Source organism: Paenibacillus sp. CAU 1782 (genome assembly GCF_054551715.1).
In genome coordinates, this window is sequence record NZ_JBTOLL010000029.1 from 1 (window position 1) to 42962 (window position 42962).

Annotated in this window: 65 protein-coding genes and 1 pseudogene; 7 read left to right on the forward strand and 59 right to left on the reverse strand. The window is 45.5% G+C overall.

The annotated features are described in order from the left end of the window. Positions 1–188 precede the first annotated feature (188 nt). The 7 genes from ACX93W_RS26580 to ACX93W_RS26610 form a co-directional block, all read right to left on the reverse strand. Entirely contained in the window at positions 189–1064 is an 876-nt protein-coding gene (locus tag ACX93W_RS26580) for an N-acetylmuramoyl-L-alanine amidase (protein WP_459395392.1), read from the reverse strand. A 9-nt stretch (positions 1065–1073) separates the two neighbouring features. Further along, the gene (locus ACX93W_RS26585) at positions 1074–1724 is read right to left on the reverse strand and encodes a hypothetical protein (protein WP_459395393.1); all 651 of its coding nucleotides are present in this window, start codon (positions 1722–1724) and stop codon (positions 1074–1076) included. 117 nt (positions 1725–1841) lie between these two features. Then, a complete protein-coding gene (locus ACX93W_RS26590) occupies positions 1842–5642 on the reverse strand; it encodes an LPD38 domain-containing protein (RefSeq protein WP_459395394.1) in 3801 nt (1266 codons plus the stop codon). Between the two features lie 12 nt (positions 5643–5654). After that, a complete protein-coding gene (locus ACX93W_RS26595; RefSeq protein WP_459395395.1) occupies positions 5655–7082 on the reverse strand; it encodes a hypothetical protein in 1428 nt (475 codons plus the stop codon). A 339-nt stretch (positions 7083–7421) separates the two neighbouring features. Next, on the reverse strand, positions 7422–7895 hold the full coding sequence (locus tag ACX93W_RS26600) for a stalk domain-containing protein (RefSeq protein WP_459395396.1): 474 nt from the start codon (positions 7893–7895) through the stop codon (positions 7422–7424). A gap of 62 nt (positions 7896–7957) precedes the next feature. Continuing rightward, positions 7958–8629 carry a hypothetical protein gene (locus ACX93W_RS26605; RefSeq protein ID WP_459395397.1) on the reverse strand — a complete coding sequence of 224 codons (672 nt, stop codon included), beginning with the start codon at positions 8627–8629 and terminating at the stop codon, positions 7958–7960. A 3-nt stretch (positions 8630–8632) separates the two neighbouring features. Continuing rightward, complete coding sequence (locus ACX93W_RS26610; protein WP_459395398.1) at positions 8633–10045, reverse strand: hypothetical protein; 1413 nt, start codon at positions 10043–10045, stop codon at positions 8633–8635. 152 nt (positions 10046–10197) lie between these two features. Between ACX93W_RS26610 and ACX93W_RS26615 the strand changes: the two genes are divergently transcribed. Then, entirely contained in the window at positions 10198–10416 is a 219-nt protein-coding gene (locus ACX93W_RS26615; RefSeq protein ID WP_459395399.1) for a hypothetical protein, read from the forward strand. A gap of 164 nt (positions 10417–10580) precedes the next feature. Here the strand turns inward: ACX93W_RS26615 and ACX93W_RS26620 are convergent, their stop codons facing one another. The 32 genes from ACX93W_RS26620 to ACX93W_RS26775 form a co-directional block, all read right to left on the reverse strand. Continuing rightward, the gene (locus ACX93W_RS26620; RefSeq protein WP_459395400.1) at positions 10581–10853 is read right to left on the reverse strand and encodes a hypothetical protein; all 273 of its coding nucleotides are present in this window, start codon (positions 10851–10853) and stop codon (positions 10581–10583) included. Between the two features lie 11 nt (positions 10854–10864). Beyond that, complete coding sequence (locus tag ACX93W_RS26625; protein WP_459395401.1) at positions 10865–12454, reverse strand: glycosyl hydrolase family 28-related protein; 1590 nt, start codon at positions 12452–12454, stop codon at positions 10865–10867. Between the two features lie 9 nt (positions 12455–12463). Further along, entirely contained in the window at positions 12464–13036 is a 573-nt protein-coding gene (locus ACX93W_RS26630) for a phage adaptor protein (protein WP_459395402.1), read from the reverse strand. Continuing rightward, positions 13033–13419, reverse strand: a complete 387-nt coding sequence (locus ACX93W_RS26635; protein WP_459395403.1) for a 2,3-dihydroxybenzoate--AMP ligase — start codon at positions 13417–13419, stop codon at positions 13033–13035. The genes ACX93W_RS26630 and ACX93W_RS26635 overlap by 4 nt, the downstream gene beginning before the upstream one ends. Positions 13420–13462: 43 nt before the next feature. Next, the gene (locus ACX93W_RS26640; protein WP_459395404.1) at positions 13463–14650 is read right to left on the reverse strand and encodes a phage major capsid protein; all 1188 of its coding nucleotides are present in this window, start codon (positions 14648–14650) and stop codon (positions 13463–13465) included. A gap of 11 nt (positions 14651–14661) precedes the next feature. Further along, positions 14662–15444 (reverse strand): hypothetical protein, encoded by a 783-nt coding sequence (locus ACX93W_RS26645; protein WP_459395405.1) that lies wholly within the window; start codon positions 15442–15444, stop codon positions 14662–14664. 97 nt (positions 15445–15541) lie between these two features. Continuing rightward, positions 15542–17713, reverse strand: coding sequence for a portal protein (locus ACX93W_RS26650; RefSeq protein WP_459395406.1), 2172 nt, complete (start codon positions 17711–17713; stop codon positions 15542–15544). A 13-nt stretch (positions 17714–17726) separates the two neighbouring features. After that, the gene (locus ACX93W_RS26655; protein ID WP_459395407.1) at positions 17727–18014 is read right to left on the reverse strand and encodes a hypothetical protein; all 288 of its coding nucleotides are present in this window, start codon (positions 18012–18014) and stop codon (positions 17727–17729) included. 14 nt (positions 18015–18028) lie between these two features. After that, complete coding sequence (locus ACX93W_RS26660) at positions 18029–18301, reverse strand: hypothetical protein (protein ID WP_459395408.1); 273 nt, start codon at positions 18299–18301, stop codon at positions 18029–18031. Then, positions 18298–18600 carry a hypothetical protein gene (locus ACX93W_RS26665; RefSeq protein ID WP_459395409.1) on the reverse strand — a complete coding sequence of 101 codons (303 nt, stop codon included), beginning with the start codon at positions 18598–18600 and terminating at the stop codon, positions 18298–18300. The genes ACX93W_RS26660 and ACX93W_RS26665 overlap by 4 nt, the downstream gene beginning before the upstream one ends. After that, positions 18597–19952 (reverse strand): PBSX family phage terminase large subunit, encoded by a 1356-nt coding sequence (locus tag ACX93W_RS26670; RefSeq protein WP_459395410.1) that lies wholly within the window; start codon positions 19950–19952, stop codon positions 18597–18599. The genes ACX93W_RS26665 and ACX93W_RS26670 overlap by 4 nt, the downstream gene beginning before the upstream one ends. Continuing rightward, complete coding sequence (locus tag ACX93W_RS26675) at positions 19933–20316, reverse strand: terminase small subunit (protein WP_459395411.1); 384 nt, start codon at positions 20314–20316, stop codon at positions 19933–19935. Before ACX93W_RS26675 ends, ACX93W_RS26670 begins: the two co-directional genes overlap by 20 nt. Further along, positions 20300–20566 carry a hypothetical protein gene (locus ACX93W_RS26680; protein WP_459395412.1) on the reverse strand — a complete coding sequence of 89 codons (267 nt, stop codon included), beginning with the start codon at positions 20564–20566 and terminating at the stop codon, positions 20300–20302. The genes ACX93W_RS26675 and ACX93W_RS26680 overlap by 17 nt, the downstream gene beginning before the upstream one ends. An 83-nt stretch (positions 20567–20649) precedes the next feature. Beyond that, positions 20650–20952 (reverse strand): hypothetical protein, encoded by a 303-nt coding sequence (locus ACX93W_RS26685; protein WP_459395413.1) that lies wholly within the window; start codon positions 20950–20952, stop codon positions 20650–20652. 412 nt (positions 20953–21364) lie between these two features. After that, on the reverse strand, positions 21365–21790 hold the full coding sequence (locus ACX93W_RS26690; RefSeq protein WP_459395414.1) for a sigma-70 RNA polymerase sigma factor region 4 domain-containing protein: 426 nt from the start codon (positions 21788–21790) through the stop codon (positions 21365–21367). A gap of 344 nt (positions 21791–22134) precedes the next feature. Continuing rightward, positions 22135–22383, reverse strand: a complete 249-nt coding sequence (locus tag ACX93W_RS26695; protein WP_459395415.1) for a DUF6440 family protein — start codon at positions 22381–22383, stop codon at positions 22135–22137. After that, positions 22383–22514, reverse strand: coding sequence for a hypothetical protein (locus tag ACX93W_RS26700; RefSeq protein WP_459395416.1), 132 nt, complete (start codon positions 22512–22514; stop codon positions 22383–22385). Before ACX93W_RS26700 ends, ACX93W_RS26695 begins: the two co-directional genes overlap by 1 nt. Then, positions 22514–23545 (reverse strand): hypothetical protein, encoded by a 1032-nt coding sequence (locus ACX93W_RS26705; protein ID WP_459395417.1) that lies wholly within the window; start codon positions 23543–23545, stop codon positions 22514–22516. The genes ACX93W_RS26700 and ACX93W_RS26705 overlap by 1 nt, the downstream gene beginning before the upstream one ends. A 142-nt stretch (positions 23546–23687) precedes the next feature. Continuing rightward, the gene (locus tag ACX93W_RS26710) at positions 23688–23867 is read right to left on the reverse strand and encodes a helix-turn-helix domain-containing protein (RefSeq protein ID WP_459395418.1); all 180 of its coding nucleotides are present in this window, start codon (positions 23865–23867) and stop codon (positions 23688–23690) included. Between the two features lie 70 nt (positions 23868–23937). Continuing rightward, on the reverse strand, positions 23938–24084 hold the full coding sequence (locus ACX93W_RS26715; RefSeq protein ID WP_459395419.1) for a hypothetical protein: 147 nt from the start codon (positions 24082–24084) through the stop codon (positions 23938–23940). Continuing rightward, positions 24081–24440, reverse strand: coding sequence for a RusA family crossover junction endodeoxyribonuclease (locus tag ACX93W_RS26720; RefSeq protein WP_459395420.1), 360 nt, complete (start codon positions 24438–24440; stop codon positions 24081–24083). The genes ACX93W_RS26715 and ACX93W_RS26720 overlap by 4 nt, the downstream gene beginning before the upstream one ends. A gap of 1 nt (position 24441) precedes the next feature. Further along, positions 24442–24573: a hypothetical protein gene (locus ACX93W_RS26725; RefSeq protein WP_459395421.1), complete on the reverse strand. Its 132-nt coding sequence runs from the start codon at positions 24571–24573 to the stop codon at positions 24442–24444. A 78-nt stretch (positions 24574–24651) separates the two neighbouring features. After that, the gene (locus ACX93W_RS26730; RefSeq protein WP_459395422.1) at positions 24652–24924 is read right to left on the reverse strand and encodes a DUF3310 domain-containing protein; all 273 of its coding nucleotides are present in this window, start codon (positions 24922–24924) and stop codon (positions 24652–24654) included. Then, entirely contained in the window at positions 24921–25280 is a 360-nt protein-coding gene (locus ACX93W_RS26735) for a BC1872 family protein (RefSeq protein ID WP_459395423.1), read from the reverse strand. The genes ACX93W_RS26730 and ACX93W_RS26735 overlap by 4 nt, the downstream gene beginning before the upstream one ends. A 10-nt stretch (positions 25281–25290) precedes the next feature. After that, positions 25291–25473, reverse strand: coding sequence for a hypothetical protein (locus tag ACX93W_RS26740; RefSeq protein ID WP_459395424.1), 183 nt, complete (start codon positions 25471–25473; stop codon positions 25291–25293). 73 nt (positions 25474–25546) lie between these two features. Next, a complete protein-coding gene (locus ACX93W_RS26745; protein WP_459395425.1) occupies positions 25547–25819 on the reverse strand; it encodes a hypothetical protein in 273 nt (90 codons plus the stop codon). A 67-nt stretch (positions 25820–25886) separates the two neighbouring features. Further along, positions 25887–26177 carry a hypothetical protein gene (locus ACX93W_RS26750; protein WP_459395426.1) on the reverse strand — a complete coding sequence of 97 codons (291 nt, stop codon included), beginning with the start codon at positions 26175–26177 and terminating at the stop codon, positions 25887–25889. A gap of 118 nt (positions 26178–26295) precedes the next feature. After that, on the reverse strand, positions 26296–26592 hold the full coding sequence (locus ACX93W_RS26755) for a hypothetical protein (protein ID WP_459395427.1): 297 nt from the start codon (positions 26590–26592) through the stop codon (positions 26296–26298). A gap of 27 nt (positions 26593–26619) precedes the next feature. Continuing rightward, positions 26620–27909: a DnaB-like helicase C-terminal domain-containing protein gene (locus ACX93W_RS26760; protein WP_459395428.1), complete on the reverse strand. Its 1290-nt coding sequence runs from the start codon at positions 27907–27909 to the stop codon at positions 26620–26622. Positions 27910–27919: 10 nt separating this feature from the next. Beyond that, positions 27920–28702 (reverse strand): phage replisome organizer N-terminal domain-containing protein, encoded by a 783-nt coding sequence (locus ACX93W_RS26765; RefSeq protein WP_459395429.1) that lies wholly within the window; start codon positions 28700–28702, stop codon positions 27920–27922. Positions 28703–28704: 2 nt separating this feature from the next. Beyond that, entirely contained in the window at positions 28705–28854 is a 150-nt protein-coding gene (locus ACX93W_RS26770; protein ID WP_459395430.1) for a hypothetical protein, read from the reverse strand. A 40-nt stretch (positions 28855–28894) separates the two neighbouring features. Beyond that, entirely contained in the window at positions 28895–29068 is a 174-nt protein-coding gene (locus ACX93W_RS26775; RefSeq protein ID WP_459395431.1) for a hypothetical protein, read from the reverse strand. Positions 29069–29207: 139 nt separating this feature from the next. Here ACX93W_RS26775 and ACX93W_RS26780 point away from each other — a divergent pair, with 139 nt between their 5' ends. Beyond that, on the forward strand, positions 29208–29363 hold the full coding sequence (locus ACX93W_RS26780; protein WP_459395432.1) for a ribbon-helix-helix domain-containing protein: 156 nt from the start codon (positions 29208–29210) through the stop codon (positions 29361–29363). Between the two features lies 1 nt (position 29364). Further along, positions 29365–29424 (forward strand): annotated as a pseudogene (locus ACX93W_RS26785) (helix-turn-helix domain-containing protein); the annotation flags it as partial. On the opposite strand, the gene ACX93W_RS26790 reads toward ACX93W_RS26785, so the two are convergent. The 19 genes from ACX93W_RS26790 to ACX93W_RS26880 all read right to left on the reverse strand — a co-directional run bounded on the left by ACX93W_RS26790 (position 29421) and on the right by ACX93W_RS26880 (position 39003). After that, complete coding sequence (locus ACX93W_RS26790) at positions 29421–29795, reverse strand: hypothetical protein (protein ID WP_459395433.1); 375 nt, start codon at positions 29793–29795, stop codon at positions 29421–29423. The pseudogene ACX93W_RS26785 and the gene ACX93W_RS26790 sit on opposite strands and share 4 nt — an antisense overlap. A 201-nt stretch (positions 29796–29996) precedes the next feature. Further along, a complete protein-coding gene (locus tag ACX93W_RS26795; protein WP_459395434.1) occupies positions 29997–30311 on the reverse strand; it encodes a hypothetical protein in 315 nt (104 codons plus the stop codon). Between the two features lie 605 nt (positions 30312–30916). Beyond that, positions 30917–31828: a phosphoadenosine phosphosulfate reductase domain-containing protein gene (locus tag ACX93W_RS26800; RefSeq protein ID WP_459395435.1), complete on the reverse strand. Its 912-nt coding sequence runs from the start codon at positions 31826–31828 to the stop codon at positions 30917–30919. Between the two features lie 58 nt (positions 31829–31886). Then, positions 31887–32285 carry a YopX family protein gene (locus ACX93W_RS26805; protein ID WP_459395436.1) on the reverse strand — a complete coding sequence of 133 codons (399 nt, stop codon included), beginning with the start codon at positions 32283–32285 and terminating at the stop codon, positions 31887–31889. Next, positions 32282–32470 (reverse strand): DUF7167 family protein, encoded by a 189-nt coding sequence (locus ACX93W_RS26810; RefSeq protein ID WP_459395437.1) that lies wholly within the window; start codon positions 32468–32470, stop codon positions 32282–32284. The genes ACX93W_RS26805 and ACX93W_RS26810 overlap by 4 nt, the downstream gene beginning before the upstream one ends. Positions 32471–32911: 441 nt before the next feature. Next, on the reverse strand, positions 32912–33226 hold the full coding sequence (locus ACX93W_RS26815; RefSeq protein ID WP_459395438.1) for a hypothetical protein: 315 nt from the start codon (positions 33224–33226) through the stop codon (positions 32912–32914). Between the two features lie 159 nt (positions 33227–33385). Beyond that, positions 33386–33610 (reverse strand): hypothetical protein, encoded by a 225-nt coding sequence (locus ACX93W_RS26820; protein ID WP_459395439.1) that lies wholly within the window; start codon positions 33608–33610, stop codon positions 33386–33388. Next, positions 33594–34019 carry a hypothetical protein gene (locus ACX93W_RS26825; RefSeq protein WP_459395440.1) on the reverse strand — a complete coding sequence of 142 codons (426 nt, stop codon included), beginning with the start codon at positions 34017–34019 and terminating at the stop codon, positions 33594–33596. The genes ACX93W_RS26820 and ACX93W_RS26825 overlap by 17 nt, the downstream gene beginning before the upstream one ends. Then, positions 34016–34780, reverse strand: a complete 765-nt coding sequence (locus ACX93W_RS26830; protein WP_459395441.1) for a DNA cytosine methyltransferase — start codon at positions 34778–34780, stop codon at positions 34016–34018. The genes ACX93W_RS26825 and ACX93W_RS26830 overlap by 4 nt, the downstream gene beginning before the upstream one ends. A gap of 37 nt (positions 34781–34817) precedes the next feature. Beyond that, positions 34818–35051: a hypothetical protein gene (locus ACX93W_RS26835; protein ID WP_459395442.1), complete on the reverse strand. Its 234-nt coding sequence runs from the start codon at positions 35049–35051 to the stop codon at positions 34818–34820. Positions 35052–35147: 96 nt separating this feature from the next. Beyond that, positions 35148–35465: a hypothetical protein gene (locus ACX93W_RS26840; protein ID WP_459395443.1), complete on the reverse strand. Its 318-nt coding sequence runs from the start codon at positions 35463–35465 to the stop codon at positions 35148–35150. After that, positions 35462–35800 (reverse strand): HNH endonuclease, encoded by a 339-nt coding sequence (locus ACX93W_RS26845; RefSeq protein WP_459395444.1) that lies wholly within the window; start codon positions 35798–35800, stop codon positions 35462–35464. Before ACX93W_RS26845 ends, ACX93W_RS26840 begins: the two co-directional genes overlap by 4 nt. A gap of 11 nt (positions 35801–35811) precedes the next feature. Beyond that, positions 35812–36477 (reverse strand): ERF family protein, encoded by a 666-nt coding sequence (locus ACX93W_RS26850; protein ID WP_459395445.1) that lies wholly within the window; start codon positions 36475–36477, stop codon positions 35812–35814. Beyond that, positions 36428–36682, reverse strand: coding sequence for a hypothetical protein (locus ACX93W_RS26855; RefSeq protein ID WP_459395446.1), 255 nt, complete (start codon positions 36680–36682; stop codon positions 36428–36430). Before ACX93W_RS26855 ends, ACX93W_RS26850 begins: the two co-directional genes overlap by 50 nt. Before the next feature lie 203 nt (positions 36683–36885). Beyond that, positions 36886–37218: a hypothetical protein gene (locus ACX93W_RS26860; RefSeq protein ID WP_459395447.1), complete on the reverse strand. Its 333-nt coding sequence runs from the start codon at positions 37216–37218 to the stop codon at positions 36886–36888. An 84-nt stretch (positions 37219–37302) separates the two neighbouring features. Next, a complete protein-coding gene (locus tag ACX93W_RS26865; RefSeq protein WP_459395448.1) occupies positions 37303–37485 on the reverse strand; it encodes a hypothetical protein in 183 nt (60 codons plus the stop codon). Further along, a complete protein-coding gene (locus ACX93W_RS26870; RefSeq protein ID WP_459395449.1) occupies positions 37482–37622 on the reverse strand; it encodes a hypothetical protein in 141 nt (46 codons plus the stop codon). The genes ACX93W_RS26865 and ACX93W_RS26870 overlap by 4 nt, the downstream gene beginning before the upstream one ends. 344 nt (positions 37623–37966) lie before the next feature. After that, the gene (locus ACX93W_RS26875; RefSeq protein ID WP_459395450.1) at positions 37967–38755 is read right to left on the reverse strand and encodes a Rha family transcriptional regulator; all 789 of its coding nucleotides are present in this window, start codon (positions 38753–38755) and stop codon (positions 37967–37969) included. 62 nt (positions 38756–38817) lie between these two features. Further along, positions 38818–39003 carry a helix-turn-helix transcriptional regulator gene (locus tag ACX93W_RS26880; protein WP_459395451.1) on the reverse strand — a complete coding sequence of 62 codons (186 nt, stop codon included), beginning with the start codon at positions 39001–39003 and terminating at the stop codon, positions 38818–38820. Between the two features lie 160 nt (positions 39004–39163). Between ACX93W_RS26880 and ACX93W_RS26885 the strand changes: the two genes are divergently transcribed. Both ACX93W_RS26885 and ACX93W_RS26890 read left to right on the forward strand, forming a co-directional pair. Then, the gene (locus tag ACX93W_RS26885; RefSeq protein ID WP_459395452.1) at positions 39164–39556 is read left to right on the forward strand and encodes a helix-turn-helix domain-containing protein; all 393 of its coding nucleotides are present in this window, start codon (positions 39164–39166) and stop codon (positions 39554–39556) included. 205 nt (positions 39557–39761) lie between these two features. After that, positions 39762–39977, forward strand: a complete 216-nt coding sequence (locus ACX93W_RS26890) for a hypothetical protein (RefSeq protein ID WP_459395453.1) — start codon at positions 39762–39764, stop codon at positions 39975–39977. Between the two features lie 227 nt (positions 39978–40204). Here the strand turns inward: ACX93W_RS26890 and ACX93W_RS26895 are convergent, their stop codons facing one another. Further along, entirely contained in the window at positions 40205–40531 is a 327-nt protein-coding gene (locus ACX93W_RS26895) for a hypothetical protein (protein ID WP_459395454.1), read from the reverse strand. Between the two features lie 78 nt (positions 40532–40609). Between ACX93W_RS26895 and ACX93W_RS26900 the strand changes: the two genes are divergently transcribed. Then, positions 40610–41356, forward strand: a complete 747-nt coding sequence (locus ACX93W_RS26900) for a stalk domain-containing protein (protein ID WP_459395455.1) — start codon at positions 40610–40612, stop codon at positions 41354–41356. Between the two features lie 82 nt (positions 41357–41438). Next, positions 41439–42935 (forward strand): recombinase family protein, encoded by a 1497-nt coding sequence (locus ACX93W_RS26905; protein WP_459395456.1) that lies wholly within the window; start codon positions 41439–41441, stop codon positions 42933–42935. The last annotated feature ends 27 nt before the right edge of the window (positions 42936–42962 follow it).

The following is a 42962-nucleotide window of genomic DNA, read 5'->3' on the forward strand; positions in this document are numbered from 1 at the left end:
AATATTTATTTTGAGTGCGATGTAGCAAACGGCCGGGAGCATTCGAAGAAAGGAAAGTCGCTCCCATTTCGGATTACAGAGGTAAATTTCAATTAATCATATACATTTCATTCAATACGGGAATCCATACAGCATAATATGTATACAATAAGTTATGCACAACTGTTGATAAGTTAGTGAAAAAGGGGCTATAGCAGCCCCAATTGTTTTGCAAAGTTCGCTCCGGCTAAAAGTTTACTTACCCCTTCCTTTTCCCACCGTTCCGTATTCGCGTTGTTATACACCTGCTCGATTCTCAGCGCTATATTCTCCGCTGTAAGCTCTTTAAAGTACGCCGAGAACGATAACTCTTCCATTATAGGAGACAGCAGCATAAGCTTCCTACGCGCCTCTGCGCCGTGCTTTGTGTGGGTGAGTTTGGCCTTTAGGTCTGCTATACGAGCTGCGAACGCAAAGGCCAATACTTTGTTAGCCCCGATGGATGTTTTATAGGCGATTTGCTCCCCATATTCGTCCAGCGTCATGCCGCTTGAGTAGATCAATTCCGAGTATAGATTGTTCCAGGGAAACAGCGGACCGGGGCATACAGGCTTTCCTACCGCGTCGATCTGATAATGTCCGATAACAAAGTGACTGTTCAATTCGATTCGATGGTTGTATAAGCGTTCAACTTCCGCCTGAATGTACTTATGCAGCCAGCAGCTCGCCCAAAACTGTTCTTCCGTTATGTCTCCTTGGATTCCGTTTCCGGCGTATCCTTCATGTTCGATTGATACCCCGTACAAATTAGGATTGCCCATGTACTGGCTGATAATTGGAGCGATAGGACGAGTTGGCGAATATTGTATCTTGCCTTGCGTCCAAGCCGCCTGTTTGATATCCACATACTGTACGATTTCTCCTGTTCTGCTGATGCCGAAATGGGACGATGCGCGATTGGCCTTGTTTTTGAAGGTGTTGTACATGCTCCCCATTGTACCGGTTGATATATGGTCAACAATAATTAGTGGTTTCCACCCGTTTCGGCTCTGATAGCTCTCAACGGGTTTTTGGATAATGTTCATAGCGTCCTCCTAGTGGCTGTAGTCGGAACCGTCTTCCTCCGGCGGCGATTGCTCTTTATTTGCGTTGGCCTTATCAATCTTTCCCTCTATCATCTGGTAAACGGCTGTAGCGATCACCTGAATAACAATGTTTATCGCTGGCATCCATTGGTTAACGGTGCCTTCAAGGTCAATGTCACCAAAGATAAACCCAAACATGATGATCATATTAGGAATTGTAACCGCTAGAAACGCTTGAAATTTCCTCGATCCAAGCTTTTTAAGATACTCCTTCATGTTCTTTCTCCTCCTTGTATTCGATTTTGTGTATGACTGTATTTCCCTTTGTGCTGCACCTTGGGCACGGGAATTCGCCGAACATAAAAAAATAGAGGACGTTTTGCGACCTGGCGCTAAGATTGTTGACTGCTTCGAGGTAGGAGCATCCCATTCTAACCCCATCCTTTCCATTAATCGCTTTAGGTTGTGTATGATGATTTGTTGATTGGCTACATATTGCTTTGTCTCGCTCTCATCCTCCAGCAGCCAAGGGATATACTTCCTCAACTGCTTCTTCACCTTGCGTTGTTTGAGCAACACGAATACGGCAGTACCTAATGCGGTTAAGCCGAATCCGTTGCGCCAAACGGTATGAGCAATTTCGATAATAAGATCGTACATAGGCTTTGCTCCCTATGAGCAGAGTGTCATAAGCGTCTCGCGGTAAAAAGGAAAGGAGGACAACCAATAGGTCATCCTCCAAGGGAGATTGGCAGTATTCGGATTCGTCGAAAGTTATCATCGGAAATCCCTCGATACGCCCAACTCTTCCAGACGTTCAATCGCTTTAATCCGCAATAGGTTAATTTCAATCTGGATGTCACGTAGTAACTCTGAACGTTCTTTTGCGGTTAAAGTGGTATCACGTTGGGCTTCTTTCTTCATGGTATTAAAGTTGCTAATTGCTGTTGCCATGCTCTCCTTTTTGGTGCTTGTCACTTCGTCATAAGCCTTCTGATACCATGCTGGAAGTGGCTGTTCTGTTCTATTGCTGACCGCCTTCGCTTCCTTTACGATGTCACTCAGCTTGTAGTAATCATTAGAGATATCATTTTGCATAACCGGGTCTTCAAGCAGCCTCAAACGTGCGTTGACTTGCTCCATGATATTTCCCGAAATATCTCCTTTGCCAACATCAGAAGACGTGGGAAGACCGACTTTAGCTATATCACCACCGAATTTCTTGCCAAGATAATCAAAGGTAAATGCATCAATTCCCAAGTTCTCAGCCGCCCATTCACCTGCTGCGCTTGTTGTTTCGTTATGTTGCAGATATGTTGGATCACCTTGGTACTCACGTGGAATAATATCGCTACCAAAGTAATTTTTACCGTATCCAGCAGCTACCATAGGTTCCGCAATAGAAGATGCAAATGTTTTTTGTACGCCCCTATTGAAGTCTACCGCCTTGTTCTCTCCTGTGAATGTAGACAACGCACCAGAAGCATAAGAAGGCAAGAATGCGTCTAACCCCTCTTGAATGTTCTCCTTGGCATCCGGCATTTCCTCATTGTCTTTAGCCCACTTGTAGAAGTTTAATATTTGATCGGCTATATAAGCCTCTGTAGGCTCCACCGGAACGGTTATAAACTTCCCATCAGCAGTCTTTCCAACAGGTATGCTCTTTTCAGATTGGCGTCTGTATTGGTAATCAGGATCATCCTTGTAACGCTCATAGGCCCATATTTTAGCGGCTGCTGTTGATGCTATTAGAGCCGTTGCGGAAATAGGCTGTTCCTTGAATCGCTTTGCTACACGGTACGTTCCCTGGATGGCTGCATTGGCATAAGGGAAGACTGATTCAATTTGCGAACCTCTACGGCCCCTTCTTGACCAATTGACTGTAGCTTCACGACCTGCATCAACTGCTTTTCTCACAGCTTCAGGCGACCTGCTCCAGCCTTGTTTCCGCATTTGCGCCGAGTATGCTGCTATCCGTGGGATGTTCTCCATAGCGTCACCAAAGCCTTTTAGTGCGGTGAATGGATTGTATTTCTTTATCACATTCCATGCGTTCTGACCAGATAAGTAAGGATGTTTGGTAATGTCGGATGCCGCCGCCCTGACTCTTGAATCACCTTTCAGGAAAGCCTCATATCCTCCACCAGCACGGTAATAACTACGCGCTAGACGGGATATTCTCTCTGTTCCAGGTATGAAGCTAGGAAGCCAATCCGAAATTTGGCTAATCATTGCATGAGACAAATCGTATAGAAATGCTTTTTTGTTTTGGGACTGAGCTGCCGCAACAGGCAAGTCACGTAATGCCAAACGTACACCTTGTAACGGGGCCAATAAACCAGTAGCGGCGTGTTTCGTCGCCATTGATAGTCCGTTTGCCAGTTTCAGAATCCCTTCTAATTGTTGAGGTGTAATATCCTCGATAGCATTCAAAAGGCTAGGATCAGAAACTTTCATCTTGACCGGATTACCGTTCACAAGAGCAGTTACAACAGCATCAGTAGGTTTTGTTGCGTTCTTGGATTTGTTGAAAATAAGTGATAGTTCATTATTAAGCAGCTCCGCTACACCTTCTGGCCCATTCTCAGCTAATGCTTCATTGATGGCTTTCATTGATGCCTGCCGAGCCTCTGCTGTATCGTCCAGAATCTCAATAACACCTTTATACCGTTCAGGGTTTTGGCTCACACTTTCATAGATGTTCTGCATAGCCCTGTTACGCATCATGGCCTGATAAGAAGAAGCGGTTGTCTCAATCATACCTTGGGCCGGATCAACAATTTTCAGTGTGCTGCCGGTTGCTTTTTTAACGGGTGCTTTCTGATTGCTGAATCCACCCTTAGAACTTCTTAAACCGATCTTGCTTCCAAGCGATCCTTTAGGAATCTGCCGGAACATTGGGGTGTAGTTCGGATTGGTTTGCCTCAAAATATCCACCGTTCCTTGTGGGATGATGCCTGACTGTACCCATAAATCCTGACGATTTCGGTTAAATTGGTTCCATTCGGAGCCAAATTGCTTCAACCATGGATACTGTTGCTCCATCTTTGCGACCAAATCCGAAGCCTCTTGTGCAGTTTGGGGGAACCATTTTTCCTTACCATATACCGCTTTACCTCTGTCCATACGATTTATTGCGTCCCGCGCAATGACATAACGATCAGCAATATGTTTCTGACCACGAGGAACCGTTGAGTAGACGTCCTTCAAAGAATTTCCGATTACATTTCCTTCAAGGTCAACAAACTTATCTTTGACACTTGTTGTTGCAAGGTTATTCGCCCTGGTTGAATCCATAGCCGCATCGTAAGTAGCGTTGTCAATCTTTTTAAATGGCGCAAACTTGTCGATGTAGTCCTGCTCAATGTTTTCAGCGACTTCTCTGCCCCGTGATAAAAGAGAACCTTGCTCTTTAGGCCTGGTTACGATATGTGTATCAATCAGTTCCTTGCCACTCTTAGATGCTGGTGTGATGCCAACCGATTGTTCTCCGAATAGACGATTAAACCAAGGGTCTTTAGGAGCCTCTACGCGCCTTACATTGGACGGTAACGCAGGAGGTTGCGACACTCTAGGCGTTACATTTGCATTGCTCACGACTTCTTGCGTGGCCTTTGTTCCTGCCTTCCGAGCGGCAGCACCTAGCGCTTTGCCTACAAGCCCTAATGCCCCTGCGCCACCACCGCCGTAAGCAGCGCTCATTCCAACATCACCAGCACGCTCCAATAAAGACTGGTTATTCCGTCCAGTTAATGCTTCTCCTGCTTCGATACCTGTACCCAATACAGCGCCACCAGCGATTCCACGGCCAACATTGCTTAGAAGAGATGCACCAGCTTTAAACTTTCCTGCGGGTAGCACAATCTGACCTGCGATTTGACCAGCTCGACCAGGAGCACTTTGCGTCATTCGCTCCGCCACTTCTGGATTTCCCATCAAACGCTCACCGTATGACGTTAGGCCTAGCGTAGCAGCGTCACCAGCGCCCTGAACGAATGCGCCCACATCAGTATTAGCAATCGCATTCTGAACGTTTGAGCGGTGTTCTCCTAGCTTTTCTGCGGCTCTCATGCCTACCGTGTCAGATTTAGGTTTCGGAAGAAGATTCGTAACGGGACTTAATGCGTCTGTCAGAAAGTCACGCGAGGCTGTCAGTGCCTTGGTAATAGGTGAATTTTCAGCATCAGCCTGACGTTGCGCGGCTAATTCTTTCCTGCGACGATCAAATGCTGTACCTTGCTCCGGTTTCTCTAGTATCTCTTCAAAAGTAGGTATAGCCGATCTTGGCTCACTCGCCTGTCGGTTATCCCTTATTTGCTCCAGAGTCGTAGGTAGTGCCGTTGTTGTAGGGCGTGTTACAGGTGGAGAAGAAGGCGCTAATGGCCTTCTGTCCACTACTGGCTTAGCCCTTTCTTCTGCCCGGGAGATAGAAGCTTGGCGAGTATCTTCCTTTTGTTTCGCCATCTCTTCCCGTCTGCGATCAAAAGCAGACATAGTAGGCTTTCCTGATTTATTCGATGTAGGGGGAGTCGCTGTTTGTATGCCTAATTGTTTGCGGCGTTCATCGAATTTACTCACGTTTTCTCCCCCTTACTGTGGTAGTGGTATGCCAAATCGGTTGTAAAGCTTGGTTATGTCACTCTCAGATAGATTAGGATTGTTCAAAATCATTCCCTCATACCATGAACGCTGGTCGGCTGCTACAGGGCCTTGGACTTTCTTTCCTCCTGGAACATTATTAATGAGCCATGTTTCCATTTGAGAGGCGTTACGTGGCATATTAGGGTCACTAATTACGCCTCCAGTGTATTCTTTTGTCTTTGATGCTCCCTCACTAGCAGCTATTCTGGATTCCCTTTGCCTGCTAAGGTTGAGATTTGCCCAAGCAATCGCATTATCAATGCCATCCTGTTTAAGAATGCGGTCAAATTCCTGTTGCCATTGTGCATCCTTAACAGAATCGCGGCCTTGAGTGTATTCAAAATCTTGATTGTATCTCCGCACATCTTCGTTATATCCTCTGTCCGACTCCAACACACCACGTTCAAAGTTTCGGTCAGATTCAAGGACTCCGCGATTATAGTCGCGCTGGTCTGCTGAGATATTATAGTCTTGTTGTTGTCCGGCCAGTGTTCTCAATCCTGCTTGACCAAAATTACCGCGTGCATTATTTGATGTAACGTTAGCACCAAATAAGCTAGAGTCGACTCCTAACCCCTGCAATTGTGCACGCAACTGATCTCCTTGCGATCTAGCAGCGGCTTGCTGTTCAGGAGTCATGTTTGACCAGTTAGCCTCAGTAGTGGACTTGAGGTCAAGCAGGTTATTCATCAGTGTACGAGCTTCAGGCGACATGTAATTTCCCGTCAGTTGAGCTTCTGTCACTCCTTCGTTAAACTGATCGCCACGCAATGAACGCGCCTGAGAAAGAAGATTACCAGCATTAGCAAGTTGGTTCTGGTACTGACTGTATGCCTGTTCCCTATATTGAGGAATATATGCTAATGCTTCTTGCTCGGCGTTCTGCTGGATTTGCCCTAACTGATTTGCCGTCAAGCTGCTTCCCATGATCCCGCGCTCGTTCATGGATTCAAGAGTCGAATTTGAAGCTGACTGTGCTCTGTTCTGCGCCAATTGACGTTGTGCCTGATAAGCCGGATCAGTTTCAGGATTATACTGAAAAGGTGTTGCCATCAACTTCTCCAGATTAGAAAATGCTTCGTTCTGCTTCGCCATCCAATCGTTATATTGCGGACTAGAGAAGGTTGTTGGAGTCTTAGGTGGCTCTGGTACGCTAACTGCCGATGGCGCAGCTTGTGCCGGAGCAGTCTGGGTAGGGGCAGGCACAGAACCAGTAACAGGCGTCATAGTGGGCTTAGGTGTCGTTGGAGGGGCCGGAACCTTTGCAAGTTGTGCCTTGGACCATGCCTGATTACCTGTTGTCGCTTGTCCACCTGTAGACGTTTTGCCTGCTGCCATATTGCTCCAATACTTATATTGGTTGTCTGAAACGGCCATGGTTATCCTCCTTTCGGTAATAAAAAAGAGCCCACCTATTTGGTAGACTCTGTATATGATATAATTAATCTGTACGAACACTTGGGTGGAAGTATTGCCTCCAGATTGGAGGTGATGCTCATGAACTTTTCGTTGTCAGAAGTGATAATGCTCGGCATGTTTTTATTGGCCTTGCTAACATACCTGAAAAAACGAAAATAACCCGCCCAAGTCGCAAATGGTCCGGGTTATTCTCTGTCCTACTTAGGAGGTAATCCACCCAAGTTTCGTGCGGGGGAGTCGGCTGCAACCGGCTCCTTTTTCTATCCTAATCATATCATGACTGGTTTATACCTGCAATCATTGCTCAAGCTCTGCTTTGCGTGCTTCAAGTTCGGCTAGACGTTGCTCAAGGTCGGCTATTTTCTGCTCTATTTCTGATTTTTCTTCAGTACTTAGATCATAATACACCAACTGTGTTTTGTGTATTTTTATTAGTTGTTCAGCTGAGAATATCTCACTTTTTACATGTGAAAGAATCATATTCTCGATTTTAATTTCTTCTACATCTTGCACTATAGAGTCAATTTTAATCACCCCGCTATCAAAACTAACCTCTTTTCCAAGCAATTCGGATATTTCTTTTACTGGCAAATACGACGATCCATTATAGGCCAAAGGAGCATTTTTCAAAGCAACCTTTTGTCCATCTAATTCCACACTGTAATCCGTCCGAACCGATGCCGTAACACGATCAATAACTGTCGTTGCTGCCGCTGTTCCGGCTGTTGCAAACAATGCCCCTGCCGCAAATGCGATAATCATCTTCTTCATCTTCGACACCTCGCCGCTTTTTTGCGACAATTATACCATAAATTCCCCATTGCCTGTTAAGTTTATCCACCTAATGCCGCTATTCTCGCATCTAAACTTGCAGCATAAGTGTACAGGCCGCTTATTGATGTTTGCAAATTATCTAGTGCTTGTTGTAAAGTTTGCCCACTAACATTATTCCTTACCTGACTCCATGCAGGCAGTTTCACCTCTCCGGTTGATGAATTTGGTATGAGGTATATATTAGAAGCACTAATCAACATTTCCATGAAAGACGCTAATATTATGTCTCGATCCGAACTTAGTGAGTAACCTGTAGTCATATTAGACTGTGAAAATCCAGAAGGACTTCTCCAGGTAAGAGTAGGAGAACCGGTAGATAAGTCGAATGAATCCATAGAGATGTATCTATTAGCGTCCGCTTCTGCTCTGAAATGATTTTGCGTATTGCTCATAACCGCTCTAGGGTAGCCTGTACGGTTAGTAGATATAAGCGATCCGTAGATTTCTACCGACTCAATAATACCCGCGAGGATGTGACCCAGGTTAGCGGTAATGGCCGACAGTTCGTCCACGTCAATCGTTTCTGCAGTAAGCCCCTTAACGCGCACGTTCTCAAAATCAAGGTTCCCGTTTAGTAGGTAACGTAGTGTCTTTTGGAGTTTTGCCAGCTGCTCGAATGCTTCCTCTACCGTTCCTGGCTCTGTTACTACGTGAATATTCTGCGTAGGCATATCTTACCTCCTCATAGGCAGCTCTCGTAGCTGTCTGCTTATCTCATGGATACTTACAGGGCCAGTAGCTACAATCTTGATCCTGACCGCATTGGCGTCCGCAATCGAATTTGTAGGTACGAGCATCTCTTGAAACTGCATATTCGTGTTGGCCGTCAGCGTCTTAGCGAGAATCCAGTCTTCTCCTGATGGATATTTACTGATGTAGACAGATAGGGAACTTCCGGCTGCGATGGTAGCGACAATCCATATTTTGAACCAGTGCATCTTTCTGGAAATTGCTTCGGAGGTAAAGGGTTTTGTGATTGCCGTAGCCGTGATTGGAGTTCCGTTGTCCGTTGTTCCGCCTAACAGCAAAACTCGTCCGCTCTCATCCCCGAAATACATCTTATCTCCGACTCGTATCATCTGACATACGGCGATACTGTCCCATGTGTACCATGTTTGATGGAGTGGATAATATTGCAGAATGCGGCTATTGTTTGTAGACGAACCGTAAGGTATGCCGAAGTAGATGTATTCTCCGCTGCTAGCAGCTACACATTTTGCCGTCTGTTCCTTGTTGGACAGGTTGACATAGTTCTGAACAGGCTTTGAATACTCTCTCCTTGGCCTCATGCCGCCGCTATATTGGTAGATGCCGTCCCGGTTAATGATAGGAACGGTCTGGTCATATGCGGTTATTGCCTTATTGCTTGCGGCTCCTATGTCCGTTGCGATAGATTCCATGGCGTAGCTTTGCGGGCCTTTGCCGTAAAGCTCGAACATGCTGGAAGGTTTGAATACGGTGATATATCCGTTCCCCGCGCTCAGTCCGTTGATTGTCTCACCATCGGTTGTATTGACCTGTATCTCGCCTGCTCCGGCGTCTCCTGCGGTTGTCCAGTCTGTGGCTATGTTAAGGGCAGAGTAACGGAGAAAGTTTCCTACAGCGCAGTATAAGCGGTTGCTGTGGGTTGTTATGAAATTGCCGCCTGACGGAGCGCCTGCAAGGTTCTGGACGGTACTGCCATCATATCGTTTGATTGGGTCAACGCCGTTAGATGCAATAAGATTTATGTCAGAAAGGTTTCCCTTGAAGTTGCAGAATGTCCACTCAGCCGTGGTACTCAGTCCACTCGTCATTAGTGACCATCCTGTTACATCCCACCGTTGCCATGTGCCATCGGAAAATATGACATGTAACTCCTGATCTTTCCACGCTCCTAAACCTAATATTCTTTCGCTTGTCTGACCAATAACACTGTAACCAGGTCGAGTGGTTAGTCCTGGAGCGTTTGATGGGCCGAAGTTAATCAGTTCAGTGAATAGGTTGTCGGGAAGGTTAAACCCTTCATCATCCGGCTTGTATACGCCGTTAAAGTCACGTATGGGAATCGGATTACCTACGCCTCGTATCGCGCCCCAATAGGCCATTGTATCCCTCCTTTCCACGAAAAAGAGCACCCGTTAAGGTGCCCTCGTTATGTCGCAGTATGGTCCGTTTGTGAATTAATTTACTAAAAATATCCTCCTCTGGTAGAATGAAAGTTGTCGGAGACTATCAATTTTTGAGAGGAGGATTGCATTTGGCGACTTATAAATTAAAACCATTACTTGCGCTAGAACAAAGAGGAGTTATAGAAATCGATGTGTCTGGACCAGCACTATTGGGCGATGGTCCAGACAATTACACTTGTCCAAAATGCGGCAACATTATTGCTAAATCAGTAAAACTTTCGGATTTGACAAAGTACCTGAACGCAGCGTTTAAGTGCTACAATTGCAAACAAATCAGCAAGTTATAACTAATCCTTTACCAGAATTGGTTTGCTCAGATTGTATGTCTGTTTTCTTAGATCAACGTCAATGTTCATGATGATTGGCTGGTCTCCAACAAGTTTGAAGATCAGCCAAGTTCTAATTCTGTTTAACAATTCCCTCTCCTCCTTCCTTCTCGTCCGTTTACTACTCAGCAGTCGATAGCCGCTGCGAACTCTTCCAGCGTCTTCAATTGATCATATCCTTGCTCAAGGAAGTTCGATGCTCCCTCTTCGATAGAGGGTTCGAATGTATGAATGGACTCTTGAATCCACTCTTTACCCGCATTTGCTGCATCGATATTCGCATAGTATCGAACACGAAGAGAAATGCCGGACTTACCTCCGCTAAGCTCATCGATTCTCACGTATGCTTCCGGCAGTTGAATGCCGTGTACAGACTCAAAAGCTAGTTGTAACGCCACTGTTCGCCCTCCTATACTGTCGTGCCTGTAGCATCGACCCAGTTTGTTCCATTCCACCATATCGGCTTATTGAGCGTAGTATCGAAATAATTCATTCCTGTCGTCTGCCAAACTGGACGTTGTGCTGTCGTGCCGCTGAGAATTAACGGAATATATCGCACTTGACCGTTATTAAGAGATGAATCGCCATGCGTAATCCTCGCCCATCCTAATATGAGCCGGTTAGCGAAGTCCGCATTGAAATAAATACCGTTAGGTGTTCCGCCGCCCTCTGCCGCTACATTTTGCCCTTTTGCGTTTTCGGTTGGGGTACGTAACCCAAGATACAAATTATTAATTGGATACGTTGGAGTTTCGACGTACCAATCCCAATACTCGTTACGGTACGGCATTACACCAAGCAACCCGTTTGTACGTGCCATGTTATGGTTAAAAACTCTGACCACAAAAGCATCAACACTCAGCGTTGGTGACTCATCCAGGTACTTAAACCGGTTGCCGGATCCGCTTAATGTTAGTGTGTCGATTGTCAAAAATCCACTTAGGCAATTCCACCACAAGTATCCCCTCGTCGATCCGGTCGCCATATACGCATCCAAGTGAGTGATTCGCATGTGCGATCCGCGCACAACAAGCATAGCTCCCGTATCTGCTGCTGGTTGCCACAATTTAGCTTTGTTAATAACAACCTTACTGTTATTTGCCCATATCACATAGGTCAAGTCCGGGCTTTCGCAGCCCAAATTCGTACAATCAACTTCGGCAAAATTAAAGTAAAACATCGTACCCTTACAAAAATCACCGTAAACATTGACCATTGTAGAGTAGATCGAGGCCACACGGTATGCTATTTTTTCAGTATTGGCAAACGTGTTTTCCAGTAACAGACTCGTCCCGCCCAGCCCATTGTAAAACCCATAATCACCAATAAAAGTACAATCGCGGAACGACCAAGCCCAAGCCTCGTGGATATATAAAGCGTATCTGTCCCTTGACCCAACAGCTATCCCGCTTTTTGATGTTTCAAATGTAGCATAGTTACAAATCAAACGTGACCCCGTGTGCCCGTAAACACCATATGTCAATGATCCGTTGCTTTGATTATCGACTTTTATGTTCGTGAATTGGATCGCGGACCAATCATCTGTTATTACCATTGTGTCACCACGAATAATAATACAGGATGCATCAAGTCCTAACGCTTGTGTTTCTCCGTCTTTTTTAATGACAGATGCATTGTTGCCTTCACCAATCAATGCAATCGGGGCGTAAGAATACCCTCCGAATGGTGCTATCGATTTTATAAATAGCGGGCGCGTGATCCTGTATATGCCTAGCGGGAAATATGCACCGCCACCACCATTAACATAAATGTAATCTAACACAGCTTGAATAGCATCGGTATCATCGGTCACACCATCTCCCATTGCAGCAACAAGTGGTGCTGGTGGGAACTTAACATTTATTGATCGGGCATTAAGGTTTGTTGCAATATCCGCCAACTGTTCATTAACTTTTTCAAGTGCGGTTTCACCCAAATTAGCCTTTGCTATCATATCCTTCATCTGTTGCATAGCGATTGAATATGCTGTTTGCCCCACACTCTCACCTCACCATCTGATTGTTTCTTTTGCACGCCGCATCCCCATCTTCTTGAGGTCACGTTCAGCATCTTTGAATATGGAATCAAACTCTGCTTGAAAATTGTTTTTCATATCCGTGTCCCGTTGTATTCCTGCAATCCAGGAGGCGGCGTCATAAACGTACATTTCGTGATAGTCTTCTGGAAAATTAGGAGTCTTACTAAGCTCACTGGCGCTTAATGTAATAGGTTTGGAACGGTAGTAGATGAATCCCTCACTATTAGGCGCAGGAGCAGGACAAATAAACACAGCGCCCTCAAACGCTGTACAGAAGTAAGATGGCGGGTTCTGAACTTCAGGACTCACCTTTAGGTACTCTATTCCGTTTATAACCACGCACCTAACACGATCCTCCGGGCAATCCTCGGGCAAAGCATAGTAGGGTATTTCTGTGGTATAAAATCCATATATTGTTTCAGGCAGAACAAACTTTCTAAACAACCGCTTGGATAGCTCATTGAACCGTCCGACGATTTGACTGTCGGTCAGGTCATTGTGTATCTCAAGTCGGACACGCTCAATCAACTCTCCAGTGTTCATGCTCCCACCCCGCTAAAGTTGACCGAATGGCGGTCTGCTCGGTACATTTCCTTTGCAAAGTCCTCCGCAAGCTCCGTCGATTTGCGGTCGTTATCGGCTTCTCTTGCTGCGTCTGACTCTTCAACCTGTGAAACCGCGCTAAATCCATTTGCGGTATGGATGCGTCTGATATGGCCTACAATACCGCTGTGCAGGACAGGCCATCCAGGTTGCGGAATCTTCATAATGGCGTATTCGGTCATGCCGTCCATGATTAGATGTTCACCTGTATGTGGATTCCACATGAGGTAAAGGTGTTCGTCGTATGCTTGCAGTTGCTTTTCAACGTCATACAGGTCGTTTGTCATAACTCTGGTGAATCCATTAGCGTAGTGTCTGTTCATTTGATCTCCTTTCAAGAAAAAAAGGAGCCCGAAGGCTCCTAGATTAATAACCCGTAGGCTCGTTAATGTCATTCAACGCGCCGAATGCGTTACGAGCGTGGCAGACCATTGTTTCGTAGCAGAATGCCGTTGCCTCGTATGCAGGCTTGTTAGGAACGCGAGAGAACATCGAGCCATCCTCGTCCATAAATGCCAGTTGGGAAGTGTAGTAAAGTCCAAGGTCATCCCAGTTGCCAGCCCATACACGATTAGAAGGCATGTAACGGTCAACCAGGAGAGGCAGTCCGTCGAATTCAATTGCTTTGTATCCGCCTTCCAGTTCCATCGGGTTAACGAATCGTTTAAGAGATGTCAAAACGCCTTCATAAGCTGCACGAATGCCGTGGGAACCAGCCAGCCATTGCACGTTTTTGCCGCTCACAATGTCGATACGGTCTACCAAGCTACGAATAAGTGCGTCAGAAATGGCGCGTCCTGTACCGCTATTACCAAGGATGTTCGCCTTCCACCAAGCGTATGTTGCAGGGTTCAGTGTTTGAAGCGTTCTGGTGTCGCTGATAATACCAGCAAGGCCCATAGGCTCAAGGTTAAGAGATCCACTGTTAACCGCAAAATCACCTGCAGCTGTAGTAACCGCTGCGCCGCTGATGGAAATCGTTTTTGCGTTGTAATCAACTGCCGTTACCACACGTCCTGTAACGTCCACCGTCACGCCATTGCTGTCAATGATATCAATGACCTGACCAATGAAGAACAGGCGCACATCGTCCACCACAAGCGTTGTAAGTGCTGTGTTGACCGGGAATGTTGCGAGTTTACCCGATCCGTCACCCAAGGAAACGCGGCGCATGTAGTTTTGGAGGTCGGTTGTCAATCCTTTAACCTCGGATGTCAGTGCACGGATATAAGACGTTTCGTCGCGCTTAGATGCTTGAATCGTCGCGTTGGACACCTGTAAGCGTCCGTGAACGTAGGCAACATTGCCCGTCGATCCTTTGTATCCTTGTTGGCCAGCAGTAGGCAAGTCGCCCATTTCTGTGCCAGCTCCTACGCCGGAGTTACGTCCGAAGTGGTGGGCGATATAGAAGTTTCGACCGTCACCGTCAATCTTCTCAGCCTTTTCTTTCAGCTTTTTGATGAAATAGTTGGAGCCGTTGTTGACCTGTTCCTGCACCTCTGGCAAGTAGTCAATTTTCAGTGCATCTTCAATTGTTGATAATGTCGCTGGCATGTTATGCCCTCCTATTCAGCCGACCTGGATGCAATGTGCCTAGCAATAGCACGTTGTTCTGCTCCTTTGAAACCACCACCTGTAGGTGGTATTGCCTGAGCTGCTGCACCTGTCGAACCTTCTGTTTTTACTCCCTTTTTGGAGTTGAGATATTCTTTTACTGCGTCTTCCTTAGCGGTAGCAAGCTTGGCTTCCAAAATGTCCGCCTTCATTGCTTTAAGCGCCGCCTCCGGCTTGGTGATTCCGTTTTCGTGCATGTAACTCCACAGTTCCGTGTGGCTAACTTGCTTGCCATCAATCTGCTTGTCCGCTACAAAGTCTTTCAGGGACTGTTCAAACTCTGATGCAGCCTTCTCCTGGTTGACCTTGGCTTCCAGTTCGTCAGCTTTAGCAGCCTTCGCTTCCAGTTCGTCAATGCGTTTCAGGACGCTTGCAGGTACGTTCTCCTTGTCAGCACGTTCCTGCAACTCCTGAAGCTCAATTTCTTCTTTCAGTGTCATCATGTCACTGAATCCGCTGGTTTTTTGGAGGTATTCGGCGGCTTTTTTGTACGTGTCATGTTCCTTGTACTCGTCGCGGATGCGTTGAATCTCTGCATTCTTGTCTGCTTCCCATTTGGCTTGAGCTGCAGATAGTCTCTTCGAGAATGCAACGTCCTCTTTTCCCGGCTCGGCGGCAGCGTTGTCTTCGCCCGTTTGGGGTGGTGGTACTTGTTCCTCGGCGGCAGGAACGGATTCTACGCCCGGATCTTCCGAAAACATTTGCAAATCAAGGGTGTGTCTGAACTTTCTCATTGATAATTCCTCCTGTTATGCGGCGGCCATAACGAATCGACGCCCGTACGATTTAACTGCATGAAAATAGGCCCGAAGGATTCTCACCCTGGGCCTGCTACCGTCTCATTGCTGCTGTAGCAAGTTGTGTCTCTGCTTTCAGAGCATCCCTTGCAATAGCTGATTGTTGATCCATCTGTTTCATTTCCACTTGCGCTTGTCTATCCTGCGTCTTCTGCTCTGCCTCTTGTTGCTGAGCCTGCATTTGAGCCTGTTGCTGGGCCATCATAGGCGCGTTAATCCTATCAAGATGTTGTTGATAGTGTTGATCTACTACATCCCTCATAGCAGGCGACATTTGGCGATAACGACTCGTCTTCCGGAACGTGTTGTGTATCTCAATATGGATATCGTCGTTGTCGCTGTCCCATATCTGCGGTATGCCCGGGGGAGGTTGAGGCATCATCTGCTGTATGTCTGCAATCACCGCCGGATTCCCCGTTTGCATAGCTTGTTGAGCTGTAGCTTGGAACTGCTGCATCTGCATCTGATATATCTCAAGAGCCTGCATAAACTCCTGATCCTCTGCCAAGTCTTCAAATGTTTTGTTCTCCATCTTGGCATTGTTACTGTCGAGTGCGTCCTGCTCGAACAGTTCGGTGGAATCACCCATGCCCATTAGCCTTAGAAGCTTTGTATGGTCAGGAGTGCCGTCTTTCTTGACGATTGCACCGGCTCCCCACATGGTCATGATGCGTTCCTGTTGAGCTGCCTTCATTTCCGGAAGGCTGGAACCCTGGACAATGTTGACGTCCTCGAATCCCGTCAGGTCAGAGCCGTTAAAGCTGATGATTTCAATTTCGTTGTCCTCACCAACCAACCGCGCTTGCCTTTCCTCTGTGTAATGAGCCTTTACAAGCCGGAGGATGCGCTGCATGACCTTCTTCATGCCCTGTTCATAGTTCTGAGCGGCTACTGCAAGCTTCTCATTCTCTTGCTCGACCATGATTTCGAGCCCACCAAGCGTGTCCAGACCAGCAGGCATTCGCCCTTGGCTGACCTCTCTCGCTCCGCTGGAGTCATCTATGTCAATGGCGTTGTTAGCCAGTTCTTGACCGTAAAAAGAAGGAATGTCCGGCGCGTCTACTCGTTCAGGCTTCGCACCAGCGACAGGGTTATAGTCGATGATGCCGCTGATTTCGTTCGTCAGTTCCTCTTCGTCTACGCCGCTGCCGATAGGGTTAAGCCACATGGCATTACCCATTCTACGAGCGTGTGTCGCAATCATAGAGCGCATGGTATTGATTTCCCGTTGTGGATCAAGCATGTCAGTTACGATAGCGTCATAAAGATTGCTACCAGGGATAGGGATATACCCGAACAGTTGATATGGCAATTCCCCTGATGCCTCGCTGTAGTCCAGTTCGACGCCATTACAGACCGTGATCTTTACGCCCTCTGGATACCTCTTACAGGGCTTGTACCACAGTTCATAGACAAGCGCCTGATTCTGCATGCGAGTAATCTCATAGGCTCCTATTCCGTCTGCTGACATTCTGGTGATGTCGTAGCGATTGAGGTAGCCAACATTGGCATCAGGACTGACCCTCTTACCGTATTCCTCGAATATTTCGTCAACGTCACGGGCTTTTCGTTCGATAATCCACCGAATTTCATCCTCGCAAGTAGCTGCTGGGTCAGAAAATACCGTCAGAGGATCGCACACTCTTGCACGAATGACGCCTTGATGGATGGGCTTGGAGCCACCTTTCACCCATTCCTCGTATCCTGGATCATTTTCAGATGGTGATATCTCATCTCCGGCAGTATCGTCATACCACGTTTTAATCCACCCACGCTTTTGAATCAGCATGTACAGGAATAAATCCTTCGTCTTTCGACCAAAGTCCAACTCCTGCCATAACGCATGCAGATACTTATCAGCAGCCTTAGCCGCATCAATGTCTACCTGCTCTTTACTGCCTGGCACAACGTCATATTTGAGCTTGTTTTTGATGTGTTTGGCTAGGAGAGCCATTACACGCGAACGAATCTTATTGCGTTTTACCCTGACCTCTCCAGATGCCAAAGGCAAGGTCATTATTCTCCGTTCTGCTGAATTCCAAGTGATCCACTGATTGCCAACAAAGTAGTTGATATTGACCAGTTGGGAGCGTATATCTGTCCAGTTCTCGGCGGAACGAAAAAGCAGCTCCACCTTGTCTGGTGTGAGCCGCTTCGATTCCGTTTCGCCTACTGCTATTGCGTCTTTGTCACCTTTCTTTGCCACGGCTCACCACCTCCTACGCATTGAGCGCCAGTTTTCTCAGCTTATCCTCGCCCAATTGAGGCGTGTATTCGATGCCCTTGGAATCAAGGTAGGCTTTAAGCTGGTCCCTGTCCATGTCGTTAATGTCACCAGCAATAGGCGTAAGAGTGATTTCGTAACCTTCAACCCTCACTTCCTCAATTTCAACTGGCAGCCAAGCGAAGGTAGCGTCAACCTCTGTCCGTTTATCAAAAGCGTCTGATTCGTCCTTGGCGGCTCCGAACTTTTCATCCCTACCGCAGATGTATTTGTACAGTTTCAAGTCCTCTCACCCCCTCACAATGGCTCTAGCTGAGGCGGTTCTTTATGCCCCTGCTGTGCTTTGATGATCTTTACCTCAGCTTGCTTCATTTCCCCGAATGATGGAGCTTGGATGCGGTCAAGCAACTGCTGACGCTCCTTGTTCCACTCAATTTCACGCTCACCATGCTTCATAATCAGGATTGAAACGACTCGTTCTCGCTCATTTCTAGTTAGGATGATGACCGTCAGTAGGGCCGTAATGACAATCAGCGATAACGCCATTACAGCGTATAATTCAGGACTCATAGGCCACGCTCCAACATCCTCAGGCCTAATACTGTACTTATCCCCGCTGCTGCCATCAGACCGATTTCTCTATTCGTAAACGATTCACACTCTCTCAAGTGCCAAAATACATCCTTTTCTTGACGAATCGCCGTCCTTTCTTCAGGACTTAGATTCGGATTGTCTCTAGACTCGTGTAATGCGTAAGCAAAAAAGTGATTTCCATCCCAGAAACCAACCGGGAATGTGTAACCACCACCATTTCCAACTTTTTCAAAATATTCTTTGATTGTTTCCTCAATCTCTTTCTCCCTTGTCACAATGCCTGCATCCCCTCTCTACGTGGTTTATTGAGTTTGGCAATGTTTCTTCTCGCTCTGCCCTCTGCACTATTATCATGATCTTGCTTCTTCTTCATTTTTTCGATGAACAGCATGCACTCGTCATTCATGGCATAGCGCGTTGCGTCAATCGAGTGGTTGTTTCGATCCGGGAACGCTGCTTTAAAGTTGCCGTTAGCATCCTTGTCCAGCTCGTATGTCAGAAACTCACGCGCAGTCTCCGGGCATCGTATATCGTCAATTATGATAGCCTCCAAGTCCTGGAGGAACTTTATGCCGTACTCTACAGAGTCAGGCCCCTTCTTCACTGGCCTTATCCGCAATCCGTACTGGTTAAGCTCGCTGATGCTCTTAGGCTCTGCGCTGTCCGCTATTACTTCGGTGTTATCGGTGTTTTCCTCCGTGATGTGACGATATGCCGCATGGTTAGATAGGCCGACTTTGTACAACTCATGAAAGATGTATAGCCGCTTATGCTTGCGGTCATAGTGCATAACCAAGTAAGACAGAGGGTCAATGGCGTAACCAAAGTCAAGACCACGCCTGATGGTGTGGAACTCTTCGATTTCTTCCTCGCTGATCCTGCGTATCTGAACATTCTCGAATACTTCCCCACCTGTACCCGTTATAGAGCCAAGGTATTCATGCTCATAACTGGTAGGCTTCGTCTCTTTCAGATGTTCAGCCTCGATGATGAACTGTTCCCCTAGCCAATCCCTCGAAACCGTTAGATAGGTGCTGTGGTGCGTCAGACGATCTTCGCGGGTAAGCTTCATTTCGGCATTAACCCAGTTATTAGCTGACTTCGGTGGGTTGTAGGAGTAGAACACAATGAACTTCGGCCCACCGCGCATTAGAGACTGGTTAATCATCCGTATTTCTTCCATGCTGGTGAACTCGTCCAATTCCTCGTACCAGATAAACTTTGTATAACCCTTGCTGAATTTCATGGACTTGATCTTCTTAGGCTTGTCAGCTCCTCGAAAACGAATCTCTTGGCCGGTTGGAAGGTACGTCAGAACTAGCTTTTGTTCTGGTATCTCCCAATACTGCTCAACGCCCAGCGCTTCAATTGCCCAAGCTAGCTGTTCTTTAACCGACTCGCCCAGCGTATCCTTGACCTTACGCAGTACGACGGCATTCGCCAAAGGGTCTTCCATGATGCCCAGGATGATCTCCGTCCCAACGAATGAGGACTTGGTGCTTCCACGTCCACCTGACAACCAATAGTGCGTATGATTACCGTCATGTATATCCCAATGAACATCGTAAAACGATGGTGCTATCACATTTGTTAAATTAATCGTTGGACTACCGCCGTGGAATGTCATTGATGATTTTCACCCCAACATCTCCAGAGTGCTTTATGCGGTCCTCCCACATGCCATATCGCTTACCAAGCTGAACAGCAGCATCTTTCCTATCGCGTACAGATGTCTCGAATCCCATCTGATCTTGAACTTCTCCACGCATGACGGAGGTTAGAAATTCGAGTATTTCATCTTGGTTAGCTACACGATCAGCCTCTTTGCTCAACATTCTTTCTTTGATATAGGCGTCAATCTCAACTTTCTTCAACAACCTACTGCCAATACTGTAGGCTGTCTTTTCACTGTAACCAGCCTTCTTTGCTGCCTCAGTTGCGTTCTGTGTCTCAATGTAATAATCAGCAAATGCTTTATGTTGCTCTCTCACGGCTCTTCACCACCATATGCTTCAGGAGATCAGCAGCACTAGAAAATTCATCCGTGAGCGGAATCTTCTTTTTCTTCTTCTCTCCCGTTTTTTTGTTCAGCTTCTCCCCCTCAATCCAGAAAGTGAGTTTATAACGCGAGTAAACACTGTCGAATTGTTGAGAGTATCGCTGTTCTTTTGATAGCGATACATCATGTCCTTGCCTGCCAAGCTTCATCAGCAATAACTTTATGTTTCGCTCCATATTCACAACAAACACCCCCCAATTTGCACTAATTTACTGATTTTAAAGTATTTACCTCGAAATATTTGGTAGTTATTTGCACTTTACGACTAATGGACACCACGAATTAACAGTACATCATCTTCACCAAACACCTTTTCACGCGCCTGAGCCCTGCTGATGCGGTTATCTTCCCAGCACAGAAAGAAAAGGTACTGCCTCTGATATGTGCCGTCTACGTTCTCCATTTCGCCCTTATAATCGACAACTTCACATACAACACTGGACCTGTCTCCGGCGTCCTCTATAAGAGGATTGAAGTACCAGTCATGACGCCTCATAGGGTCTTCGCTCGTTTCCTTGATCGTCATTTCAAGGGTATACGCCTTATCGCTTATTTGCGTGATTACCATGCTATCCCTCCAATGCAAAAGAGAGCCGTATAGGCTCCCTCAAAAAACTATGTTAAGCCGATATTAGCGTCGGCTCAAGCGCTTGCGTGGTCATGGGAGAATGGCCCATGAATGATACGGGCTCCTAGACTCCGCGCGTCTCTCTTCCGCCACCACGCTAACTTGAGATTCCGGCAGACTTGAACTGCAACCTGTGGGTTTCACCCTTTCGGGATCGCTCACCGTTCTACCAGCAAATATTGAACTACGGAATCTCATAATAGTATAGCGGCCCTCTCAGGCGAATGGATAAAGGGCCGCAGGAAGTGACGTGGACAACGACTGCGCATACAGCTATCGGTTGTCCATGCGTCAGTTTCCTATATTGCTATTATACGGTGCGGTTTGGCTCATTTGGTTGCAAAAAGTTGCATTATGCCGATATACCTTTCCATTTGCCGTCAACGTCAAACATATGGTCAAAAGTGGTTATCTCCAATTCTTCGTGTCCCAATGGCTGGAGCGCTACAACCAAACGCCGGATTGCTTCCTTGTGCCATCTGGTCACTGTACTTTTGTCCTTATGGATCACGCTTGCTATTTCATTTAGCGTCAGCGTATTGCGGTCAAGGTACTTCCTCATGATGATTGTTCGCTGATCGTCGCTTAATACCTCGTCCACGGCGCTTCTGACAAATCTTACAATGCGGTTATACCTATTCTGGTCCCATCCGTCAGGATCGCGTTGTGGGTCTAACAATCGGTTCGGAAGCGTTACGCGCAATCTGCCGCAATTGAATGCTGCGAATTCATAGCTACGGAAGTCTTTCAACAATTCAATGACATCATCGTGTTTCATGCCGGATTCCCCCTTATGTTAATTTGCTGGCTCGAATTTCTCATATGTGCTAGGCCCAAACGACCGATGTATACACCTGTTCGCTTCAATCCATCATGAATGACTGAGCCGAACGTTATAAACTTCCGTGCTTCTCCATCTTCACGCCACCAATCGCCTTTATTGAGTGCCCAACCCAACACTAATGCATGCTTTCCTTTTCCGCCAAAGTAGATGTATGACATTCTGACCTTTTGACTTGTCATCACTTTCGATCCTATTTTGATGGGTATCACCCCTTTTGATAATTCAAAGGGAACCACTTTTTGCACTCAGTGAGTGTTGTGGTTCCCCTTTATGTGGTGCTATTCGCAGTATGGTTTCCCATCACTGTTTATCCTTGGTGTAATTCCAGATCCTGAAGCCATTAAATAATGGCATCCAGTTTCCTTATCGATGAAGTGCGTAATGGTTCGCCCGTTAAGATTAGTTCTTGACAATTTCTCTAAATTTGTATTTCCTCGTTCCTCAACATTACCGCCCTCAACATTACCGCATGCCGTCATGATCAATACTGACAAAAATATTAATGTAGTTGTAAAGCATCTTTTCATTATGACTCACCTGCCGGAACGTATTCTCCGTTTACTTCTACCAGTTCGCCGCAGTCTATGGGTTCTTTAATCCATCCTAGCGGCCTTCCCACGTCTTCATCAAGAAGGTTTCTTGGTATATCCCAATTCATTAGGCAGCACCCTCCTGCAACATATCTGTAAACCCTGTAGCAAAGGCCAGCCTCTCAACCTTACGCGTTAGTTCCTCAAATTCCGCCCGCGTAACTGTCTCTCCTGCCATTTCCACACCAGTGTTCCCTTCAGCCAATCCGTGCTCCGTTTCGGGAAACTGCAATGTTGGTACTTCTATGCCTTGCTCCAGAGTCTCAGCAGCCAACCTTTCCGCTTCTGCCTGCGCCAGCTCCTGGCGAAATCGTTCGGCCTCTTCCGGCGTTTCTTCGCGGTATTTACCAAGCTCCAGCCACGATATTTCAACTTCTTCACCTGTTGCCGAAAGGTTAGCAATATACGTTTTACGGTTGAACTCGTCCTTCCAGCGTTTGTTGTAGATACCTGGCTTGGCGGCGTTGATGCGGCGGATAAGCTCTTTTGGATCAACCTGTTCAGCTTGCGGAGAAGCCGTTGGACGCGATTCCAGTTGCTTCCGCAGGGATTCGTTGTCCTTTGTCAGGCGTTCAATTTCAGCCTTCGCTTCCGCCAACTGTTCACCTGCTGCATTGCGTTTGGATTCGATATCCTCTTTATCCCTACGAAGAGATTCATAGGCTAATTCAATGGCCTGTAATTCCTCGACATTTCCTTTCAATTCAGAAATCTGCTCTTCCTGCGCTGCAATCTCTGATTTGTAGCTAGCAACAATGGTCGCGTGCTGCTGTGCCTGATTGCCTATATAAGTTTGCAGCCATCCCGATAATAGCTGATAGTGGTCATCGCTTGCGCACATGTCCCGCAATGCCATAACCGCGCCGTCTCCAAAGTCCAATTGTTCAAACTGTCCGGCTATGCTGTCCTGCGCTTCAACCGATGCGCTCAATTCCGCGATTCTGTTACCCAATTGCGCTGAGCGTTCCCGCAGTTCGTTATACTTTCCATGGTCAGATATTACGCCCGAACTATCCATAACAGACAATTCCATGTCCACGTTTTGCTTTTGCTCTGTAAGCGATTCAATCTCACTTTTGATCTCGTCAATTCCGCTCATATTCGCCCTCCGAATATCAATATTGTTATAGTTAATTATACTATATTTGAGTGCTTTAATCCAGCTAAAAACGTTGATTTTATGCGGTTTTCTGGTGTTTTTACTGCGTTTCATTCGCATAGGTTATCACGACAAAATAGTGTCATTCCGGCAACTCACCAAACGTCTCTTTTAACCTCGATCTCGCGTATGGTCCGGGCGATGTTCTGCCTTGTTCCCAATTATTAATCGTCGTGATTGATACGCCCAACAAAACCGACAATGTTTCACGACTCCAGTTCATTTCCTTGCGCTTATGTTTTATCCATTCCTTCACATCCATTCTAACGCCTCCATTCGCCTTATTTAGACGTTCTGATTTTATTCGCACCATTTACCCTATTTTCGTTCTATCAGTCGCCTATAACACCGTCAGGATCGTCAGAATCTATTCTGCGATACTCCCGCAACTTGCCCAGCACATAATCCGTCGATATGACCGCAATTTTCTTCTTTTTCTGCTTTTTGAGTGCTTCGTACAATTCATCAAGTGGATTCATGCGCTTCTCTCCCTCATTTCAACCTCAATTCGCGGATTATGCTTGTCCACCGCAAATTTATGCGTAATATCCCCGATCTGCTTCCAGCCGTCATTCGTCAGCTTTCCGGCTTTTTGCAGCCCGTCGAAAATGTATTTTTGCCCCGCTATGATATTGTCCTTGTCTGTGCGCTTGTCTGGCGGTATCCAGGTGATGATATAGTCACACGCCGGAAGGATAGGTATTACCGTCTTGCAGGAGTAAACCACAATTGCGATGGCTGAGTTCTTCAATTCCTCGTAGGCGTATTTGTTCCGCTTGCTGGCGTTTATCATTTCGTTAAGTGTCGGGAGCTTTCCAGGAATCGTGAATTTCATGCTACCCCTCCTTTACGATCTCTACGTTTTGCAGACAGGTTGATAGGTTGCGGCGAGACTTCACGGCCTCGATTGCGCTAGTGAAGATTCGTTTACTTTTCCAATCGCCTACTTTGATCCGGTATTCGCTCATGAGGCATCGTCACCTCCCGGGCGATATGTCCGCAAGCTATCTGCCTGCCGCTTTCTCTCCTGTGCGCTCATAAGTGGCTTACGCTTTTTTACAAACTGCACCACTGCCATTTTCTTTGTGATGGGTTTCATTTTGACCATCCCTCTCGATTATTTTATTGATGTACCACATTGCCTTCTTCAAATCCTCGACTCCGTTTTTTTGTTGCCATCTCCACAAATACTTGATTGCATTACCTGTGCATATAGCGTCAATACCTGATAAGTTAACAGTGGCAGACTCTATTGCGTCTATGCACTCTACTTTTCCTGATGTATAGTGCTGGGGGTAGTTTACATTATCATTAGTCAATCCCCACTCCCTCCCCTCATATGGGCGATAAGGGCGGCTTTGCAAATGGCTTCGGGGGCTGTATCGCCAGTTTCGATGACCTCATCCCATCCTTCTGTCGACTCTACCTCTATTTTGCAAAAGTAACAGTGACCACCCATCGTCTCGTACCTTTTCACCTTTACCTCGTTGCACTTCTCCACCACTTCCCATGCTGCGGATATGTCGGTGCTGTACTCTGGAATCGGACTCCACTTTTTACCCTGAAAATAGATGTCTATGCGTTCGTCGATTTCGCATCCCATGATTTGTGTTGCAATGAGCCTGTCTAATTCTCTCCCAGGATCCATATCCCTTATCTGCTGTTCGGTTAGCATAATAACCCTCCTAATTGGCTCTTTGAATACTTGTTATAGCAACTCCGTCCACTTTTCTTACCGTTTTAATCTGCCTGATAATTTCTTTTAGCAAGGACATCGTTGGTTTAGCACAATCCGAAGCGAAATTACCATTACCTACGCCTCCATCGGATGTCGTATATGCAAATGTGTACCAGTACCTTTTTTTCATCCCATTACCCTCCTATACGGCCCCCGTTTCACTGAGCCTATTCAGTCGATTGGTCGCCTATCGGCCTACATTGTTACGCATTACAGAAAACCATCCACACTTTACGTTTATTCCGTTGTACTTTATTGCAACCTTTATAATGCTCGCAAGCTTTCACGCCGCCACTAAAGGCACTAACATAGATGCAGGTACACTCAGTCCTTTCACTCTCTCTATCTCCAAAAGGCTTAACTACTCTTCTACCTTCTTCACGATTAATAGGGCATTCGCTTTCTAGGACATGCACTTCCTCTGTCCCTCCACCTATCGCACAACAACTTGGATTTATTTCAAGAAGTTTTTTCATCTCTTACCCCTCCTTAGTTTCTGTTCCAAACTTCGATTCAAGTTCCAAAACGTATGCTTTAACTTGCTTAACCTTCATTCCGCTGATCTTCCGGCAGTTTATTCGCATCCATTTCTTTTCCCAATGAGGCTGAAATTCTTTCTTTTGCCCATGCCGCAAACGCTGTACGAGTTATATTTCCCTGACTTCCTTTGGTTCTGTTTTTCTTTGACCCGTCGTTTACAACCTCAAATCGCAAATTATCTGACTCACCTTGCCCCGGGTACAGAACAAATTCTGCTCCCTCGGCTATCACTTTTCTGATTCGTCCTTTACCATTCCCGTATACTCCACCAACTTCAATTTCACTTTTCTTCATCCCTTACCACTCCTTAGTTTCTGTTCCAGTTTCCTTAACTCGTCCATCTTGCGTTCACGTTTCACAGGGTCAGGTTCTTTCTGTGTATCGTTGATTAGTTTGAATATTCGGTCAAATATCATGCCGCGTCTCCTTTCAACGTCAGAGTTTCAAGTTTCGCTTTCAGTTCGTCCAGCCGCGCCTTGTATCGTTTGCGCTTGATTGGATCAGTTTCAGCAGCATATAGCGCTTCTCCCTTTTCGATGCGGTCTATGGTGTCGTAGTATTCATAATTCAGCAGGAAGTGAAGTAGGTCGTGATAAGCCATGTCCAACTGATCTAGCGTTTCGATAGGCCGGCGCTTGAACATTTCGTAATGCGTTAGTGTAAGTTTTTTCCCTTTCTCTATCTCCAACAGATTTTGAAAGTGTAACATCAGATATTCCTCCGTTGTTTCAATCGGTCACACCTCCCGAATGAACTGGTATTTCTTGTGGAACTCGCAATGTATCGCACCTTCTGTAGAACCGCGCCGAACTTTCTCTTTGATCAAGTAATATTCGGAGTCAGAAGCAACGGTAATCGTTTCCCCTTCCTCGTTTTTCGTTTTCGTTGTCTTCGGCCGGAAGAAGAATAGTCCGTCGCACTCGTTCCGCATCTTCTTTGCGCCTTCAAGCTTGCCTTCGGAATTGAGCTGCGCTAGAGCGATGATTGGAATGTCCAGTTCCATAGCCATCTCCTTTAATTCCTTAACGATGGCGCTCATGATTTGATACTCCTGCATGTTCCGTACATTCTCAAGATTCATACGGCCGATGTAATCCACGATCAAAGCATCCAGTTTCCCATGCTTCCGCATTGCCCGTTTTGCCAATGACTTCGCCAATTTCGGGCTGAGGGATGGAATACGCGACACTAACAGCGGCGATTTTTTAAACTTCTCATGCCATTCTTCATATCGCATTAACTCGCCTGGAGACACTTCGCCGCGCTCAAAGTTTTGATATTCGATCCTCGTTGCCATCGCTGCCCAACGGTTAATCATCTGCACTATGTCCATTTCGGTATTGAGGTAATAGACATTACGGTTGTTGTGGTAGCTCATGATTCGAGTCAGGTTCATGGCTAGCGCCGTCTTGCCATGTCCGCTCTCTGCCGCAAACATTAGCAAGTCACCGCCGCGTAATCCGTTCAATGTGTAATCAAGGCTCTGAAATCCTACAGGAGCACCGCCCGTGGCATCGTATGAAAGCCTAATCCCATTTATCTTTCCAGGATTCTTCATGGCCTCCGTCAAAGCGGCCTTAGCCATCTCTGCGCCTTTTTGGGATGTAATCATATATTCGTCCGTCCGCTCATTGCCGGAATGTGGAATGATTGAATCTACTAAGGACTCCGCTTCCTCTTCCTCAAAATCCTGTTCGGTTAATCGCATCAACTCTTCTGCCAATTTGCGGTAACAGCGTTTTCGGTGATCCTTTCTCAAGGTAGCAAAGTCGTTATCATGGTCAATGCTTGCCATTGATTCTTCCCTTGCTTGTCCAGCGACTCCACCCAAATAGTTGAATTCGGATATGATGTCACCATACAGAGGGCGGCGGCCGCTGGTTACGTATTCTTGCATGATGCGGAAAAGGTATTGTGTTTCTTTCTCCATGAAATGTTCTTGCGTAAACTCAGCCATCAGCAATTCACAATGATCACGGTTTATAAGTGCATGTCCTAAAACGGATAATTCTTCACGTAAACCCATATGTCACCGCCTAAAGAAACTGCTCAAAACTCATACGATCCATTTCTTCTTGCTTTCGACGTTCAGCAGCTCTCACTTCTGATTCAGAAGGTAAGTCATGGTGCGCCACTTTTGACTTTGGCCCCTTGCTCCTACCATCCGTATGCCATTTCCGAAGAATACCCTCGACATAAGAAAGTTTATTTTTACCTTGCCGAGAAGCTTCTTTAATGGCATCGCACACCATAGGTTCACCGTAAAAGTCAATATTGTCTTGAATCATGTCTCTGATGGTAGGACTAATCATTCCGATGGAGTTTTGATATGTCATGAAAGCATCGACACTACTACTACTTTCTTTATCTTTATCTCTTTCTTTAATCTCTGGTGTACTTTTGTCGTACATTTGTACATCATTTGTAACAAGCAACTTCTTTTGATCCTCAACTTTTTTGCGATAGGCCCTTACTCTATCAGCTTCTGTACTGCTTTCACCGATAAAATTCTGAATATCTAGCATGTAAATAGCGCCATTATCCAAAATTTCCACAAGCCCAAATTGCTTTAAGACTTGGATCGCCTTCTCGACAACTCCGACTTTGTGACGCAATATATTAGCCAATGCATCTGGTGTGTAAGGTATGATTCCCTTAAACATCAGCCTTCCGTCATCTTTCAAACTTCGCAAATATAATTTCAAAAGTATGTTGGAGTATAAGTATCCATCAGTAAGGGCTTCAAGCATGATCATTTCGTCGCTATCAAAAAAATTTTCTTTGAGCTTCATGTAGTAATACTTTTTGTTATCTGCCATTCCTACACCGCCTTAGATTCAGCGATATCATTCCTCGCTAAGAACATGAAGTATTCCGTTCTCGTCTTGAATCCGTCATCCTTGCATTTCTGGTCAATCCGTTCAAGGAACTTTTTATCTACTCGCATTACTACGTTTGCTGTTGCTTTCATGTGATGACCTCCTTTGTTAGAAGGCCCAGAAGGGCCTGTGTTATTCCACTTCAACTTCACCGAACATTTTCTTGACTTCGAATACAAACTCGTCTTTCGTAACCTTCCCATACGTTGCGTGTGCAACTTGCCCATGCCATGTGTATCCTCCGGGCTCATACAACCGACAAACCCAGCATCCATCAATTTGCTGATTAACTATCGCTGTCAACATGTTAAAACCTCCCTGCGTAAGCTCGCCAGCACCTTGTTAAACATATTGTATCATATACTATCATACTTTTGTATATACAATTTGATTATTCAGCATAATTTTTTATAAGTGTGATACTATATGATATTAGGTGATGATAATGTCGAAACAATTTAACAAGATACGGACGGCTATAACGCTGGACCCTGAGGTTCATGAGTATATTGTGGCTTTGGCGGAAAAGGATGACCGTTCAGTTAGCCAGCAGATAAACAAGATTTTGAAAGAATACATTAAGGAGAAGGAGGGCAAATAGCGCCCTCTGCTCCTACTTTAACTGTACGGTAGGCGAGTTATTGGAGTTTGTGCCGGATTAAAATTCCCATCCATACTTATTGGCTGTTTCGCGGAACAAGGGGATTCCATAAGATCCAAAAATATCGAAATCCTCCAATCCTTCTTCAAAAATCTTGTTCCAGGAACGAACCACATAATACATTAGTTCACTTGATATTCCTCGTTGATTGAAGGCTTTTTCGGCACCGAACTCCACATCTTTTTTGAGTTGATCAATAACATTTTCACGCGTGAAAGGTACAATTTCGCGGGTAACACCTTCTTTTGGTCCATATCCGATGAGTACAAGTTGTTCATCAGTCAAAAATTGTGCAAATCGAGCGCCGAACCTATCATCAAGAAATGTTTCGTAATCTGAGTAATTGTCTAGTACCTCTTGAATTGTTTTCATCGTATTATCTCCTTTATGTTGGTTTTGCAGCGTAGCTGCCATCGAGACGACCGAACTACTTAGCGTAAGCGGAGGCCGATAAAGATCAAGTTAACCATTGTAATTGTTATGAATATAGTCATTAGCAATACAAAACGAGGATTTCTCTTAAGCTGATCATCCATCCAAAACTGAGCAGCCATAGGCAAATACTTGAGATAATCAGTCCATGGTCTCATTGTCTACTCCTATCCCCAAAGCCCTGAACGTATCATTCATTTTCATATCAGTTCCCGACCTAATGGCGTACCATCGTATTGTTTCGATTAGTACGTTCCTTTCCTCTCTTAGTTGGGATACCACCTTTTCGTTAGACTCAACGATATGGTGCAGGCGTTCTATTTCCTCTAGCAGCCATAGAACATCCGTACACATTTCATCCGATCCAGACAATCCAAACATTTTTCGATATGTCATCGTGTCGTTTACTTTTCTGCGCAGTTCCTGTATCTTCTCTTCCCTAGACTGTTCAGCCAAGCAAACCATCCTCCTCTGCGCATTCGTCGCACGTGTCATCACAGAAACTATCTTCCGGACGGAAATCCTCTCCACATAAAGCGCAAGTTTCCCATCCGTCATTTGGTTGTGTCATCTATTTCACCTTCCTCCCTCAAAGCTTGTCTATCAGTTTTTCTATTAAATCCAAAACCGTTGTAAAACTGAAAAATATAGCAACCGCCAGTATGATGAGCGCGCATCCGCATCCTTGCTTTAAATCTGGCGAACTGACTGATACACCGGATTTGTCCTCGTCTGTCATATCCCCATCACCGCCCCCTGTTGCTCCCTTGTCATCTATACCCCTCCAACTCCTTTCCAGTCCCCACACATCATGTTTCCGTGGTACGGAGGATAGTCAGGCAATATAAGTTTGTCGTGAGCCGCACAGCCTAAAGCGTTGCCTACTGTTACAAGGTTTTCGCAATTGCTGCAAATATGCGCATCTTGCTTTTTTATTGCTTTTTCTAGCAACCCGCCAGATTTGACCGCCATATTCACCCCTCCACCTTATACGGCCTCGTCTACGCCTTTATGCTGTATAGCGTAGACGGGACTGGTTCTTTGTTTCGTCGTACTGTTCATTACTCACAAAGCCCATATTGGCTTGAGCAGGATGGAACTTCTTCAAATTCGATGGATTTAATCAGATCATAATTTCGACCGCCGTAAGCAGTTTTCGACCACTCAACATTGTCGTATATTCCTTCCGCGTCTCTTCCGTTGGCCGTTGGAAAAAAGGTTGCTCCGCCTCGTTTAGATGCTTGTTTGACGATCCGTTCCCACTCTGCAATCCGGGCTATCTGATCAGGGAAACGCCTTGCTATTTCAAACAGCTCGTCCTTGCCGCAGTTTATACAGGGCATGCATCCAACCCGACCCATGCCCAGTTTGTAAAGAGGATTAGGCTCTATTCCGTGCTTACGATGCATATCGAACACATCTTTGGCCGACCATTGGAGCAACGGCCTGTAAATCTCATACCCTTCAGGCGTGTCCTCTCGTTCTGGCATCAGAGCTCGCTCACGACTTTCTGTAGCCCGGATTCCCTGCCACGAAACAACGTGCTTCCCCTCATCCAGTAAAGGTTCAAACACTTGATCAAACATCGGCCGTACCTTTAGCTCAACCGTACAAAATCGGATCTTCGTTGATGGGAAACGACCTTTCCAGATGCATAAATCAAGAAATGGATTACCAGTAGGGTGGAGCATTTCCAGCGCTGCTTGTATCACATCTTCCCCTATCCCATCGTTTCGCCATTTAGTCTGGACCGTTTCTCTCTTTCGCTCTATCTGCTGAGAGAAATCAGCATTAATGCGTTTGATCGGTCCGAGATTAGACTCCAAATACTCCAAATATTCATATGTCAACGGATGTTCGTTCCCTGTATCGTTAAATACAACGAGTGGTTTTATTCCGTCCTCCAGTGCCTTCAGCCATGTGGCCGTGCTGTCTTTTCCGCCGGATTTATTCACAACGTTGACCGTTTCCACTTTCTCACACTCCTTCGCAATATGGATCAACTATTCGGAAATACCGAATCATTCCGTATCAGGGTTTAGTTCCTTCCAGCAACTCAGAATCGACAATTTCCACTGCCGTTAAATATCCGTTGTCCGCCCACATACGGCAGCGGTCAAATGGCTCCCAGCACGCCTTTTTGCTGTTGTAGGTAACTTTTTTGGTATAAACCAAGTCGCAAAAGTCGTGAGAATATCCGCCCTGAATCAATACTTGGACATCTTGTCCGCCGTAAATCTCGCGTCCATGCTTATCCTGTAGGCCAGTATATTGACCTACTGTTGAGGGATCGACCGTAAACCGTTGTGCGTCATCATCAATTACGCAAACAATCCATGCCTGCTCTTTATACTCCCACAGGTTTCCGATTGCCCACTCACCATTATCAACCCGTCTGCCCCTGTATGGACGTTGTGTATGTTGTGTCATTGGGATTCCTCCTCGCCAGTTGTGTACACATCAACGTATTGCATTGCATCTTCCCAAATCGCTTCGAAAATCGCCTCTTGACGTTTTTCTTCATCCAATCCCTCCAAATCCTTATCGTCGATTTCAACCTCGCCTTCCCTGCAAGCGCTAGGGTATCCGATTGACAATTTCCACCTAATTATCATTACTATCATCCTCCAATAATCGTTTATAGGGCTTATACGGCCTCCGCCTGACGGCTAAGATTATTCTGTCGAGTGGAGGCCTCCGGTCTAGAACACAATTTTTCTGCATATCCGGCATTCATCGTGGTCAGGTTGCATCACAGCTTCTCCCGGGATGTAATCCCATATTTCATCAATGATTGGATGATGGCAGTTTGGCTTAAAGCGCTTAAATCGCTCATTTCTGTCAGACTCCGCATATGCACACCGCGCGCAAAAGTGTCTAGTGAATCCAATTATTCCTTCATTGACTTCATATACTTTTCGTTCGGTGTAATAGACATGCCCTTTCAAAATAGGATTACTACATGATAGGCAGCAGTTTTTAATCTTGCGTGGTGCTATATGACGCTTCATGCCGCCGCCACCGTATCGACCGAATCCACCCGAGCCGTATCGGGGTTATCTATCTTGGACATCCCTACCAGCCTCCCACTCTTTTGCTAGACCAGCTTTCCAGCACTTTTCACATACGCAATCATGTCCGATTTGCGGAAATGGGAATACGCGATCTTTTCTGTAGGGATTTCTGGTCTCCGTTCCGCATGCCTGACAATCTACCCAAATGATTTCAATAGCAGAAAGAGATGGTTCGTATTCAACCTCCACTTCAAATTCCTTTTCACATGATTGGCATTCAAAATCAAATGAGTTGCTTTCAATGTCCGTAATTTCGTTTTCAAAATCGCAATAAGGGCATTCAACCTTGTTGGACATCCCTAACCCTCCTTTATCTCATCAGGTTCAGGACATCTTCCCTCCTGATACACCCAGCAATCAACGCCGCAGCCGCCCCATATTCCTACCTTGTGACAGTCACTCGTTCCTACTGCTCCATACATCGCTTCCTCAAATCTATTAGAGAACTTGAGAGTGTCAGACATCACTAGATACCTCCCCAGGAAGATTGATTTTTGCCCAGTGCGTAACATGATCCGAGCATATCGGACTCAAGTCAGGCACATACCAGCGCGGTTCTTCGTTCTCAACTTCGTCACTAAACCACCCGATATCTACCCTATTGCCATCCGTCACAAGGTAAGCTGTTTCTTGTTCTAAGTGAGGGGGATTTGTCCGATCATACTCAATCCACTTGATCATCTGTCTTATCCTCCTCGTGAGATAGGGCTGCCCATGCATAAATCATCCCAAGCGCTTTAGCTGGGCCGGAACCGTCAACATTGCGCCATGACAGGTGCTCTGATACATCCATAAGCAGTTTCTTCATTACGGCGTTCTCTCGTTCCTTGTCTGCTATTGTCCTATTGGCTTCTTCAAGGGAATCCACCATACGCTGTAGCAATTCAGGCGCTGCGGCAATTAGTCGGGCATTTTCTTGAGCATTTTCAAATTCCAAAACCTCTGTCCTCACAGGGTCTCCTTCGTACATTTGGCAAATCCAGTTCCCGCTATTGTCAACCCCTACGGCGTCGGGAAATACAATCCACGGCCCCGGCGTAGCCTTGCTTAACGCCTCTTTAACCTCTTGCATCAACTGTGTACCCTTCATTCCTTTATCCCCTCCAAAGTCAAATCATCTATCTGCTTTATGGCTGCTAGGATTGGGTATATCTGCGCCGGCACAACTGCATTTCCCAACGCCTTGACTATATTTTCGTCCAGTTTTCGGGAAACCCCATAAGTTGCTCTACCAAAGTCGGCGGCGGATACTTTAGGCCGTGTATTTGGCGGCAATAATCGCGAAAATTGTTGTTCGGTCCTCGCCCACATCTCTCCGCAGCCTCCGGCGATCTCCCCCCCCTGTAATCGCTCGCTGTTGGAGTAGGATAGAACGAATACCCGTTCTCTTTCATGCTGCGCGTTGACAGCTCCAGCCGGAATAATAAACGGTTGCGTGGTGTAACCGAGTCTGTCCAGGTCATCAAGCACATCGTCGAGCCCCAATGAGACGTGCCCAGCAACATTTTCACCAACAAACCAAGCGGGCTTGAGTTCTTGTAATAGGCGGCTAACTTCCGGCCAGAGGTAGCGGTCATCGTCCTTGCCTTTTCGCTCCCCGGTAAGACTAAAAGGCTGGCAAGGGTATCCGGCGAAAATAGCTCTAATTGCCCCGCAGTCGATTCCATCTGATTCCATCCTTTCTTTCGATAAATCAAAAACATCATCGTATATTGGGGTGTCAGGCCAATGCTTTCTCAAGACTTTTTGCGGGTACGGCTCCCGTTCACAAAACGCCACTGTCTCTATCCCTGCCCATTCAGCAGCTAAGTCAATTCCGCCAATCCCGCTAAATAGGCTTAGTGCTTTCATGTATATCCCCTCTTTCTCCCCAGACCCTCAACAGGGCCTAATACTTATAATCCACACAATCATAATAGGCATCGTCGTGAGCGTCTTGGTCTGATATCTCGGTAATCTGCCTAGTTGTCTCGTCGTAATCAAAGGCAATATCGCATCTTGGATAATTGGAGCAGCCTACAAATGGTTTAGCCGGTTTGACGTTTCGGTTATATTTCTTCTTCAATTCGCCGCGACCACAGCGGCATTTGCTGCCTATCATTTCTTTGCCTGTTTTTTTCATGCGATTCTCTCTTTCTCCCCTGAGTAGGGGCAAACCTGATACGGCCACCGCTACGCTAAGTGTTTTCGGACGAATCGGTGGCCTTCGGCCTATGAGTTACTCTTCGCCTTCTGCTGACAATTTTGCGGCGTTCCAGTCGAACTCCCGACAAATACGTTCCTCAATCTTACGAATGTCCTCACGAAGCTCCTGTAACGTAGTAGCGGTGGATTTCATGATCTTCATTTTGATTACTTTATGAAGTGCAAAAGAGACATTTGGGAAATATCCATGAGTTTTACTTATTTCCTTTCCGCTGGCATCAAGTTTCCCGTTGTATTCCCGAATAATAAATTGCATGGAATCAGATTCGAGACATAACCGTCCTTTGATGTCGCCATTTTCATCCAAAACGTTGTCAATAAATACTTTCATGCCGTTTCATCTCCCAATAGATATTTTGTGCGATACTCTTCAAACCACTTCCGGACCGCTCTACTACTATGTGCAAGACGATGGCATTCCGGACAGACACATACGCCGTTATCAACCGTTCCAGGTCCGCCCTGGCTTCTATAGATGATGTGGTGCGGCACTGGCTCAATATAGTAGCTACCACACCGCACACAACGCCAACCGTCGCGCTCTTTGATGATTTTGATAGTCTTAGCGCTGAACTTACCCGAAACGCCTCTACGGGGCTTTAAACGGTTCTTATGCGTTTGAGATTCCTTTGTAACGCTCCGTGCTGGCTGTTTGGATAAGTCCATGGGTAGACCTCCTATGCCGGAAGACGCTGCTCGTCCAAGAACTTGATAACGTCATTCACCTTGGACATTGGCAGTTCCGTGATAGATTCAAGATTCATAGCCAGAAAGGAATTAATTGGCGCAATCGTTTCAAATCCAGCAGACCTCATTTTTGCTCGTAATAGCTTCACTTGATTTTCAGTAGCTACACGATCCTGAGACTGCCCTGTATGACCTGTACTGTATTGTCCTTGTTGTTGTGTTGGTTGCTGATTTGAACGGCTCTGCTGGCCTTGTGGAGGCAGAGAAGAGTTGTTCCCGTCATCATCGTCACCAAGCGATAATGAGAGTGCAGCAGCGTAGCTGTAACGCCTTGCATAAGTGATCGCGGAACCTGCTCCCTGCGGGTCTGTTTTAGCTGCTTGTAAGGTGAGCGGTTCAGTTTCAATCCACTCTCCTGACTCATGAATGATCATGGTACGAACAGTGATTTTATGACCATCACCGCCAGGGAATTGCATAACAGTCAAGCCGTATTTGGTGAGAATAGGTTTTGTTGAATCAATCATGTGGTCTAAAGTGGTGTATGCTGATCTGAAATGAGGATTAGTACCGTCCTTCTCGATGGGCCGAACTTCGTCGCTGAATTTAACCAGCGCCGCTGCTATCTTGCTGATCGTCTCGGATTTGTTGCACATTTTCCGTTACCTCCCGATATGTGACCTCAATTTCCTGCATATAATAGTCGCCTGGGTTAGGCGGTTTAAAATAGCCTGTCATAAGCTGCCGAAACAGATCATCATCCAGCCTCAGCGCCGCTCTAATCGTCTTTACTCGCTCAAACCGTATATCTACCGGATAACCGTCCACGTGCTTTAAAATGTACCTTCTGACGGTTTCCATTGATGTTCCCGTCCTTTCGTGGTATCATTTGGTCATAACATTTCTTCTTCATCTAATTGGCGCTCCCGAAGCGCCTTTTTGTTTGCTCAATTTCCCGTTGTAACACACGTTTACGATTGGCTAGACAAAGCATCATGATGTGTCGTTTCCCGTCCATCTTGGCTTGTCTAGCCGAATCAATGTACCGAATTTCACTTCCCACGTTATGCAGCTTCCTCCCTGATTTCCTCAAATTCAGCAGCAGATTCTTCCTTGATCATGGCCCCTACTACATCCAGCAGCTTGTAACGAATCATTTCAGCCCACATTTGCTTATCCAATCCCTGCGCTTCTTCCATCAATTCGAGTAACTGGTGAAAGGTAAACTCCAATCCGCTATTACCGTGGCCTGTCCAGCATTTCCAGCGGTCAAATGGCTCAAGCTTGTACCAATCGGGTTTAGCAAGCACTTCCTGTACTTCTTCATAAGAGTAAGGAGAATGGGAGATGTGATAATTCATTTGCGGCTTTAGGTGATCCCAATTTAGACCATGCAAGATTTCTTACCTCCTTTCCTAACATGTGGTACTTTTGGCGTAGGATAACGAAGTGATGGATGTATTGGTGGAACAGGTTGTACTTTAAGCAGCATGGCGTTCTTCCTCCTTTGAAGATAATTCTTTGTAGCAACGGTCCAGCAGTTCCATGTTAAATTCAAGGTTGCCTTTACCATTGCGGTATTCTTCCAACGTTCCATCCTTGCGGTGTTCTGCGTAATCAGATAATTCCTTTAAAATGTGATCCAGAAGTTTCGTGTCCCTCATGCTCGGCCTCCTTCAAATTCAGAAATATCAGAAAGGCGCTGAGTGATATTTTTAAGGAATAATCCTGCTTCAACTTCACCACGAGTATTTTTGATGCGGTCATGCTGTTTCCATATTTGGCTCCAGAAGTTTTCCATGCACTCCATCCTCCTTAGTCACTAATTCCAATTCCCAGCGTAGGCGCTCATTTTCCGTCTTTGCCGCACCCATTTGCGCTCTTACATAGGCGTTCCAACTGTCTACTAGGACACTCATGCGCCTTTTGCCTTTCTGCCGGACGTTTGAACATTTGCTTTATATAGAAGAGAGGCAAATTGCTTACGCATCCGTTCAGTTGGCTGCGTTTTTATCGTTGGGTGGTTTAGCTCTATCATGGGGTGGCCTCCTTATTTGAACTGTCGTGAATTTCAAGATGGTTAGATAACTGTCGTCAATTTGGAGATAGTTACTTCGTACGATTTTCGTACGATACTGTTATGCGTTATGCCTCTTGATCAAGCTGAGAACGGTCATTCCGCTTTTGCATCATCCGAGCTATATAATCGAAGCCTTTTGCCGTAACCCGCGTTGCCGGGTCGTTTGTGATCGTATCGCCGCTTGTCCGAGGTCTTTCGACTACTTTGAAGTATCCAGAATCCAGGAATCGTTGATATGGCATTGTAGAACCCGGCATGATGATCTTCTCTTCACGAAGAATGTTATAAAGGCGAGTCCGTCCAGTGTTGAGCGATTTCGCAACTTCCTGCATCGACATTGTGTTATGAGCCGATATAGCGAGGTTGTAGATAGCAACCGGCGCTTCCTGATCTTTTAATTTCTTTTCCTGTTCCGCCTTCTCGATGGCTAAACGTTCATTATCAGCAGCAATCCGTTCGTTCTCGGCCACTTTCTCGGCTAACATGAAGAGTGATTCAGAAAATGTTTGCGGAAGTTGAAACTTTGGTTTGTTTAACTCTTCACGCATCCTCTTGAATTCTTCAAGGAAGCGAACCTTCATTTTCATTGCTTCTGCTGTTACGTATGACATGGCTACAATTGCAAATGCATCTTCTGTCATGTCAACTTTCGGGTACCATTGCTTGTTTTGCGGATGCTGGTACTGGGTGTGCTGAAAGTTCAGCGCCCCCCATTCTTTCTCTCCAGCTTCAATAAGTTTTGAAATTTGATTTTCAATGTCTGCCATAACGTTCCGATGTTCTTTGCCAAACACTTCAGCCACTGTCAGGCTATCCGTCACTGGCCTGTTGTTTTCGATGAATACCAGTTTCATTTTCATTCCCCTTTCAAATAATTTATTAATGAAGTAAAATACTTTTGTACTACATGTAGTACTTAGGCGCAAAACAAATCGCCTAGCGGCCTGTTGAAATACCTAGATAGTTTCGTCATAACAACAGCAGATGGTGTCCCGCCATCCAATATCCTGTATATTGTCGACCTGGAAACACCAGTGTCTTTGGATAGTTTGGACGGACTTACATTATTGGACTTCATCATGAATTCTAAATTGTTCTTCATTCGGCATCTCCTTTCTTGTACTATTTGTTGTACAAACCAAATGTACTACAGATAGTACACGTTGTCAACTATGTAATCCATAATTATTTGATTTAATTTGTTATCTTTGTACTACAATATTGTATGACATGTAGAACGAATAATAAGAAGGTGATTTTTATTGTACGAGATTAATAGGTTTTTGAGAGAATTAAGAAATACAAGAAAGTTAACGCTGAGAGAAGCATCAGAAAAAAGTGGCCTTAGTCATTCTTATATCAGCTCATTAGAAAATGGGAAACATCCCAAAACGAAAGCCCCAATCATGCCATCTCCAGATAGTTTGAAGAGGCTAGCCGAGGCTTACAATTATGAGTATGAGGAATTAATGAAGACTGCCGGTCATATCGAAAGGGGCGAAGAATCAAACGAGGACATATTACCTAAGAGAAATCAAGAATTTGTGATTAAGGAAATTGTAGAGAAGTACAATGTGGATTTAGATGAGCCAGGCGCAAAAGAGAAATTGGAGCAAATTATTCAGATTGTTTTTGGTGATATGAAGAAGAAATAGACTTTTCAATAAATAAAATGAGTTCATGAACATTTGTGCTTTTCAAAGATTTTAATTCATCTAGAATCTCCTTGACATCTTTCTCTTTTGTCACGAATCATCACCCCAATGTACAAGTATTGTGTACAACAATGATAGCATATCACTCTACATAAAGGAACGTATGTTCTGTTTCAGAAGAAAAAAATAATAAGGTGGCACGGACATGGAGTTTACACCCGTCCGCTGCCGCATACCAGATTTGTTGGCCCGTATAGGTAAGGATCAGCAGTGGCTTGCAGATGTTACCGGGAAAGGCCCGCAAAAAATCTCCGATTATGTTAACTTGAGAACAATTATGAACCTCAGAACAGCTATGCTGTTTGCATATTTCCTCAAGTGCGGTATCGAAGACCTTTATGTATGGCGGCAGCAGAAGTAGCATTTATGCTGCTTCGACGGGAGGATTACACGAAATCGTGTAATCAACAACGGACTTCTTAAAGCGATTACAGAGCCATTGTACGACATAGTTTCACGTGGTGCAATCGTCCTTTCGACTTGTTTCTATTATATTATGAGAATTCTGTTAGATGTGTCGAAATTTGACGTCCATAACAGGGGTGAGATGGAGTTATACCCCCATTGACATTGTACTATATTGTCGAATTAGAGTTTTTTGTTTATGTATAATTTTTGTCCGCACACAAAAATGATCAATGTACCGCAATCTACAGGTTGTTTTTCAGCAATCCTTCGTTCATTTATGACCGTTGATTTTCCGTGCTTTACGAATCCATACCGTCTATAGGCCATGGCAAGCTCGTTAAGGGTATGGACAGCCATATATGATCCGTACGGAGTATGATATACAGGTATTTTTGCGGAGTGGTTGGTGGGCCTATAGAGGTCTATATAGTTTACGATTTCAGGGGGAAATTCAAAGAAATCTGTTTCGTCACCAACGCGGTCAAATAATTTTATGCCCATAATCATACCGACACATCCTTTTATGTAAAGTATTTCCTTGGATGTGCCGATAACATACATATCTCATTATAGGAGTGTGCGAATATGAAGAAGAAGGTTATACTGCTTGCAGTAGCTTTAATGCTGGTGGCAACAGGCGTTGTGAGCGCAGCGGCTAATTGGGGTAAGTTTGAGGGGTACAATATTGTTAAGTTGGTCATTAATGGTAAGGAAGTAGTTCCGAAAGATACGCCTCCCGTAATTCTTAAAGGACGGACGATGGTTCCGCTTTCGATGTTAAAAGAAGCTGGCATAGAAGCTACATGGGATTCTGAAACGTATACTGTAAATATTAAAACAGATTCCACCGCCGGAGTGACAGAAAAAGACATTACTCAACTAAAGATGCTATTTTTGGCTTCTGACCATTATAAAAGTATTGAATCTCTTGGAAAATCTTTATCTAGTTTACCAAACTCATTCAGTCTTGCTTTCCAAGAAATAAATAACAAAGGCACTAGCACTTATATAGATACCGCTTATAAACACCTAAATGGGTATATGGACATATATAACGATGAAGTAGAATACCACAACGGAGCAAAACAAAGCTTTACCGATATTGGGATAAACATGGATAAGGCAAGTTTAATATTGAACCACTATTTTGATGCAATAGAATACTATAAAACTTCGATAGATTATTTAGAACTATATTCGATAACACGAAACCCATCACATTTCGATATATACTTAGATAACGCAGCAGATGGATTCGATGCAGTACACGACGGACTAAATCTTGTGCAGCCCGAATACTTGAAGTTAAAGCGCCAGATTATTGAATACTAAATACTTAGCTCCCACAACCTGGGGGCTTTTCTATTTCTCCCATCACCGTATAATAGAGATACTAAAGTCCTGGAGGTAACGTATGAGAACAGCTATTTATGTGCGGGTATCTACGAATATGCAGGTTGAAGATGGGTATTCACTGGACGGCCAGATAGAACGATGCAAAGCTTATTGCCTCTCTCAAGGATGGGAAGTAATCGAGGTTTATATAGAAGAAGGCGAATCGGCTAAAGATTTGGAAAGGCCGGAGCTTAAACGGCTCATGGATGCTGCTGAGAATAACCATTTTGACGTTCTACTGGTTTACAAGTTGGACAGGCTCACTAGATCGGTGCGGGACTTACACGCCATCCTAGACCGCTTTGAGCGACTAGGCATTAAATTCAGATCAGCTACAGAAGTATACGATACAACAACAGCGATGGGTAAATTGTTTATTACGATTGTGGCAGCTCTAGCAGAGTGGGAACGCGGGAACCTAGCTGAACGCGTCCGTTTTGGCATGGAGACACTTGTTCGGGATGGTAAATGGCATGGTGGTGCAGTTCCTTTCGGATATCGTTGGGATGAAGTAACGATGCACATTGTTCCAGAAGAAGAAAAGATACTACGTGAATTAAGGCGTTATTATATGGCCGGTAACGGGTTTGGAGCAACAGCTAAACATCTAAACAGTCTAGGCATGAAACGAAGGGATGGAGTAGCGTGGCAAGCAAGCGTTGTTAATTATACGCTAGATAACCCTTTCTACGCTGGAAAAATGCGATACGGAACCAAGAAAAAAGCCGGAGGATATGTAACGATAAAGAAAGAAGATCATGTTGATGTCATTTGGTCAGATACCAATTTCCCGACTATTTTCACCTGGGAAGAATATGAAGAACATATGGAACGAATCAAGCGAAGGAGATTCTACGGAACGAGCAAGAAGCACGAGTATTGGTTCTCAGGCGTTATACGCTGCGCCAGGTGCGGTCGTGGTATGATGGGCAGACCATACCGCAATAAGGACAAATGGGGCAATCCTAAGCAGTCCTACATCAATTACATCTGTTCTGGACGATCACAGTCCATGGGTTGCAATATGCCATTATTGAAGCAGTCACTAGCGGAGAAAATGATTTTGGAATACGTCAACGCCTTAAATGTAAGCACTGAGGAAATCGCGGCCAGTGCTGAAAAAGGAGAAGATCATACGGACGAAATCGAAGCGGTTCAAAAGGAACTCCGCAACGTAATGGAGCGCCGCAAGAAGTGGCAATACATGTTTGCGGAAGAACTCATGTCTGAGGTTGATTTTAGGGAGCGGAAGCGTGAGGAAGATGAGAAGGAACGAATCCTTCGAGATCATATTGAGTCATTAAAGGCTGCGGATATCGGAATGAACGGCTCTAACCTGACTACGTTGCGTTCATTTTCGGAGTTATGGACGGACATTGACGATGGCGCTAAAAAAGAAATGATGCAAACTGTATTTAGCAATATTTATTTTGAGTGCGATGTAGCAAACGGCCGGGAGCATTCGAAGAAAGGAAAGTCGCTCCCATTTCGGATTACAGAGGTAAATTTCAATTAATCATATACATTTCATTCAATACGGGAA

Excerpts from the sequence above, each read along its gene's own strand:
- ACX93W_RS26580 (WP_459395392.1), bottom strand. The coding sequence starts at position 1,064 with ATGAACATTATCCAAAAACCCGTTGAGAGCTATCAGAGCCGAAACGGG.
- ACX93W_RS26585 (WP_459395393.1), bottom strand. The coding sequence starts at position 1,724 with ATGTACGATCTTATTATCGAAATTGCTCATACCGTTTGGCGCAACGGA.
- ACX93W_RS26595 (WP_459395395.1), bottom strand. The coding sequence starts at position 7,082 with ATGGCCGTTTCAGACAACCAATATAAGTATTGGAGCAATATGGCAGCA.
- ACX93W_RS26600 (WP_459395396.1), bottom strand. The coding sequence starts at position 7,895 with ATGAAGAAGATGATTATCGCATTTGCGGCAGGGGCATTGTTTGCAACA.
- ACX93W_RS26605 (WP_459395397.1), bottom strand. The coding sequence starts at position 8,629 with ATGCCTACGCAGAATATTCACGTAGTAACAGAGCCAGGAACGGTAGAG.
- ACX93W_RS26610 (WP_459395398.1), bottom strand. The coding sequence starts at position 10,045 with ATGGCCTATTGGGGCGCGATACGAGGCGTAGGTAATCCGATTCCCATA.
- ACX93W_RS26630 (WP_459395402.1), bottom strand. The coding sequence starts at position 13,036 with ATGAACACTGGAGAGTTGATTGAGCGTGTCCGACTTGAGATACACAAT.
- ACX93W_RS26635 (WP_459395403.1), bottom strand. The coding sequence starts at position 13,419 with ATGAACAGACACTACGCTAATGGATTCACCAGAGTTATGACAAACGAC.
- ACX93W_RS26640 (WP_459395404.1), bottom strand. The coding sequence starts at position 14,650 with ATGCCAGCGACATTATCAACAATTGAAGATGCACTGAAAATTGACTAC.
- ACX93W_RS26645 (WP_459395405.1), bottom strand. The coding sequence starts at position 15,444 with ATGAGAAAGTTCAGACACACCCTTGATTTGCAAATGTTTTCGGAAGAT.
- ACX93W_RS26660 (WP_459395408.1), bottom strand. The coding sequence starts at position 18,301 with ATGAGTCCTGAATTATACGCTGTAATGGCGTTATCGCTGATTGTCATT.
- ACX93W_RS26670 (WP_459395410.1), bottom strand. The coding sequence starts at position 19,952 with ATGACATTCCACGGCGGTAGTCCAACGATTAATTTAACAAATGTGATA.
- ACX93W_RS26685 (WP_459395413.1), bottom strand. The coding sequence starts at position 20,952 with ATGGTAATCACGCAAATAAGCGATAAGGCGTATACCCTTGAAATGACG.
- ACX93W_RS26690 (WP_459395414.1), bottom strand. The coding sequence starts at position 21,790 with ATGAAACACGATGATGTCATTGAATTGTTGAAAGACTTCCGTAGCTAT.
- ACX93W_RS26695 (WP_459395415.1), bottom strand. The coding sequence starts at position 22,383 with ATGAAAAGATGCTTTACAACTACATTAATATTTTTGTCAGTATTGATC.
- ACX93W_RS26700 (WP_459395416.1), bottom strand. The coding sequence starts at position 22,514 with ATGAATTGGGATATACCAAGAAACCTTCTTGATGAAGACGTGGGAAGG.
- ACX93W_RS26705 (WP_459395417.1), bottom strand. The coding sequence starts at position 23,545 with ATGAGCGGAATTGACGAGATCAAAAGTGAGATTGAATCGCTTACAGAG.
- ACX93W_RS26710 (WP_459395418.1), bottom strand. The coding sequence starts at position 23,867 with ATGGATGTGAAGGAATGGATAAAACATAAGCGCAAGGAAATGAACTGG.
- ACX93W_RS26715 (WP_459395419.1), bottom strand. The coding sequence starts at position 24,084 with ATGAATCCACTTGATGAATTGTACGAAGCACTCAAAAAGCAGAAAAAG.
- ACX93W_RS26720 (WP_459395420.1), bottom strand. The coding sequence starts at position 24,440 with ATGAAATTCACGATTCCTGGAAAGCTCCCGACACTTAACGAAATGATA.
- ACX93W_RS26725 (WP_459395421.1), bottom strand. The coding sequence starts at position 24,573 with ATGAGCGAATACCGGATCAAAGTAGGCGATTGGAAAAGTAAACGAATC.
- ACX93W_RS26735 (WP_459395423.1), bottom strand. The coding sequence starts at position 25,280 with ATGCTAACCGAACAGCAGATAAGGGATATGGATCCTGGGAGAGAATTA.
- ACX93W_RS26740 (WP_459395424.1), bottom strand. The coding sequence starts at position 25,473 with ATGAAAAAAAGGTACTGGTACACATTTGCATATACGACATCCGATGGA.
- ACX93W_RS26745 (WP_459395425.1), bottom strand. The coding sequence starts at position 25,819 with ATGAAAAAACTTCTTGAAATAAATCCAAGTTGTTGTGCGATAGGTGGA.
- ACX93W_RS26750 (WP_459395426.1), bottom strand. The coding sequence starts at position 26,177 with ATGAAGAAAAGTGAAATTGAAGTTGGTGGAGTATACGGGAATGGTAAA.
- ACX93W_RS26755 (WP_459395427.1), bottom strand. The coding sequence starts at position 26,592 with ATGTTACACTTTCAAAATCTGTTGGAGATAGAGAAAGGGAAAAAACTT.
- ACX93W_RS26760 (WP_459395428.1), bottom strand. The coding sequence starts at position 27,909 with ATGGGTTTACGTGAAGAATTATCCGTTTTAGGACATGCACTTATAAAC.
- ACX93W_RS26765 (WP_459395429.1), bottom strand. The coding sequence starts at position 28,702 with ATGGCAGATAACAAAAAGTATTACTACATGAAGCTCAAAGAAAATTTT.
- ACX93W_RS26770 (WP_459395430.1), bottom strand. The coding sequence starts at position 28,854 with ATGAAAGCAACAGCAAACGTAGTAATGCGAGTAGATAAAAAGTTCCTT.
- ACX93W_RS26775 (WP_459395431.1), bottom strand. The coding sequence starts at position 29,068 with ATGTTGACAGCGATAGTTAATCAGCAAATTGATGGATGCTGGGTTTGT.
- ACX93W_RS26780 (WP_459395432.1), top strand. The coding sequence starts at position 29,208 with ATGTCGAAACAATTTAACAAGATACGGACGGCTATAACGCTGGACCCT.
- ACX93W_RS26790 (WP_459395433.1), bottom strand. The coding sequence starts at position 29,795 with ATGAAAACAATTCAAGAGGTACTAGACAATTACTCAGATTACGAAACA.
- ACX93W_RS26805 (WP_459395436.1), bottom strand. The coding sequence starts at position 32,285 with ATGACACAACATACACAACGTCCATACAGGGGCAGACGGGTTGATAAT.
- ACX93W_RS26810 (WP_459395437.1), bottom strand. The coding sequence starts at position 32,470 with ATGATAATTAGGTGGAAATTGTCAATCGGATACCCTAGCGCTTGCAGG.
- ACX93W_RS26815 (WP_459395438.1), bottom strand. The coding sequence starts at position 33,226 with ATGTCCAACAAGGTTGAATGCCCTTATTGCGATTTTGAAAACGAAATT.
- ACX93W_RS26820 (WP_459395439.1), bottom strand. The coding sequence starts at position 33,610 with ATGATCAAGTGGATTGAGTATGATCGGACAAATCCCCCTCACTTAGAA.
- ACX93W_RS26825 (WP_459395440.1), bottom strand. The coding sequence starts at position 34,019 with ATGAAGGGTACACAGTTGATGCAAGAGGTTAAAGAGGCGTTAAGCAAG.
- ACX93W_RS26830 (WP_459395441.1), bottom strand. The coding sequence starts at position 34,780 with ATGAAAGCACTAAGCCTATTTAGCGGGATTGGCGGAATTGACTTAGCT.
- ACX93W_RS26835 (WP_459395442.1), bottom strand. The coding sequence starts at position 35,051 with ATGAAAAAAACAGGCAAAGAAATGATAGGCAGCAAATGCCGCTGTGGT.
- ACX93W_RS26840 (WP_459395443.1), bottom strand. The coding sequence starts at position 35,465 with ATGAAAGTATTTATTGACAACGTTTTGGATGAAAATGGCGACATCAAA.
- ACX93W_RS26845 (WP_459395444.1), bottom strand. The coding sequence starts at position 35,800 with ATGGACTTATCCAAACAGCCAGCACGGAGCGTTACAAAGGAATCTCAA.
- ACX93W_RS26850 (WP_459395445.1), bottom strand. The coding sequence starts at position 36,477 with ATGTGCAACAAATCCGAGACGATCAGCAAGATAGCAGCGGCGCTGGTT.
- ACX93W_RS26855 (WP_459395446.1), bottom strand. The coding sequence starts at position 36,682 with ATGGAAACCGTCAGAAGGTACATTTTAAAGCACGTGGACGGTTATCCG.
- ACX93W_RS26865 (WP_459395448.1), bottom strand. The coding sequence starts at position 37,485 with ATGAGGGACACGAAACTTCTGGATCACATTTTAAAGGAATTATCTGAT.
- ACX93W_RS26870 (WP_459395449.1), bottom strand. The coding sequence starts at position 37,622 with ATGGAAAACTTCTGGAGCCAAATATGGAAACAGCATGACCGCATCAAA.
- ACX93W_RS26875 (WP_459395450.1), bottom strand. The coding sequence starts at position 38,755 with ATGAAACTGGTATTCATCGAAAACAACAGGCCAGTGACGGATAGCCTG.
- ACX93W_RS26880 (WP_459395451.1), bottom strand. The coding sequence starts at position 39,003 with ATGAAGAACAATTTAGAATTCATGATGAAGTCCAATAATGTAAGTCCG.
- ACX93W_RS26890 (WP_459395453.1), top strand. The coding sequence starts at position 39,762 with ATGGAGTTTACACCCGTCCGCTGCCGCATACCAGATTTGTTGGCCCGT.
- ACX93W_RS26895 (WP_459395454.1), bottom strand. The coding sequence starts at position 40,531 with ATGATTATGGGCATAAAATTATTTGACCGCGTTGGTGACGAAACAGAT.
- ACX93W_RS26900 (WP_459395455.1), top strand. The coding sequence starts at position 40,610 with ATGAAGAAGAAGGTTATACTGCTTGCAGTAGCTTTAATGCTGGTGGCA.
- ACX93W_RS26905 (WP_459395456.1), top strand. The coding sequence starts at position 41,439 with ATGAGAACAGCTATTTATGTGCGGGTATCTACGAATATGCAGGTTGAA.